General features: G+C 68.5%; 57 protein-coding genes and 11 pseudogenes (1 of these 68 cut by a window edge). 38 read left to right on the forward strand and 30 right to left on the reverse strand.

Features of this window, described 5'->3' with window-relative positions; genetic code table 11:
• The first annotated feature begins 764 nt into the window (after positions 1-764).
• The 6 genes from OHT76_RS00005 to OHT76_RS00030 all read left to right on the forward strand — a co-directional run bounded on the left by OHT76_RS00005 (position 765) and on the right by OHT76_RS00030 (position 4,078).
• Entirely contained in the window at positions 765-1,136 is a 372-nt protein-coding gene (locus OHT76_RS00005; RefSeq protein ID WP_328868624.1) for a hypothetical protein, read from the forward strand.
• Positions 1,137-1,204: 68 nt separating this feature from the next.
• Entirely contained in the window at positions 1,205-1,708 is a 504-nt protein-coding gene (locus tag OHT76_RS00010; RefSeq protein WP_328868625.1) for a hypothetical protein, read from the forward strand.
• Between the two features lie 114 nt (positions 1,709-1,822).
• Complete coding sequence (locus tag OHT76_RS00015; RefSeq protein WP_328868626.1) at positions 1,823-3,001, forward strand: DUF932 domain-containing protein; 1,179 nt, start codon at positions 1,823-1,825, stop codon at positions 2,999-3,001.
• A gap of 141 nt (positions 3,002-3,142) precedes the next feature.
• Positions 3,143-3,355 carry a hypothetical protein gene (locus OHT76_RS00020; RefSeq protein WP_328868627.1) on the forward strand — a complete coding sequence of 71 codons (213 nt, stop codon included), beginning with the start codon at positions 3,143-3,145 and terminating at the stop codon, positions 3,353-3,355.
• Positions 3,352-3,534, forward strand: a complete 183-nt coding sequence (locus OHT76_RS00025; RefSeq protein WP_328868628.1) for a hypothetical protein — start codon at positions 3,352-3,354, stop codon at positions 3,532-3,534. Before OHT76_RS00020 ends, OHT76_RS00025 begins: the two co-directional genes overlap by 4 nt.
• Before the next feature lie 58 nt (positions 3,535-3,592).
• A complete protein-coding gene (locus OHT76_RS00030) occupies positions 3,593-4,078 on the forward strand; it encodes a hypothetical protein (protein WP_328868629.1) in 486 nt (161 codons plus the stop codon).
• 712 nt (positions 4,079-4,790) lie between these two features.
• On the opposite strand, the gene OHT76_RS00035 is transcribed toward OHT76_RS00030, so the two are convergent.
• Positions 4,791-5,625, reverse strand: a protein-coding gene (locus OHT76_RS00035; RefSeq protein ID WP_443049679.1) for an IS5 family transposase whose coding sequence is annotated in 2 segments (ribosomal slippage) — positions 4,791-5,244 and positions 5,243-5,625 — 837 coding nt in all. Because the reading frame shifts where the segments join, the coding sequence is not laid out codon by codon here.
• Between the two features lie 584 nt (positions 5,626-6,209).
• Here OHT76_RS00035 and OHT76_RS00040 point away from each other — a divergent pair.
• The 4 genes from OHT76_RS00040 (at position 6,210) to OHT76_RS00055 (ending at position 10,458) form a co-directional block, all read left to right on the forward strand.
• A complete protein-coding gene (locus OHT76_RS00040; RefSeq protein ID WP_328868631.1) occupies positions 6,210-8,114 on the forward strand; it encodes a hypothetical protein in 1,905 nt (634 codons plus the stop codon).
• A gap of 639 nt (positions 8,115-8,753) precedes the next feature.
• A complete protein-coding gene (locus OHT76_RS00045) occupies positions 8,754-9,623 on the forward strand; it encodes a hypothetical protein (protein ID WP_328876416.1) in 870 nt (289 codons plus the stop codon).
• 188 nt (positions 9,624-9,811) lie between these two features.
• Positions 9,812-10,156, forward strand: coding sequence for a hypothetical protein (locus OHT76_RS00050; protein WP_328868632.1), 345 nt, complete (start codon positions 9,812-9,814; stop codon positions 10,154-10,156).
• A gap of 62 nt (positions 10,157-10,218) precedes the next feature.
• Positions 10,219-10,458 (forward strand): hypothetical protein, encoded by a 240-nt coding sequence (locus OHT76_RS00055; protein ID WP_328868633.1) that lies wholly within the window; start codon positions 10,219-10,221, stop codon positions 10,456-10,458.
• 375 nt (positions 10,459-10,833) lie between these two features.
• Here OHT76_RS00055 and OHT76_RS00060 read toward each other — a convergent pair whose 3' ends face one another.
• Both OHT76_RS00060 and OHT76_RS00065 read right to left on the reverse strand, forming a co-directional pair.
• Positions 10,834-11,445: a hypothetical protein gene (locus tag OHT76_RS00060; protein ID WP_328868634.1), complete on the reverse strand. Its 612-nt coding sequence runs from the start codon at positions 11,443-11,445 to the stop codon at positions 10,834-10,836.
• Positions 11,442-11,873, reverse strand: a complete 432-nt coding sequence (locus OHT76_RS00065) for a hypothetical protein (protein WP_328868635.1) — start codon at positions 11,871-11,873, stop codon at positions 11,442-11,444. Before OHT76_RS00065 ends, OHT76_RS00060 begins: the two co-directional genes overlap by 4 nt.
• 197 nt (positions 11,874-12,070) lie before the next feature.
• Between OHT76_RS00065 and OHT76_RS00070 the strand changes: the two genes are divergently transcribed.
• Positions 12,071-12,196 (forward strand): DUF6420 family protein, encoded by a 126-nt coding sequence (locus tag OHT76_RS00070; protein ID WP_328876417.1) that lies wholly within the window; start codon positions 12,071-12,073, stop codon positions 12,194-12,196.
• Positions 12,197-12,310: 114 nt separating this feature from the next.
• On the forward strand, positions 12,311-13,369 hold the full coding sequence (locus OHT76_RS00075; protein ID WP_328868636.1) for a phosphotransferase: 1,059 nt from the start codon (positions 12,311-12,313) through the stop codon (positions 13,367-13,369).
• Positions 13,370-13,376: 7 nt separating this feature from the next.
• Here OHT76_RS00075 and OHT76_RS00080 read toward each other — a convergent pair whose 3' ends face one another.
• From OHT76_RS00080 to OHT76_RS00100, 5 genes are all read right to left on the reverse strand, one after another.
• Entirely contained in the window at positions 13,377-14,708 is a 1,332-nt protein-coding gene (locus OHT76_RS00080; protein WP_328868637.1) for a TfuA-like protein, read from the reverse strand.
• Positions 14,705-15,880 (reverse strand): YcaO-like family protein, encoded by a 1,176-nt coding sequence (locus OHT76_RS00085; RefSeq protein WP_328868638.1) that lies wholly within the window; start codon positions 15,878-15,880, stop codon positions 14,705-14,707. Before OHT76_RS00085 ends, OHT76_RS00080 begins: the two co-directional genes overlap by 4 nt.
• Positions 15,881-15,983: 103 nt before the next feature.
• Positions 15,984-16,148, reverse strand: a complete 165-nt coding sequence (locus OHT76_RS00090; protein WP_328868639.1) for a hypothetical protein — start codon at positions 16,146-16,148, stop codon at positions 15,984-15,986.
• A gap of 25 nt (positions 16,149-16,173) precedes the next feature.
• Complete coding sequence (locus OHT76_RS00095) at positions 16,174-16,797, reverse strand: hypothetical protein (protein ID WP_328868640.1); 624 nt, start codon at positions 16,795-16,797, stop codon at positions 16,174-16,176.
• An 8-nt stretch (positions 16,798-16,805) separates the two neighbouring features.
• The gene (locus OHT76_RS00100; protein WP_328868641.1) at positions 16,806-17,447 is read right to left on the reverse strand and encodes a hypothetical protein; all 642 of its coding nucleotides are present in this window, start codon (positions 17,445-17,447) and stop codon (positions 16,806-16,808) included.
• A gap of 165 nt (positions 17,448-17,612) precedes the next feature.
• Here OHT76_RS00100 and OHT76_RS00105 point away from each other — a divergent pair, with 165 nt between their 5' ends.
• Complete coding sequence (locus OHT76_RS00105) at positions 17,613-18,977, forward strand: transcriptional regulator (RefSeq protein ID WP_328868642.1); 1,365 nt, start codon at positions 17,613-17,615, stop codon at positions 18,975-18,977.
• A 93-nt stretch (positions 18,978-19,070) separates the two neighbouring features.
• Positions 19,071-19,541, forward strand: a pseudogene (locus tag OHT76_RS00110) (IS5 family transposase); the annotation flags it as partial.
• On the opposite strand, the gene OHT76_RS00115 reads toward OHT76_RS00110, so the two are convergent.
• The 3 genes from OHT76_RS00115 to OHT76_RS00125 all read right to left on the reverse strand — a co-directional run bounded on the left by OHT76_RS00115 (position 19,507) and on the right by OHT76_RS00125 (position 22,091).
• Complete coding sequence (locus OHT76_RS00115; RefSeq protein WP_328868643.1) at positions 19,507-19,860, reverse strand: DUF2750 domain-containing protein; 354 nt, start codon at positions 19,858-19,860, stop codon at positions 19,507-19,509. The pseudogene OHT76_RS00110 and the gene OHT76_RS00115 overlap by 35 nt on opposite strands.
• Before the next feature lie 63 nt (positions 19,861-19,923).
• Positions 19,924-21,603: an ISAzo13 family transposase gene (locus OHT76_RS00120; protein ID WP_328868644.1), complete on the reverse strand. Its 1,680-nt coding sequence runs from the start codon at positions 21,601-21,603 to the stop codon at positions 19,924-19,926.
• Positions 21,604-21,833: 230 nt separating this feature from the next.
• Positions 21,834-22,091: a hypothetical protein gene (locus tag OHT76_RS00125; protein WP_328868645.1), complete on the reverse strand. Its 258-nt coding sequence runs from the start codon at positions 22,089-22,091 to the stop codon at positions 21,834-21,836.
• A 101-nt stretch (positions 22,092-22,192) separates the two neighbouring features.
• On the opposite strand from OHT76_RS00125, the gene OHT76_RS00130 reads away from it, so the two are divergent.
• From OHT76_RS00130 to OHT76_RS00150, 5 genes are all read left to right on the forward strand, one after another.
• Positions 22,193-22,762, forward strand: coding sequence for a peptide deformylase (locus OHT76_RS00130; protein WP_328868646.1), 570 nt, complete (start codon positions 22,193-22,195; stop codon positions 22,760-22,762).
• 5 nt (positions 22,763-22,767) lie between these two features.
• Positions 22,768-23,112 carry a hypothetical protein gene (locus OHT76_RS00135; RefSeq protein WP_328868647.1) on the forward strand — a complete coding sequence of 115 codons (345 nt, stop codon included), beginning with the start codon at positions 22,768-22,770 and terminating at the stop codon, positions 23,110-23,112.
• A gap of 127 nt (positions 23,113-23,239) precedes the next feature.
• Positions 23,240-23,956 carry a hypothetical protein gene (locus tag OHT76_RS00140; RefSeq protein ID WP_328868648.1) on the forward strand — a complete coding sequence of 239 codons (717 nt, stop codon included), beginning with the start codon at positions 23,240-23,242 and terminating at the stop codon, positions 23,954-23,956.
• 349 nt (positions 23,957-24,305) lie between these two features.
• A complete protein-coding gene (locus tag OHT76_RS00145) occupies positions 24,306-25,220 on the forward strand; it encodes a replication-relaxation family protein (protein ID WP_328868649.1) in 915 nt (304 codons plus the stop codon).
• Positions 25,221-25,322: 102 nt separating this feature from the next.
• Positions 25,323-25,820, forward strand: coding sequence for a hypothetical protein (locus OHT76_RS00150; RefSeq protein ID WP_328868650.1), 498 nt, complete (start codon positions 25,323-25,325; stop codon positions 25,818-25,820).
• Positions 25,821-26,033: 213 nt separating this feature from the next.
• Here OHT76_RS00150 and OHT76_RS00155 read toward each other — a convergent pair whose 3' ends face one another.
• Positions 26,034-27,467 carry a hypothetical protein gene (locus OHT76_RS00155; protein ID WP_328868651.1) on the reverse strand — a complete coding sequence of 478 codons (1,434 nt, stop codon included), beginning with the start codon at positions 27,465-27,467 and terminating at the stop codon, positions 26,034-26,036.
• A 707-nt stretch (positions 27,468-28,174) separates the two neighbouring features.
• Between OHT76_RS00155 and OHT76_RS00160 the strand changes: the two genes are divergently transcribed.
• On the forward strand, positions 28,175-28,321 hold the full coding sequence (locus OHT76_RS00160; RefSeq protein ID WP_328868652.1) for a hypothetical protein: 147 nt from the start codon (positions 28,175-28,177) through the stop codon (positions 28,319-28,321).
• Between the two features lie 10 nt (positions 28,322-28,331).
• On the forward strand, positions 28,332-28,520 hold the full coding sequence (locus tag OHT76_RS00165; protein WP_328868653.1) for a hypothetical protein: 189 nt from the start codon (positions 28,332-28,334) through the stop codon (positions 28,518-28,520).
• 310 nt (positions 28,521-28,830) lie between these two features.
• Here OHT76_RS00165 and OHT76_RS00170 read toward each other — a convergent pair whose 3' ends face one another.
• The gene (locus OHT76_RS00170) at positions 28,831-29,913 is read right to left on the reverse strand and encodes an IS110 family transposase (RefSeq protein WP_328868654.1); all 1,083 of its coding nucleotides are present in this window, start codon (positions 29,911-29,913) and stop codon (positions 28,831-28,833) included.
• Positions 29,914-30,185: 272 nt separating this feature from the next.
• On the opposite strand from OHT76_RS00170, the gene OHT76_RS00175 reads away from it, so the two are divergent.
• A complete protein-coding gene (locus OHT76_RS00175) occupies positions 30,186-30,569 on the forward strand; it encodes a YybH family protein (protein WP_328868655.1) in 384 nt (127 codons plus the stop codon).
• 242 nt (positions 30,570-30,811) lie between these two features.
• Here the strand turns inward: OHT76_RS00175 and OHT76_RS00180 are convergent, their stop codons facing one another.
• Positions 30,812-32,944 (reverse strand): hypothetical protein, encoded by a 2,133-nt coding sequence (locus OHT76_RS00180; protein ID WP_328868656.1) that lies wholly within the window; start codon positions 32,942-32,944, stop codon positions 30,812-30,814.
• A gap of 183 nt (positions 32,945-33,127) precedes the next feature.
• Here OHT76_RS00180 and OHT76_RS00185 point away from each other — a divergent pair, with 183 nt between their 5' ends.
• Both OHT76_RS00185 and OHT76_RS00190 read left to right on the forward strand, forming a co-directional pair.
• Entirely contained in the window at positions 33,128-33,301 is a 174-nt protein-coding gene (locus OHT76_RS00185; RefSeq protein WP_215211100.1) for a hypothetical protein, read from the forward strand.
• A gap of 417 nt (positions 33,302-33,718) precedes the next feature.
• Entirely contained in the window at positions 33,719-34,216 is a 498-nt protein-coding gene (locus OHT76_RS00190; protein ID WP_328868657.1) for a hypothetical protein, read from the forward strand.
• Between the two features lie 45 nt (positions 34,217-34,261).
• Here the strand turns inward: OHT76_RS00190 and OHT76_RS00195 are convergent.
• From OHT76_RS00195 to OHT76_RS00205, 3 pseudogenes are all read right to left on the reverse strand, one after another.
• Positions 34,262-34,507: pseudogene (locus OHT76_RS00195) on the reverse strand (ATP-binding protein); the annotation flags it as partial.
• Positions 34,508-34,511: 4 nt separating this feature from the next.
• Positions 34,512-34,619: pseudogene (locus tag OHT76_RS00200) on the reverse strand (transposase); the annotation flags it as partial.
• A 165-nt stretch (positions 34,620-34,784) separates the two neighbouring features.
• A pseudogene (locus OHT76_RS00205) lies at positions 34,785-35,144 on the reverse strand (transposase domain-containing protein); the annotation flags it as partial.
• Here OHT76_RS00205 and OHT76_RS00210 point away from each other — a divergent pair.
• The gene (locus tag OHT76_RS00210; RefSeq protein ID WP_328868658.1) at positions 35,042-35,332 is read left to right on the forward strand and encodes a hypothetical protein; all 291 of its coding nucleotides are present in this window, start codon (positions 35,042-35,044) and stop codon (positions 35,330-35,332) included. The pseudogene OHT76_RS00205 and the gene OHT76_RS00210 overlap by 103 nt on opposite strands.
• 31 nt (positions 35,333-35,363) lie before the next feature.
• On the opposite strand, the gene OHT76_RS00215 is transcribed toward OHT76_RS00210, so the two are convergent.
• Positions 35,364-35,993, reverse strand: coding sequence for a TetR/AcrR family transcriptional regulator (locus tag OHT76_RS00215; protein ID WP_328868659.1), 630 nt, complete (start codon positions 35,991-35,993; stop codon positions 35,364-35,366).
• Positions 35,994-36,099: 106 nt separating this feature from the next.
• Between OHT76_RS00215 and OHT76_RS00220 the strand changes: the two genes are divergently transcribed.
• On the forward strand, positions 36,100-37,149 hold the full coding sequence (locus OHT76_RS00220; RefSeq protein WP_328868660.1) for an aldo/keto reductase: 1,050 nt from the start codon (positions 36,100-36,102) through the stop codon (positions 37,147-37,149).
• Positions 37,150-37,416: 267 nt separating this feature from the next.
• On the opposite strand, the gene OHT76_RS00225 is transcribed toward OHT76_RS00220, so the two are convergent.
• Positions 37,417-37,908, reverse strand: a complete 492-nt coding sequence (locus OHT76_RS00225; RefSeq protein ID WP_328868661.1) for a GNAT family N-acetyltransferase — start codon at positions 37,906-37,908, stop codon at positions 37,417-37,419.
• Positions 37,909-37,970: 62 nt separating this feature from the next.
• Positions 37,971-38,201, reverse strand: coding sequence for a hypothetical protein (locus OHT76_RS00230; protein WP_328868662.1), 231 nt, complete (start codon positions 38,199-38,201; stop codon positions 37,971-37,973).
• A 92-nt stretch (positions 38,202-38,293) separates the two neighbouring features.
• On the opposite strand from OHT76_RS00230, the gene OHT76_RS00235 reads away from it, so the two are divergent.
• The 4 genes from OHT76_RS00235 (at position 38,294) to OHT76_RS00250 (ending at position 41,179) form a co-directional block, all read left to right on the forward strand.
• Positions 38,294-39,112, forward strand: coding sequence for a hypothetical protein (locus tag OHT76_RS00235; protein WP_328868663.1), 819 nt, complete (start codon positions 38,294-38,296; stop codon positions 39,110-39,112).
• On the forward strand, positions 39,088-39,984 hold the full coding sequence (locus OHT76_RS00240; RefSeq protein ID WP_328868664.1) for a hypothetical protein: 897 nt from the start codon (positions 39,088-39,090) through the stop codon (positions 39,982-39,984). The genes OHT76_RS00235 and OHT76_RS00240 overlap by 25 nt, the downstream gene beginning before the upstream one ends.
• Positions 39,985-40,047: 63 nt before the next feature.
• Positions 40,048-40,521: a hypothetical protein gene (locus OHT76_RS00245; RefSeq protein ID WP_328868665.1), complete on the forward strand. Its 474-nt coding sequence runs from the start codon at positions 40,048-40,050 to the stop codon at positions 40,519-40,521.
• 16 nt (positions 40,522-40,537) lie between these two features.
• Complete coding sequence (locus tag OHT76_RS00250; RefSeq protein ID WP_328868666.1) at positions 40,538-41,179, forward strand: immune inhibitor A domain-containing protein; 642 nt, start codon at positions 40,538-40,540, stop codon at positions 41,177-41,179.
• 438 nt (positions 41,180-41,617) lie between these two features.
• Here OHT76_RS00250 and OHT76_RS00255 read toward each other — a convergent pair.
• The 3 genes and pseudogenes from OHT76_RS00255 to OHT76_RS00265 all read right to left on the reverse strand — a co-directional run.
• Positions 41,618-42,091, reverse strand: a pseudogene (locus OHT76_RS00255) (NUDIX domain-containing protein); the annotation flags it as partial.
• Positions 42,092-42,479: 388 nt separating this feature from the next.
• Positions 42,480-42,594 (reverse strand): annotated as a pseudogene (locus OHT76_RS00260) (IS5/IS1182 family transposase); the annotation flags it as partial.
• Between the two features lie 1,374 nt (positions 42,595-43,968).
• Complete coding sequence (locus tag OHT76_RS00265) at positions 43,969-44,673, reverse strand: hypothetical protein (RefSeq protein ID WP_328868667.1); 705 nt, start codon at positions 44,671-44,673, stop codon at positions 43,969-43,971.
• A gap of 125 nt (positions 44,674-44,798) precedes the next feature.
• On the opposite strand from OHT76_RS00265, the gene OHT76_RS00270 reads away from it, so the two are divergent.
• Positions 44,799-45,059 carry a hypothetical protein gene (locus OHT76_RS00270; RefSeq protein WP_328868668.1) on the forward strand — a complete coding sequence of 87 codons (261 nt, stop codon included), beginning with the start codon at positions 44,799-44,801 and terminating at the stop codon, positions 45,057-45,059.
• A gap of 22 nt (positions 45,060-45,081) precedes the next feature.
• Here OHT76_RS00270 and OHT76_RS00275 read toward each other — a convergent pair whose 3' ends face one another.
• Complete coding sequence (locus tag OHT76_RS00275; RefSeq protein ID WP_328868669.1) at positions 45,082-46,704, reverse strand: IS1182 family transposase; 1,623 nt, start codon at positions 46,702-46,704, stop codon at positions 45,082-45,084.
• 428 nt (positions 46,705-47,132) lie between these two features.
• Positions 47,133-47,384, reverse strand: a complete 252-nt coding sequence (locus OHT76_RS00280) for a hypothetical protein (protein ID WP_328868670.1) — start codon at positions 47,382-47,384, stop codon at positions 47,133-47,135.
• Between the two features lie 702 nt (positions 47,385-48,086).
• Here OHT76_RS00280 and OHT76_RS44050 point away from each other — a divergent pair.
• From OHT76_RS44050 to OHT76_RS00300, 4 genes and pseudogenes are all read left to right on the forward strand, one after another.
• A pseudogene (locus OHT76_RS44050) lies at positions 48,087-48,311 on the forward strand (DUF6192 family protein); the annotation flags it as partial.
• Between the two features lie 98 nt (positions 48,312-48,409).
• A pseudogene (locus tag OHT76_RS00290) lies at positions 48,410-48,811 on the forward strand (DUF6192 family protein); the annotation flags it as partial.
• Positions 48,808-49,713: pseudogene (locus OHT76_RS00295) on the forward strand (hypothetical protein). The pseudogenes OHT76_RS00290 and OHT76_RS00295, both read left to right, overlap by 4 nt.
• Positions 49,710-50,246, forward strand: coding sequence for a GNAT family N-acetyltransferase (locus tag OHT76_RS00300; RefSeq protein WP_328868673.1), 537 nt, complete (start codon positions 49,710-49,712; stop codon positions 50,244-50,246). The pseudogene OHT76_RS00295 and the gene OHT76_RS00300 overlap by 4 nt, the downstream one beginning before the upstream one ends.
• Before the next feature lie 37 nt (positions 50,247-50,283).
• Here the strand turns inward: OHT76_RS00300 and OHT76_RS00305 are convergent.
• Both OHT76_RS00305 and OHT76_RS00310 read right to left on the reverse strand, forming a co-directional pair.
• Positions 50,284-50,517, reverse strand: a pseudogene (locus OHT76_RS00305) (WbqC family protein); the annotation flags it as partial.
• 19 nt (positions 50,518-50,536) lie between these two features.
• Positions 50,537-51,205, reverse strand: coding sequence for a YdcF family protein (locus OHT76_RS00310; protein ID WP_328876418.1), 669 nt, complete (start codon positions 51,203-51,205; stop codon positions 50,537-50,539).
• A 228-nt stretch (positions 51,206-51,433) separates the two neighbouring features.
• Between OHT76_RS00310 and OHT76_RS00315 the strand changes: the two are divergent.
• The 3 genes and pseudogenes from OHT76_RS00315 to OHT76_RS00325 all read left to right on the forward strand — a co-directional run.
• Positions 51,434-51,950 (forward strand): annotated as a pseudogene (locus OHT76_RS00315) (replication-relaxation family protein); the annotation flags it as partial.
• Positions 51,951-52,422: 472 nt separating this feature from the next.
• Positions 52,423-52,656, forward strand: a complete 234-nt coding sequence (locus OHT76_RS00320; protein ID WP_328868675.1) for a NucA/NucB deoxyribonuclease domain-containing protein — start codon at positions 52,423-52,425, stop codon at positions 52,654-52,656.
• Positions 52,657-52,682: 26 nt separating this feature from the next.
• On the forward strand, positions 52,683-53,186 hold the full coding sequence (locus tag OHT76_RS00325; RefSeq protein WP_328868676.1) for a hypothetical protein: 504 nt from the start codon (positions 52,683-52,685) through the stop codon (positions 53,184-53,186).
• A 550-nt stretch (positions 53,187-53,736) separates the two neighbouring features.
• Here the strand turns inward: OHT76_RS00325 and OHT76_RS00330 are convergent.
• The 3 genes from OHT76_RS00330 to OHT76_RS00340 all read right to left on the reverse strand — a co-directional run.
• The gene (locus tag OHT76_RS00330) at positions 53,737-53,937 is read right to left on the reverse strand and encodes a hypothetical protein (RefSeq protein WP_328868677.1); all 201 of its coding nucleotides are present in this window, start codon (positions 53,935-53,937) and stop codon (positions 53,737-53,739) included.
• Positions 53,930-54,502, reverse strand: coding sequence for a hypothetical protein (locus OHT76_RS00335; protein ID WP_328868678.1), 573 nt, complete (start codon positions 54,500-54,502; stop codon positions 53,930-53,932). Before OHT76_RS00335 ends, OHT76_RS00330 begins: the two co-directional genes overlap by 8 nt.
• Before the next feature lie 151 nt (positions 54,503-54,653).
• On the reverse strand, positions 54,654-55,345 hold the 3' portion of the coding sequence (locus OHT76_RS00340; RefSeq protein ID WP_443049681.1) for an IS5 family transposase. Its footprint extends 262 nt past the window's final position; 692 of the gene's 954 nt are visible here — the last part of the coding sequence; the start codon falls outside the window, past its right edge; it ends in the stop codon at positions 54,654-54,656.

The following is a 55,345-nucleotide window of genomic DNA, read 5'->3' on the forward strand; positions in this document are numbered from 1 at the left end:
GTCCAACTGCCTTGCTCCGCAAGGCAGTTGATTGACCGTCACTCCGTGACGGTTGTTCAGATCGCTCCGCGATCTGAACGCAGGAATTCGCGGAGCGAATTCCTGAAAGGCGCAGCTAGGAGGCGGGGGGCGTGCTCGACCGGCGGGAACGGAAAGCAAATTGACGCTTTTTCAGGACGCCCCAATAATGCCCAGCTTTCGGGACGGTATTCCCCGTATTCTCTATCCTGCATTCCGAATTGACCTTCCATCAATTCCCTGTTTCCATCCCCCTATTATAAATCCTGTGTCGAGAATGCTCCCGTTGCGTCCTTTCCCACAACAGCCTCTGGCCGGAGATCAGACAGAGCGCAGAGTCCACCCCCACTCCCCCACGAGGCCCAGGCCCGAGCCCACACCAGCACACGGCCAGCGCGGCGGCGGAGCCGACGCGCAACAGGCCTCGGTCGCGCCCCTGTTCCCCGAAGCGCCACGCCACCCCGCCCCCGCCCCATCCCTCACTCATCCTCATCCGGCGCGGGGAAAGTGGCAGCAGAGGGGATGTCAGCTCCCCGACCATGGGCGAAGGCTGTCTGACCTGTGGCGTGCCGAGGCCGGCCGCCGGGCCGTGCAACATCTAGCGCAACCTCTGCCGCAACACCATGGCGCAACATCTAGCGCAACCCATAGCGCAACAGGGGGTTCCGTTCGAGGCGAACAGACACTAATATTTTAAGTACGGGAGGTGACCCCGGAAACCGCATGGGACCAACGAAGGGGAAGACGTGGAGATCCAGATCTCTGACGGAATCGTCCGTAGGGTGCGCGGCGGCATAGACGCCCCCATGAACGGCCTTGCCATTCAGGCCCGCACGGTCGCAAACTTCCTGCCCCTGCTGTGTCAGCGGGCAGGAGCGAGCATCGTGCACAACGCTGACGCGAAGTACACCGGAATTCGCTTTGACACCAAGGTCGGCCCGGTTGTGCTGGAAATTCCCAACGGTGACGGCCCTTACCGGCTCGTGCATGAATTGATCGAGCCGGACGAGAACGGGCGCACTGAAGTTGAGATGCGGCGATTCCCGCAGATCTACAAGCCCCAAGGAGTCGCGCACATCACGGCCGAGTTCCTACGGTCGCGTGGGTTCCTGAAGTAGTTCGCGCGGGGGTGTCCCTGTCGGGGCGCCCCTTCCACCCCGGCATCACCGAGAAGAGGAGGGAAGTCATGGAAGGCACGAGGGAGCAGGCCGGTTATGCGCTGCGGGAGTTGGTGCGCAGCGAGAGCGATCCGGACGCGCTGAGGGTGTCGCATGAGCAGCTGGAGATGGTCCGGCCGTTCTTCGAGTTGGGTTGGGCCATGGGTGTACGCACCGGGCATACGGGCCCGGCCGTGGCTGATGTGCCGGTTGACCAGGCGACCGTCACGAGTGCGTTTGTGGCTCTGCTGTCGGAGTGTGTGGCGAGTCGGCTCGTGATGGCGGCGGCGCGGAGTTTGGACCCGCAGCATGCCGGGCCGGTTCTGTGGCAGAAGGTCAGGTATCACGGCAGCCTGACGCGCCGTCACGGTATCTATTGGGTGCATGCGATCAAGCCCGCCGGTGCGGTCGGCGCGGCTGACAGGCTGCGTTACGACCTGTGCGAGATAGACAGCGGCGTACCCGTGCCGATGGTCAATAACGTGCGGCGGCGGAGCCTGACGCCGCTTCCCGAGTACTGCGCGTTGGTCTGAGTGTGCAGGTCAGGGGTGGGTTCACCTACCCCTGAAAGACACTAATATTGAAATGCCGGGGGGGGCGGCCCCGCCCCCCGACCCGCAGAGGCTCACAGCGAAGGGGAGCACCGCATGACTCAGCAGTTTGCCGAGCGCGCCGCGAACGTAGCCCCGACCGGCGCTCGGAACGCCGAACTCTCCGACTTGGTCCGCATCTTGGAGGATCAGAGCCGCCGCAAGCTGGACGTGATCGCCCCCGCGTCCGCGCTGCGGTTCCGTGAGGGAAACGTGTGCGTCGAGGGTGTCGAGTCCCTGATCACCGAGGACGGTGTGACGGACGTCGATGGGATCTACCGGCCCACCGCCGTGGCCGACGAGGGGATTTCGGAAAAGCTCCGTATCCCGCTCGCCTACCTGCGCCGCATGCGCGCCGAGAACGTCCCGTTGCTGGACGAGAACGTGAACGCGTGGCTGGGCCAGGAGCCGGAGCGCCGTTTCATGCTCCGCGCGTTCCGGGGCGGGAACGGTCCCGGCATGCCGCCCGCCGAGGGCGTGGCCCGCGCGCTGCTGTCCGACAGTTACAAGCTGATGGACAACTTCGACATGCTGCTTGCCGCCCTGGACGGGGTGACGCAGTCCGGCCACCCCACCCGCGTCATCGGATGCGACCTGACGGACCGGCGCATGTACGTGCGGATCGAGTCCGATGCGGTCGCGGTCCAGGCCCCCGCGCTTCTGCGCGGCTACCGTTCGCCGTTCGACGGACGCAGCGGGGACGAACTGCCTGTGATCTCGGCCGGTTTCGTCATCACCAACAGCGAGGTCGGTTCTGGGGCGTACACCATCACCCCGCGCGCGGTCTTCCAGGTCTGCCGCAATGGCCTGACGGTGTCCAAGGACGTGATGCGCGCGGTCCACCTGGGGGGCAAGCAGGATGAGGGCGTTGTGTCGTGGTCCGGCCAGACGCAGCGCAAGACGCTGGAGCTGATCACGTCCAAGACGGCCGACGCCGTGCGCACCTTCCTGTCACGGGAGTACGTCGAGGCCAGGGTGCGTGAGATGGAGGCCGCCGCCGGGAAGACGCTGGACGAGCCGACGAAGGCGATCGAGCACGTCACCAAGTCGCTCAGCATCGGCACCGAGGCCAAGGACAAGATCCTTGCTCACTTCGTCCGGGGTGGTCAGATGACGGCCGGGGGTGTGATGCAGGCCGTGACGTCGACCGCGCAGACGCTCACCGACGCCGACCAGGCCGCAGCCCTGGAAGCGCTCGCCCTGCCCGCCCTCACGGCCGCCGCCGCGCACGGCTGACAGACCCCCGTGCGGGCCGGGAACTTCCCCGAGCCCGGCCCGCACGGGCCCGACCGGCGCAGAGCGCGGAGCGCGCCCCGTCTCTCAGGGAGCGCGGAGCGCGCGCCCGCCCTGTGCCCTGCCGCGTAGCGGCGGCGCCTCGTGTCTGCGGAGCAGACCGCGCGCGCCGAGAAGACGTCCAGCCCCGCGCGCAATCTGGTGCGGGCCAGCAGCCAGAGAGGAACCCACCGCCCCATGGCTCAGCCGTTCTACGACCTGTCCGAGCAGTTCCCCCACCACGTCTTTGAGATCACCGAAGCCGCCGTCGAGGCCCTGGGAGATCAGTGGGGCTGTTATCCCGGCCACTGGGGGTGACCGGACACATCTGGGACGCCGATCGAATCCGGTTCACCGTGGGAGTGTGCGAGGCAGGCCACCTCTACGTACGCAACGACTCCCGGGGCGACAGCACCCATCTGCTGGACACCGAACCGGATGCGGACCTCGTCACCCTCGGCCAGGCCATCGCGGATGTCATCGGCGATCTGTACTGACCCTCTGTCCGCCCGGCGGCATCACCACCGCCGGAGCACTCCGAAGGAGTCATGCGCCATGCCCGAACGCCCGAAGCTCAAGCGCCCCGATGACACCGCCATCGAGGCCGCCCGGGGCCGCGCCATGAACGCGTTCATCGCCCTTCTCCTGGAACTCGGCGAGGGCAGCCACGAACTCAACATCGTCGTCGAACGCACCAACGACACGATCGTCGCCGCCGACTTGCCTGTGTCCGTCGGAGCGTCTCCCCTGCGCGGGAGGTACACCGAACGCGACGAGTATCTGCGGTTCTTCGCGCTGCTGACCTTCGCCCTGGAAGGCAGCACCATACGTCAAGCGGTGCTGGTCGCCACCACCGCCGAAGCACCCATTGCGCGCGCGTGCGGCTGGGACATACGGGCCGGATGGCTGCACCCCATGGACACACACGAACTCCAGGACGCCCTCGTCCCCTGCCCCGGCGTCACCGCGCCGCTGCGCCTGGTCTACCCCGCGCCCTCCCTCAACCCCGACGAGCCCGCCGAGGAGAACGCCCAAGGGTGACAGGCCCGCTGCCACCCCGGACGGCTGCTACACCCACACCACGCCGGGCCCGCCACCCTCCACACCATCAACGCCACGAACACCGGGCCCACGATCTCCCCCCTGCAGGGCCGCTACTACGCCACGGCCCGGGCCGGCGGGGAGTCTCTGTGACCGACCGTGGCAACTCCGCCGCCACAAGCCGCCGCAGCAGTAGCCCATAGACGCCGTCCGGCCCTCCCCCACCCCGCCCCGGCAAGGACGGACGGCCCACCGGCCAGAGCGGCACTGGCCGAATGCCTGCCGCCCCGGCGCCGCGCCCCTCCCCTTCGGCGAGCGCGGGGCGATAGGCCCCGTTCACCGCGCCGCCCCAAGGGCGCACCAGCCCCATGACCATCCCGAGCCTGACCATCGACATGCCCGCCGGCCCGCCCTCGCAAGGCCGCCGCCGTCGCGTTCGAGCTGGGCAGGGCAATGCGCGGCACAGTGCACATCACCGGCCCCCACCGCCCCCACCCAGGGGACCAGTTCACCGCCGTACGCGCCAGTCTCGGCCCCGTCACTGCCTGTCAGGCCACCACCCCGACGACACCCTGCCGCGGCCCGTCCACAGCCGCACCGGCTACCGAGGCAACCTGCCCCCTGAACACGACCCGCCGACCGCCCCCAACCGCCCGCCCCTGTAATCCTCATGCCAGCCGCACTCCCCCAGACACCGCAGGAGTAAGAGGTCCTAACAAAGGCGTTGGACGTGGCGGTGGGTGATGAGGCAGGTGGCGAGGCCGAGGAAGGCTTCGTGGATGTCGTCGCGTCGTTCCCAGCGGATCCGCAGGCGGCGGAAACCGTGCAGCCAGGCGATCGTGCGCTCGACCACATAGCGGAACATGCCCAGGCCGCTGCCGTGTTCCTGTCCTCGTTCGGCGATGACCGGACGGATGCCGCGGGCCCAGAGCAATCGGCGGTACTTGTCGTGGTCGTAGCCGCGGTCGGCGAGGAGCGCATCGGGTCTGCGTCGGGGCCGGCCGACGACGCCGGCCACGGCCGGGACCTTGTCCAGCAGGGGCAGCAACTGCGTGACGTCGTTGCGGTTTCCGCCGGTCAGGGACACCGCGAGCGGGATGCCCTGGGCGTCGGTGAGGACGTGGTGCTTGCTGCCCGGCCGTGCGCGGTCGACCGGGCTGGGGCCGCTTTGGGCCGCGCCGAGCGGCCCGCACGTGGGAGGAGTCGATCACCGCCCGCGACCAGTCCAGCTTCTTCGCTACCCGCAGCTTCTTCAGCAGTATCAGGTGCAGTTCGTCCCACACGCCGGCCTCGTTCCAGGCGGCCAGCCGCCGCCAGCACGTCATGCCCGAGCCGAAGCCCAACTCCTGTGGGAGGTACTCCCATTGGATGCCGGTGTGCAGCACGAACAGGATCCCGCACAAGGCCTGCCGGTCCGGTACCCGCGGCCGGCCCTCCACCAGCTTCGGCCCCGGCTCGGGCAGCAACGGCTCGATGAGCGACCACAGTTCATCCGACACGATCCAAGGCCGCGACTGTCGCTTTCCCACGACCAGACCAACGACCATCCAAGCCGAAGGTCACATGATCAACAGCTTCTGTTAGGACCTCTAAGTACGCAGGCTGCGGGCGAGGCCACCCCCTCATACTCCACCATTATGAGCAGTCGCTTACGGGCCGTCGCCCACCGACAGACCGCCGGGTGACGGCCCCCTTTGCCTCCTGCACCCCGCTTCCGTATCCAGGAGTTGCCAGGCTGCAAACGCTGCGCCGCACCCTGCGACCAACCCGCCTGCGCATGTCCGCGCGCCCCTTCACCACCGGAATCGCGGCACTGCCACCCACCGCCACAACAGCGCTCGGCACCGAGGCCAGCGCCGCGAAACCCATCGCCTGCAACCGGACCAACGGCAGCCACGCGGCCGCGGAACGCACCGCCCGTGCACTGCGCGAACTTGGCCACTACGCCCTCGCCTCCGTTTCGCCGCCGCCCGCTGGCAGACCACCACCCCCGCCCAGCCCGGCAGTTACCCGTCTCATTGCCCGCCCTTTGAGCAGCCCCGTCCTCTCGTCATAAGGAATGGCAGTCACGGCTGTCGGGTAGCGAAGAGCTGCTCGGACCGCTGAGGTCGGGGCAGGGGGAGGTGCCGTCGTGACGCAGGACGACCCGCCGCATGGATGGAGCCCGCAGGAGCGGCAGATGTGGGAGGCGTACCGGGGTGGCGAATGGTGCGACGGCGTGGCCGAGGTACGCGGCAGTGCGCTCCGCTACCTTCTGATCGCCGCACCGCCGCCCCACCCCGGTTGTCAGACCCGCCTGCATTTGCGTGGCGCACGCGTCACCGGCGAGTTGAACCTCGCCGAGATCACGGTCACCGGCTCGATCCGCCTGGCCCGGTGCCGCTTCGATGACGCTATCCGCCTCGACAACGCGCACCTTGGCGCCGCCTTCGAACTCAACGCCTGCACAATGCCGGGGCTGATCCTGGCCGGCGCGCACATCACCCTGGAGTGCGAGATCGTCGCCTGTACGGTCACGGGCACGGTGGACCTGCGCTCCCTCGCTGTCGGAAACCGGCTGTCCTTGAACGACACCGTCATACACCCCGCCCCTGGCGAGGCCGCGCTTGACGCACAGTCCATCGAGGTGGGTGAGGACTTCTGGGCATCAGGCCTGGACTGCGCGGGCACGGTCTTCCTGAACAGCGCGCGGATACAAGACGTCCTGGCTTTGCGAGGTGCCCGCATTCGGGGCGACTCGGGCCTGCAGGCGCCCGAGCTGACTGTGGGCGGCGGTCTGTTCCTCGACTCCGGCTTCTCGGGCACTGGGCAGGTCAACCTCTACGGGGCCTCTATCGGCGGATCCGTCAGGATGAACGACTGCCGGTTGGAGGGCCCCGGCGCAGGTCGAGGTGCGTACGCCTTGAACCTGTCCTGTGCGGAGATAGGCGGTGACATCTGGGCGGGGCGCGGTCTGGTCGTGCAGGGCCCCGCCATTGTCCGGGACACCTCGGTGCGCGGCAGCGTGGTCCTCAAAGGGGCCCGCTTCGACATCTCCTCCAGCGTGCCGACCGCGGATGCCGCTCTCGACGCTTCACGACTGCGCGTCGGCGGCGACATCGACTGCCGGGACGGATTCGTCGCACACGGCATGATCGACCTGCGTGACTGCCGGATCGGCGGCTCCATCCACTTCGAAGGCGCCGAACTGACCGCCCTCGACGATCGACACCCCGCCCTGCGCGGCAACGGAGTCGAGACAGGCGGTGTGTTCAACCTGTGTGACGGCTTTACCGCGCACGGCAGGATCTCCCTCTTCAGCGTCACGGTCCGGAGCCGTCTCTGTTTTGATGGCGCCGCCCTCGACACACCCGCCGACGCCTGGGCCGTGAGCTTTATCGGATCGTCCGCAACCATCCTCTCGCTTCGCCTGCGCGAGGCACCGGCGGGCGTGATCGCTCTCCACCACAGCAAAGTCGGGTTGCTGCGGGATACCCCTGCCTCCTGGCCTACTGGACTGGGCCTCGACGGCGCCGTCTACGACAGCCTGCACCCGGCGCTCCCGGCTCCGGCGCGCCTGCCCTGGCTGGGCCGTGACCCTGCCGGGTTCGTGCCCCAGCCGTACGAGCAGCTCGCCGCTACCTACCAGCGCCAAGGCCACGACGCCGATGCCCGCACCGTCCTGGTTGCCAAGCATCGCAGCATGCGGCGTATGTTGCCGCCCCCGGCCAGGTTGTGGAGCCTGCTCCAGGACGCGACGGTGGGCTACGGTTACCGCCCTCTGCGTGCCGTGTGGCTGCTGCTGTGTCTCCTGAGTACCGGAGCGGCTCTCTTCACCGCCTGGCCGCCCACGGCCGTGGGGGACGGCAAAGCACCACCCTTTCAGCCCGCGATCTACACGCTCGACCTGCTGTTGCCCCTCGTGGATCTGGGCCAGGAACGCTCTTACGCTCCGACCGGCCTCGCGCAGTGGGCCGCAGTTGCGCTGATCGGCACGGGCTGGCTTCTGGCCACGACGGTCGCGGCAGGAGCGAGCAGGATTCTGCGCCGGACATAGGGCCGGGGAGACCGCCCTCAGGTGTCGCTGGACGGGTGGAAGTAGAAACCCAACGGCCTCACTTCGGCCGGCAAAGATCAAAGGTGCCCCGCCCGCCTGGGCAGCAAGGACCCGTCCAGGCCGACACCGTGTGTACGGTCGTCGGCGCCTCCGAGGATGAGGTCCCGGTCGAAGCGTCCGGCCGATCTGGGTGCGTGATCTCCATGCTGGCCGCGTCCGCCCAGGCCCGGCGGGAGCGAAGGAAGCACGCCATAGTGTCTGCGCAGTTCAGAGATGGGTTCCCACCCACAGAAGAGACACTATTATTGAATCTGTGAGGCGGAGGGCCCATCTCGGCCCCGCAGGCGGCGGCCCCTCCGCCCGACCACCCCTGCGCCCCAGGGGGCGTGGCTGGACGGTCGAGATCCGGTCCGGCTATCGGCTGTGGACCACCGGCCTCATGACGTTCCCCGCTGACCGGCCAGGACGAGCCGACCACTCCCGCCGCTCGACCGGGCACGACCGGTTTCCCCCTGACTCCCCCACGAGAAAGGCGCGCACGTGACCCAGACACCCCAGCCCCCCGAGCGCCACCAGGGCGAGCCCCACACTGATCGATCGCGCGTGGGAGGACACACGGCGGGCACCAAGCGCCAGACCATGCGCTGCGCCCTCGGCCGCGAAATCGCCGGCACCATCGGCCTGCTCACCGACGAGCACGACTTCCGCGCCATGCGGCGCTACCGCAGCTTCGCCTTCGACAACTACGCGACCTACCTGAAGGCCGTCGAAGACTTCCTCACGAGCCGCGCCGCTCAAGGCACCCACACCACGGTCGCCCTCTTCGACCCTCAGGAGTACGCCGACTACTGCACCGACACCGGCCTCGACCCCGACCTCCCGTCCAGCCGCACCCGCTTCACCGCCGAACTCGCCACGACAGGCCCCACCCTCCCGTACGACGGCCAGCCCCTGGACGACCTCGTCCCGGACCTCATCGACGAGGCCGCCCGCCAGGCCGCCTGGGAGTATGCCTCCACACTCCTTGCCCGCCTCGGCGCCTGCACTTCCTGCGGCGAGGACGTAGGGCGCGCCGCCTTCGCCCAGGCCTCGTTACTGCTCGTCCGCATCCTCGACACCGCCCGGCCGGGCCGCCGACACCTCGTCTGCAGCGTCTCGGCGACACCCGAAACCCTGACCTCCGTCCTCCACGCGGACACGGACGCCGACGGCGCCACACACCTCGACGAGACCGAGGCCCTCGAATTCACCACGGTCCTGGCCCTCGGTCTGGCGACCCAGAGCCCCGGCGGACTCGTCATGAGGACCACCGCCCCGGGCGCCACGGACCAGATCTACGGCTGGCGACTGCACAACGGCGGCGTCGAACCCCTCACCGCAGGCGAGGTATTCGACGCCTACTGCACCGACATCGAGTCCGGCGGCCTCATCTCCCCGGAACCGGACGTCGACTACTGCGTACCGCCGGACCTCGGACCGGACGGCACAACGACGGGCCACCAGCACTGAAAGGCCCCCGGCACACCGTCCCGGCGCCCCGCCGTCACGAACGCCAATGGCCGTAAACCAGCAGGTCACGGGCGGGTTCACGCCATCACATAACACACTATTATCAGAAGTGGGCCGAGGGATCGCCACCTCCCCACCCCGCTCACCAGGTGAGGGCCCCTCTCCCCCTTCCAGTCCCAGGAGTTGCCATGTTTCGAACGCTGCGCCGCGCGCTACGACCGGCACCTCTGCGCATCCCCTCCCGTCGCCTCACCGCCGGAATCGCAGCGCTGCCGCCCACCGCACGCGAAGCGCTCGGCACCGACGCCACCGCCGGGGAAGCCACCGCCTACAACCGCAGCCGCGTGGCCACCGCGACCGCCGTCGCCCTCTACCGCAGCGGGCACGTGCTGCCGATGCCCGACGACGACCTGGACGACGCCGTGCGCACCCTGGACTTCCCCTGCTCGGTGCCGAGCCCGCAGACCCGCGCGGCCATCCGCGCCGCCCTGGCTGTCCTGGAGGCCGACTGCACCGTCACCATCACCCGCTGACCGCCCGTCAGCCCTGGCCGTGGGCCACCCCGGCCGGGGTGGCCCACGCTGAAAGAGGCCCGGTGTTCCTCGTCGTACCCGACCCCGCTCACGGACTCGTGGCCGCCCCTGAGTCCTCCCTGGACCGCACACCCGCAACCGAAGAATCCCTTGCCGCCCAGGGGTTCACCTGGAACTGCGAGATCGAGGCATACACCCGCCAGACCGACGACAGCCCCGCAGCCGTGGACGAGACCGCCGGCATGCTGCGAGACCTCGGCCACTACACCTTCTCCTCCTACACGCCGCTGTCCCCCAGGTGACCGCCCCTCCTGCGCACGCCGGGCCGCCGCAGCCTCCCGCCCCCTTGCGCAGACGGAGTTCCCTCATGCCCCGACGCCACCCCCAGCCGCATCGGCCCGGCCGGTACACCGCCGCCGAACACAAAGGAAGCCACCAAGCCGTGGACCAGCTCCACGGATACGCACTCAGCAGGACACCCCTGCGGCCACCGAAGCCGCAGCACGCAACCCGACCTCCAGCCCGACCGCCGCCAACGCGCCCGGCCGCGAGGCTCGACGCCGCCCAGACCGGTCCCGCCGCAACCCAGCGCCGGTAGGGATATGCCGGGAGCCTGCGCCAGGACGAAATGCTCTCCGGCGATCGTGCTCGCCGGCATCGCATGGGAGCACCTACGGTCATTCGTTGACCGCCCCGCCATGGACGGGTGCCAGGTTGCGGACAGATCCCCATCCTGCGACATCCCAGCAAGGAGACCACCACTCCTCCCGGTCCCTGTGTGCTTTCCGTTGTGCATCTGACAGGGCGTCCTCATCGCCTCGGTCATAGGCCCGCTGAGCCGCCTCAACATCCTGGATCGTGTATCGAATCGACCTGGCAATCTCGGGATCGCCCACGGTCCGAGCCGCCTTCTCCAGTTGTTCGACGTACCTCGTTACCGACACGTCATTGGGGAGCAGAAGTGATACGGGAGTTCCGCCTTGATAGAAGGCGTGCAGTGCTTGGTCGCAGCCTGCATGTTTCGCGTTGGTCTTCTGGTTCCTTTTCTGGACGTGGTCGTAGGTCCACCACGCTCCGCCGCCGAGGAGTCCCACCACGATCAGAGTGACGAGCCCATGCTTCACCGACGTGACAACAGCACCCCACGGGAAGGCCACGGTGCGCTTGCTTGGAGCGTGGAAGTGGTTGTTCTGGACGCTATGGTTCCCGTCCTGCACGGCAGCCGGACCGTGGAATTCACTGCGCTTGGGACCACTGCGGCCATGGTCATCGCGCTGCGGTGCGGTCATCCGCTGTGGCCGAAGTGATTGTCCTGATGATTGTTGTCGCCCGTCTGAATGGCAGTCTGGCCGTGAAAGGTACTGCCCGCGAAGGGGGCTGAGGCGTCACTCGGAGCGGTAGGCCCACTGTCGATCAGCGCACGAAGTTCCGCGACCGCGGCGTGTAGCTCAGCGCCTTCCAGCCGAGTCAGCAGAACCACGAACCCAGCCTGCCAGGCAGCGGCCTGGCTGCCCGCCGCTCCCCCGTCGGGGCTGTCCGTCAGTGCTGCCGCGGTCCGGTCCAGACGCCGCCTCTCCGATTCCTCACTCTCCTGGCTCCCCCGAGCCATCAGGCGCGCGGCGCGATCCCGGATCGCATTCCACCCATCCGTGCCGGCCGCCTGCACCATTGATGCGCCCCCAGCCGAGGCCAACGCCAACAGCGACTCCGAGATCATCCACCTACTCCTTCCGGCGACGGCCCTTCACAATGGGCCCGCCTTTCCCTAACTATCAATCAAATCAGGTGAGTTGATCTGGCGCGACGTGGCGCGAACTAGACCACACCAGCCCTGGCACCGGAGCCCGGTTCCGGACACGGAGCGACGCCGGAACAGGCTCTTTGCGCACCGGGAGCATCGCGCTCGCCGCTTTCGTGCGCGCCGCGCTCGCGGTCGAGCCGGGGGACTTCACTTCCACAGACCGGCTCTTGCAGGAGACCGAAGCGCTGACCGGGCCCGTCCGCCGGAATGGTGAGGGGGACCAGGCCAGCGGCGGCTAGGTGCCACGCGTCGGCTCGTACGGGTGGCGCTGTCCGAATGCTGCCGTTGGCAACGGTGGCGGGAGCTAGGCTGACGAGCCTTCTGTGACGCCGTTTCGCTCCCGGGAGTTGTCTGTGCCTGAGTCGTCCTCGTCGCCCTCGCCGGGTGAGGTCTCCGCCGAGCAGATCACCGCTGTGCTGGCTGACCGGTACGGGCTGGCCGACGCGCGAGTGGAGATCCTCCCGTTGGGCACCGAGACGGACAACGCGGTCGCCGACACTGCGCGGGGGCGGGTGTTCGTCAAGGCGTACCCGGCCCGCGCCGACCTGGACGTCATGGCGGGGCGGATCGCCCTGATGGAGCTGGGCCGGGCGGCGGGCAGCCCGTTCCCGGCCGTGCACCCGGACCGCGAGGGCGCGCTGATCACCCGGCACGGCGGGGTGGCGCTGTCGGTGTGGGACTGGGTGGACGCGGCCTCGCTGGACACGCCGTACGCCGCGCAGCACGCCCGCCAGATCGGCACCGGGCTCGGGCGCCTGCACACGGCCCTGGCCACCTGCCCCGCCAGCGCCTACAGGCCGAACAAGAACCGGTGGTGGGAAGCGTCCGCCGAGGCGCTGACCGAGCGGGGCGAACGGCTGCTGGAGCTGATCGACGTAGTGCCGGAGCCGGACGAGGACGATCTACGGCGCCGCGAGCAGGTCGCCGAGCGCATCGCCCAGCTGCGGGGCCTGCCCGGGGTGCAGGCCAGACTCCCGGCGGCCCCACGCGAGCAGGTGGTGCACTTCGACGCGACCGGCGCGAACCTGCTGTGGGACGCCAAGGAGGACCTGAAGGCCATCATCGACCTCCAGGCCCGGGTCGCGTTCCCCACGTGGGAGCTGGGCCGGGTGCTGTACGAGCCGTTCACCGTGGCGGAGTCGCCCAACTGGCGGGCGGTCGCGGTCGACGGCGTGCTGGCGTACACGCAGGAGGTGCCCGCCGAAGCCCGCGCCGAGCTGGTGTACTGCGCGCGGATGGCGCTGCTGCACAACCTGACCTCGTGGTTCGGGGTGGACTCCCTGTACGGGGACAGTCAGCTGCCCGGCCGGTCGATCTACGCCCGGTTCTGGGACCTGCGGGCCCAGGCCGCCGGCCGGATGCTCGCCGAACTCGACGACATCGAGGACGAATTGCGGACCGTCCTGGCCTGACCCGGGGTCACTGGGCAGCGTTTCGTTCGCGTTCCCGCTGCAGCAGGTAGTACGAGCGGGCCGCGCCCACCGCGCCCGACCAGTCGCGAAAGCCCCGGTCCCGGGCGGCGGCATCGCACTCCCGGGCGCCTGCCTCGCCGGTGAGGTTCCAGCGGGCGGCGACGTGCCGGGCGAGCCGGTCCGGGGCGAGACGGTCGACGCCGTACCGCGGGTGTTCGACGGCGACGGCGGCGTTCAGCTCCAGCGCCGCCGCGACCGTGGAGGCCGTGGCCTCGGGGTCGGCCAGCAACCCGGCGGCGTCCTCGCGGGTGGCGGGCCACACGTCCCATGCGCTGTCGAAGGTGGCGGAGCGCACCATGACCCGCCGCAGCATCTCGGCGGGGTCCAAAGCCGTCAGCTCCGCCTCGGTCAGCCAGAACGCGACCTGGTCGGCGGTCAGGGCGTCGGCGTGCGCGCCGTGGTCGACGGCGGCCTCCGCCTCCGCCGGGTCGGAACAGCGGGCGATGGCGGCCAGCACTCGGTTGCGCCACCGCTGGGGGAAGCCCGGGTCGTAGAGCTGCTCGTACTGCATCAGCGCCCCGAGGGGGAGCTGTGGGGCCGGAGCCTGCCCGGCGGGCGCGTACAGGACCTGCCACAGGGTGGTGAAGCTGGTCCGCCATGGCTGCCCGCTCAAGGCGTCGGTGAAGGGCTGGTAGCTGGTGAAGTCGGGGCTGTCGGCCCAGCGCAGCGCGTGTTCGGCGTCTTGGCGCTTGAGGTCGTAGGGGTGCGCCTGGCGCCACAGGTCGACGCTCTGCACCGCGGCACCGAGGCCTTGGGCGGCCGCCGCGCGGTGCAGCGCGGTCCAGGTGCGCCGCGTGTAGGGCAGGCGACGGGCCATCTCCTCCAGCGCGGCCGCCTCGTCGGCGGTGACTTGCCGGGCGGCGGCCGCGCCGCGGATGGTGCAGCGCAGGTTCACCAGTGCCTCGGTCAGCTGCTGCCCGTCGGAGGTGTGCAGGACGGCGACCTCGTCGTCCGCCTCCAATTGCCCGGTGCGGAAGGCCTCGAAGACTCTTCCGACGCCGAGCATCCCGAACGCGGCGAGTTCGGCGGCGCGCAGGGCGCCCATGCTGGCGGCGCCCACCACGGCGACACCGGCGTCGAGGAGCAGCAGGATCTCCTTGTGCCGTACCGGAGCTCTCTGGTGCCATACGCCGTCGATGATGACCACCGCGTCCCCCGCGGTGGCGCCGAGCCTGAGTAAGTCGCCGTGGCCGACCGGGGGATGGCACACCGCGTCGGGGGCGAGCCTGCGGACGCGGTCGGCGGTCAGCGTCGGCCCGGAAAAGACGTGAAGAGTCATGCTGCCGCCTCGGTGGATGCGGGCCGGGGGATGGTGTGGCGCGAGACGTACCGAAGGTGCGGAGCGAGCACTTTGACCACCGACAGGCCACGCCGGTGGAACTGGCCCCAGGACAGATCGACGGCCAGCGGCGGGACGCCGGTGCGGGCGGCGACCACGGCCGCCAGATACGCCGCCTCCTCCTCGTCGGTGGCGTGGCCGGTGCCGTACGCGCCCGCGACCTGCGGCCAGGGCGCGGTGGGCCTGCCGTCGTGGGCGGGGGCCGAGTGTGTGCCAGGCTGGAAGGCGAGGGGATGGATGTCCTCCCGGCTGCCGGTGATCTGGGTCAGCCGGGTCTGGGCGGCCTCAGTGACGGCCCGCGACAGTGCGATGCGCGGGTCCAAGTGGGAGCCGGAGCCGGACACCACCAAGGTGGGCTGATCCTCGCGCCACAGGTAGCAGACCATCACCGGCACCCCGAACCGGTTCGGCAGGCTCCACAGCTCGAACCAGATCCGGGCGCGGGTGAGCCGGTCGAGCAGGGCGGCGCACCCGGCGTCCTCGACGCTGGCGGGGTCGATGCGCTGCGCGGCCACGGGCCGGTGCCCGTCGGCGAGGTCGCTGATCACATCGCGCTCAATCACCTCGTACAGGGCATGGCACAGGCCTTCGGCCCGGGTATTGCCCGAGGCGAGGCCGTTGGTGGAAGAGCTGGGCAGGTGCAGCCGCCACGCGTCGTGCATCTGGCGGCCGAGCCGCACGCAAGCAGCGGGGACGGGCACCAGGGCACCGTCGGTGAGGGACTGGGAGGTGACCCACTCCAGCACCGTGCGGGACGTGACCAGGCTGCCGGGGTGCGCCTCCAGCACAGTGACCGGGTACGGCAGGCCCAGATGGTCGGCCGGGGCCCGGAACTCCGGCTTGGGCACGGCCCGTTCGCCGTGCCACGCCTCGATCGCCTCCATCGCGCCGGAAACACGCGCGGCCACCAGGGTGGTGCCCTTGCCCTGGGCGACCGACAGCGTGCGGGCCAGCGGGCGCACGGCCATGGTGACGGGGATACCCAGGTCGTCCAGGCCGGTGACATCCGCGACGCGGGTGATCCCGTACGAGGGGAGCAGGGGACGGATCGTCTCCCAGGTCTCCTCGGGCGGGCGGGTGCGGTGCGTACCGTCGAAGTACACCTTGCGCACGACGGTGCTCCTTTCAAGGGGTGGGAAAACGGCGCCGGCCGCCGCGCGTCCGCCGGGGCGGGCGGGGTGCGGCGACCGGCTTCGGGTCACAGCGGCCGGTGGATCAGGCGGTGGTGGGCTGCTCGTAGACGTGGTGCTGCGGGAAGGCGGAGTCCGGCACGGACGGGTCGCCGCCCGCGTTCTGGGGGAGCTGGCCTTCCTCGTGCAGCGCGGTCACAAAGTCCGCCGGGTCGACGGTCGCCGGGGTGGTCGCCTGGACAGTGGTCATCGGGCCCTCCTTGGGGTCGATGGATCTAGGACGGCTTCACCGAGAGGTCGGAGAAGCAGATGGTGATCAGCACCTCGCGCGACTGGGTGTCGAGCGGGGTACGCCAGTGGGGGATCCGACGGCCGTCGAATCCGGACAGCACGCGGTGCAGGATCGGGAACTGTTCGCCCTGCGGGTAGGGCGTGTCCTGGAGCGTGTCGGCGACCTGCTGCGTGGACAGGTAGCGCAGGCCAGGGAGCCAGCCCATCGGGGCGAGGTTCGGTGTCAGCCCGCACGAGAACGTGATGTCGCACTTGCCGTCATCGCGGTGAACGTGCATGTAGTCGCCCGGCGCGTAGAACTTGTAGCCGTACCGGATCGGCGTCATCCGCGCCTGTCCGGTGGCCTCCCCGGCGATGTCGGCGAGGACCTTGGAGCGGGCCAGCGCGTTCAGGGCACTCCCGCCGGGGTGCACCCGGCAGCGCTGGGGCGAGGTGATCGAGCCGTCCCGCATCACCAGCAGGCCCGGCCGCCCGTTGTGCCGCTCGACGGCGACCCTCTCGCAGCGCGCGGCCTCCTCAGCGATCTCCTCCCACAGGCCCGGCTCGATCGCGTCCGCCGGGGCGGCGGCCCAGCCCTCGGCCAGCCACGTCTGTCGCAGCGTCGTCATGGCCCGCCTCACAGGTCCATGTAGGAGAAGGTGGCCAGCAGGCCGGGCTCCTCGCCGGGGTAGGGGGTGCGCCAGTGCGGGATGCTGTACCCGGCGAACGCGCGCACGCTGCCGTCGGGGCCCGGGTGCTCAAGCCGTTCGAACTCGGCGCACTCGGGGAGAATCCCCTTGTCGGCGACGACCTTGGCCAGGTCCTCCGGCATTGCGTCGCGCAGTGCTGGCGCCCACCACATCGGTGGCAGGTCCTCGGTCAGGGCGACGGCCACGGTGACGGTCGCCTTGACCGTGTCGGTGTGCAGGCCCTGGAAGTCGCCCTGGCGGTAGACGACCACCGAGCCGCCCCGCGGCACCAGCCGGGGCATCCCCGTCGCCTTCCGCAGCTCCGTCAGCAGCTGCTTGTCGAAGGCGAGTTGCTCCAGCAGCGGCCCGGCCGGCAGGAAGCCGCAGTGCACCGGGGAGGCGAACGAGCCGTCCCGGCGGGAGCTGACCTCATCCCGTTCGTACGGGGCGGCCGTGCCGATCAGCTCGTGCGCTTGGGTGCCCACCGCCTGCACCCGCTCGGCTTCCAGGACGCCCGTCAGCAGGACACTGCCGTGCCGCTGCCAATCAGCGTGGGCGGGGTGGCGGTCGACTTGCGGGATGGTCTCCATTGACCCCCTCCTTCCTCGTGCCGGTACCTTCGCGGCGTTCCTGCAGGTCCGGAAGGCGGTGGGGCGTGCCCAGGTGTGCCCAGGGCGTTACCAGGCGTTCCCATGCCGCAGGTCGGTTCGGGTCTGTTCGTGTCGGCCCGCCGTCCCAGGGGGCACCATGAAGGGGTGGAGATTGACGGGCACCCGCTGACCTACCTGCTCCACCTCAACGGCTGGTCAGCCACCGACTACTTGACGCGATTAGACGTCGTGCACCGCAGGCTCGGGTACGGCCGGATCGCGACGAAGGACCGCAAGCGGGTCACACGCTGGACCCGGTACGGCATCACCCCGGAGATGCCCGCCCAGCTGGCCATGGCGGCCCTGCACAGCATCCCGGCCGAGGAGATCACGGCCCGGCCCTGGCCGGAGTGGCTGAAGCTGGCATGTATCCGAGAGCGGCAACTACTTGACGCCGCGTGGAACCCACAGACCACGATCGAGCTACTGGACCGCGTCGCCGCCACAGGAGGGCCTATGGAACGCAGGGGATTCCTCGTCGTTACGGGCATAGCCCCGCTGCTCGCCGGGGCCGCCAACGCCGAGCCAGCCGCCGCCAGTTCCCGCGGCCGCCGCATCGGCCAGCAGACGCCTGCCCTGTTCGACAAGGCCCTCGCCATCCTGCGGCGTCAGGACGACCAACTCGGCTCCGGCCAGGTCCACGCCTCCGCCCGGGCTCAGCTCCGACTGATCACGACGACCCTCAAGACCAGGGCGACCACCGAGGAGACCGCCCGTCAGCTGTACGGCACGGCGGCCGAAGCGGCCCGGATCTGCGCGTGGACCGCGTACGACTCCGGCTATCACGCCCTGGCGGAGGAGTATTACCTGGGCGCACTGCGGGCGGCCACCTCGTCCAACGACCCGGTGGTCACCGCCAACACGCTCGCCTTCTGGGCGATCATGCGCTACTCGACCGGCGACCCGCACGGCGCGGCCGACCTCGTCGACGGCGCCCTCGCCCAGGCCCTCCGGATCGGCTCGCCGAGGATGGCGGCGATGCTGCACGCCCGGCTGGCCCGCGCCCACGCGCACGCGGGCGACTCCCGGGCCTCCGCCCGCTCCCAGAACGCGGCCCTGGATGCCTACGACCGGGCCCGCGACCGTTCCCCGCAGGAGGATCCGGACTGCGTGTACTGGGTCAACCTCGGCGAGCTGAGGATGCTGGCCGGGTCCTGCGCGCTCAACCTCGGCCGTCCGGCTGAGGCGCTGGCACAGTTCACCGCCGCCGAGGACGGGCGGCGCAGCGCCGACATCTACCGCGAGGACGACTTCCCCCGCGGCGCCGCCATCTACCTGGCGCGCGAAGCGGAGGCCCGGATCGCGCTCGACGACCTCGACGGCGCCGTGGACACCGCGCACCGGGCCATCGAGCACATGGGCGGCGTCACCTCCGCACGCGGCACCTCCACCCTGGACAACCTGCGCTCGAAGCTCGCCGTACGCAAGGACGTGCCGCTGGTACGCGACTTCCTGGAGAGCACAGCCTGACCCGTCCGCCGGACCGAGGGCGGCGCTGACGGGGCAACAGCGCCGCACGATGGCCAGCGCAGCGACCGACCGCGTTAAAAGGGGGCTCCACACGGAGCCGTGCAGGTCGACCGAGGGCGGGCCGGGTCGAAACACCACGTGATCACCGACGGCCACGGCACCCCGCTCGCCGTCCTGCTGACCGGCGGCAACCACAACGACGTCACTCAGCTCCTGCCGCTGCTCGACGCCGTCCCGCCGGTGCGCGGCAGGGTCGGACATCCCCGCCGCAGGCCCGACTCCCTGTTCGCCGACCGCGGCTACGACCACGACGTCTACCGCGACCAGGTCCGCGCCCGCGGCATCGTTCCCGCCATCGCCCGACGCGGAACCCTGCACGGGACCGGCCTGGGCACCTTCCGGTGGGTGGTCGAGCGAACCGTCGCCTGGCTACATGGCTTCCGCCGGCTCCGCATCCGCTGGGAAAGACGAGCCGACATCCACGAAGCCTTCCTCAAGCTCGCCTGCTGCCTGATCACCCACCGACAACTCAGGCCATTTTGTGAGCCGCCGATAGCCGGTTAAGAACTTCGTTGGGGGTGAGGCTCCAGCCGACCAGGCGCGGCCCGCTCCAGTTGATGCCGATCACAAGTCCATCCCGGGCGGCATCGGGCAGTACGCGATCGCACCAGGTGTCCAAGGGCACGGACTCAACGCGGAGCCCATGCCCCCAGATCTTTGCTGCCCTCTGGGCGCGCGGCGAGGTCGACCAGAAGGGAAAACTCCGCGTGCCGTCCGCAGAGAGGTGAGTCGGGCTTCCATCGTCATCCCGGACAAGCCAGACCACGCTGCTTTGGCGGACGTCTCGGAAGAATGCCGCCGCTTGCGAACCGCTCTGACTCATGGCCACCGAGCCTACCGTTCTCCAACACTCATTTCGTTAGGAGTTCTAAGGGCTTGCCGGTAATCAACACGCTGATTTGATCTTGGAGTTGTCCGGGGCGAGGAATCTCGTGATGTCGGCTGGCGTGCGGAACCGGGCTGTGGAGGCGGGGATGTGGACGCTGTGGGCTTCCAGGAGCGGGCGAACGTCTTTGACGGCACGGCTGATGGTCATGGCGGTGGTGTTGAAGAGTTGCCCGAGGAGCTCCTGAAGACTGTGCTTTCGCAGGTAGAGGATGGTGACCAGGATCTGGTCGGCGGGCGTGAGGCTGGGTTTGCGGCCTGTGCCGCGGGCGACGCGGCGTGGTCCGCCGCGGGCTGCGTGGCGGGCTTGCTCGCGGGAGTCTTCCAGCTCAGGGATCAAGGTGTTGATCAGGTCGCTGAGCTGCTGGCGTGTCATGCCGGTCAGCTCAGGGTGCTGCAGTTTGTCGGGCATGAGGGAGTGAGTGCCGCCGGCTGGCGGTCGGTTGTGCCGGGGCCGGTCCGGAGGCGGTCGTTGGTCTGCGGGGTGGAGGGTGTAGTTCCAGTCTCCGTGGAAGCGATGCCGGATGATCGGTAAAGCGGCGATGGCCTCGTCGTTGATCTGGATGCCGGTGGGGTACTGACCGCTGTCGAGTTCGGCGTGCACCGTCAGGCCGGTGCGGCTGGTTGTCGCGGCGATGGTGCGGAGCATGACTTCATGGCTGGTCAGGGGCCTGCCGCGCCAGTTCATGGTGATGTGAGAGAACAGCCGGTGCTCGATCTTGTTCCACTTCGATGTGCCGGGCGGCAGGTGACACACGGTGATATCCAGGCCGGTCTCGTCGGCGAGGTCGGCCAGATGGGCCTTCCAGCCGCGGGTGCGGTAGCCGTTTGATCCCCCGGCATCAGCGGTGATCAGTAGCCTGCAGGCGCGGGGGTAGTCGTGCCGGCCGCGGGCCTGCCACCAGCGGCGGATCGAGGCGACGGCGAACGCCGCGGTGTCGTGATCGGTGCCGATGCAGACCCAACCGGTGTTCGTTGTCGTGTCGTAGATTCCGTATGGGATTGCCTTCTCGGCCTGGCTGGGGAAGTCGTGTGTCTTGACCTCCACGGGCTGCTCGGCGGGCCGCCACTCCTGACCGGCGTTCTTGTAGTTGCCGATCAGTTCCTTCTTCTTGGTGTCCACGCTGATCACCGCATCTCCGGCGTCCCGGTGATCTCGTGCCTGCTCGTTGAGGTAGCGGAACTGGGCGTCCCGGTCCGGGTGTTGGGCGCCTTCGACGGTCTTGGCGTTGGCCTGCAGGCTGAAGCCTTCCTCCCGCAGCAGACCGGCGACCGTGTCGGCGGAGACGGGATGGCCCTGGCGGGTCAGCTCTGCTGCCAGGTTCCGGGTCGACTTCGTCGTCCAGCGCAGCGGCGACATCGGATCGCCCCGCTCGTCGGGCTCGACCAACGCAAGCAGCGCGGGCCGCAGTCCCGCATCCAGCTCACTCGCCTTCTTCCGGCCTCCGCCTGTACGGCGGACTCGACCCAACGGGCCCTGGCCGGACTCCAGTTCAGCCGCCCCGCGCGAGACCGTGCCCGCCCGCACTCCGGCCGCACGGGCTACGAGCCTGATTCCACCGTGTCCCAGCGACCGCGCCTCCGCCCCTATGGCCAGCCGGCGCTGACGCTCGTCCAGATGCGGCAACAACGTCTCGAACTTCGCCGCCAGGACGGCCTCGATCCCCTCCGGTCTCCCCATACCACTACAACGATCCCCGGAGCTGGAAGCCACGACTTATTTCCCGGCAAGCCCCAAGAGGTGAGTTTCCGGAGCGACTCCGCTGACGTCCCGTCGGCCCGGCAGCGAGCCCGCAGATCAGCCAGGAAGTGGGCGCCGACGGCCTGGACGTCGCACGTGGTGATGCCGCTCCGGTCGGTGTCCCCCAGTGTGTCACGCACCGTCGTCCGAATGGCCTGACAGCCCGCGCGTCACGGAATGCTTCGCAGGCCTCGGCCTGGTCGTACGTTGCCCACCCGGCGGCGCACCTCCGTACGCTGCCGCTCCGCCGTCCGGCCCGTCGCCCACAACGGCACGGTCCCCTCCGGCAGCTCCACCGCGCGGCGGACGAAGCCGACCACCATCTCCGGGTACTCCTCCGGCTTCGGGAAGCGGCCCATCCGCTGATAGGACTTCAACGCCAGCAGCGCGAGCTGCCCGTCCGCAGCGACGAGGGTGAGCAACGGCAATTCACGTGGATCACCTCCACACCCGCTCTGCACGCTCGGTACCGTCTTGAGTGGCGGTTCCGGGCGCGGCCCGAACAGAACAGGCATCAAGGGGAGTTCAGGTGATTGACGTGCCGCCCAGCCAGCAGATGCGAGACCTCGGAGTCGTCCAGCACGGGGCCGGCATCCTCGCCGAACCGGCCCGCGCCTTCGACCTGCCCGCCGAGCGCGACGAGGCCGAGCGCATCACCGACGAGCTGTTCGCCGCGATGGAACGGATCGGACAGGTCCACCCCTTCGCCAAGGGCATGGGCATCGCTGCCCCGCAGATCGGCATCGGTCGTGCTACGGCCGTCGTCCAGCCGCCCCGTGATGCCCCGGCGATCATCCTGCTCAACCCGCGGATCATCGACCGCTCCGCCGAGATGGACGAGCAGTACGAGGGCTGCCTGAGCTTCTTCGATGTCCGCGGCCTGGTCCCCCGCCCCCTGAAGATCACCGTCCAGACCACGGGCCTGACCGGCGAGACCGTGACCACCGTGTACGAGCGCGGCCTCGCCCGCCTCATCCACCACGAGATCGACCACCTCGACGGCCTGCTGTACACCGCCCGGATGCGTACCGGGGTCGAACCGATCCCCGTGGAGGAGTACCGGCAGACCGGCCGGGCCTGGATTTACGAAGGCGCCTGAACTCAGTGACGGTGACGACGACCCAGCGCATCCTCGACCTCGCTGCGGCGGCACCGGCCAGCCTCGACGAAGACCTGGTGCTGCTCCTGCGCGAAGCGAACGAGCTGTACCAGCAGGGTCTGCAGGAGCTGCACCGGAGCCTGGCAGAGCGCCTCGGGGGGCTGGGCACCGAGGAGCTGATGGTCGCCGCGAACGCGGCCGGTATGCCCTGTGATGCCTCACAGGACCGCGACGAGGTGATCTGGCTGCTGGCCCTGGCCGAGTGGGAGATGACGCCGGCCGCCCTGGCGTACGCGGAGATGGCGAAGGACGCGGCGCACCGCGGAGTCTGCTTGATCCCGGAGGAGTGAGCCGTGCGCGCGGCCGTCCGGGAAAACCCTTGAGCCGCGGGCTGGACCCCGAACCGAAACTCCTGCCATTATTTTCTTTGCGAGCCGGGCGGGCCGGCCCGCTTCTGACAGGACGGACGGTTTGGCCATGACCTCGCGCCGCGAGCCTCGCCTGGCCGACGCTGCCGAGATCGCGGCTGAACAGGGCCTGACCCCCGCGCGGATCACCGGCCTCTACAACGAGCGCGCCGAGAACGCGGCCGGCGTGCCGTTTCCCGAGACCGCCGGCCAGCGCGGCCGCGCCCGCCTGTGGGACCACGGCCAAGTCACCGAGTGGTTCGCGCACCGCACGCCGGCAAGGCTGAAGGAGCACACCCCGCCCTCCCTAGGCCCGCAGGAGCTGCTGAACGCGGCGCAGGCCTCACGGTTCCTCGGCTACAAGAACTCCAACCAGGTCACCACCTTCGTACGCGACCACCCCGGATACTTCCCCGACCCGGACGTCGTCGAAGAGCTGGGCACGGCCGAGAACCCCTACCGCCGGCAGCTGTGGCGCGTGCAGACCCTCAAGGACTGGATGGCCACCCGGCCCGGCCGCGGCAGACGCGCCGGCATCGACCGCCCGGTCTCCCTGCCCGCCGTCCCCGCCGACGGCGACCCGGACGAACTCCTGGGAGCAACCCAGGCAGCCGCCCTGCTGGGATACAAAAGCGTCGGTTCGTTCTCCAGCAGCCTCGCCCAGGGCAACCTGCCACTGCTGAAAACCGTGGACGCAACAGCCGAGAACGCCGGACGCCAGAACGGGCGCCGGCGGTGGACACGCCGACGCATCCTCGAACAAGCCGCCCAGCGATCCAAGAAATAGAACCCGGCGGTCAACACCCAACCGCCCACCGCCCACCGCCCCATGAACGCGGCAGCCGGCAACGGGCGTTGGCCCCCCTTGCGGGCCGGATGCCGCACGACGGCCGGCACGGCACGGCCCGCCACCACACCCCGCACCAGCCCCGGCTACTGCGGACCGGCCATCGCCAACCTCCAACAACCGCCTGCCGTAGGGCTGTTCCTGAGCCGCCACGAGCCTTCACGCAGCCGTGGTCGGGGCCACCGGCGCCGACCACGGCCCCGACCACGAGAAACGTTCCCGAGTCGTGACCGTGGTCGGGGGCTCATGGTCGGCCGTTGGGTTGGGGGCTGCCTGTTGCCTCAGCCCCATGACCCGCTCCACACCAGATACTCCGGCCACCGAGTCGGCCCCCAGCCCCGCTGAACCGCTGCGCTTGCAGGTCCTGACCGCGCTCGCCCTCCACCGCATGGCCACCACCGGCCAACTGCGCCAGATGCTGCGGCCGGACGGCTCCCGCCAACTGCTCTCCCGCACACTGAACAAACTGCGCACCACAGGCTTCACCGACCTCACACCGCTTCCGGGCGCGGACCGGCCGCGCACCCACGCCTGGTACCTCACACCGCAAGGAGCACGCCTGACCCGCGACCTCCCCCTCCTGCGCGGCCGCCCGCCCTACCCCATCACCTCAACAACCGCAGCATCACTGAAGACACCACACACGCTCACCGTTGTGCGCGCCCATCTGCCCTTTGCGGCAGACGCCCGCCGGCTCGGACACGAACACGGGCCGTGGGACTGGACCCCCGAGGTCTCCCACCCCATCGGCGACGGCGAACGGGTAACCGCCGACGCCCTCCTCCACTACACCATCACCCAAGGCGAACACCGGCGCAAACTACGCGCCTTCATCGAAGTCGACCGCACCACCATGAGCAGCGAACGCCTCGCCATAAAACTCATCGACTACGCCCGCCTCTTCACCCACGAACCACCACCCGCCGGCCGCCGCCGACCCGCTGCTCCCGGACCGGCCTGGCTCCGCCACTACCCCCTCTTCCCCCGCATCCTCTTCATCCTCACCGGAGCCTCCCCCACCAGGCTGGCCCACCGGATCAACGACCTCAAAGCAATGACCATCCAGCACCCCCTCGTCGCCGCCCTCGCCCGCGAAGTCCCCCTCGCAGCCGCCATCCTCGAAGACATCGAACAACTCGGCCCCACCCACCCCGTATGGACCCCACTCACCACCGGCGAACCACAATCCTGGACGGCGCTGTAAGAAACCCAGAACACACCCCGACCCAGGAGGATGCGGCGCAGCTTGGGGTGGGAGGGCCGCACCCTCCTGCCCTTGTCGCACCCCTCAATCCAGGAGAGGACATTGAGCGACGGCATCACGTGGCTGACCGAGGCCTGGCGGAACGACGCCCCCATCCTGTTCGTCACCTTCGCACGCGGCATCAGCCCAGGCGACCTCGTTGTCCGGCTCGGCGCCCGGCCCACAGAAGTGCTCGACCCGATCACCTTCGCCGAGGCCGAGCGGCTGACGTTCAACGACCGCGCATCAGCCCGCGTAGCCCGCTTCGGTGAATGCGCAGGCTGGTCACACGCGGTGGAGCAGGGCCGGCCCTCCAAGGCCTGGTGGGCTCACCCCGACCTCTCCGCAGGCGCCGTCGAAGTCCTGCACCTGACCCCGAAGCCGGACGACCCGCCCAGTGAGTGCTGGTACTACCGCGACAGCCAAACGGTCGGCCGCTTCGACATCGGCGACACCCCGGATGGCTTCGTTCACTTCTCAGAGCAGCGATTACCCATGTGCTCGGGAGGCAGTGGGAGACGAGTCGGCATGCGGATGTTCAAGAGAAATGAAGGCACCTGACAGTCCCATGCGACGGACGGCCGTCACTCCTGAAGCGGGTGCACTCCCCGTGGTGGGATGTCGATGCTCGCCAGTACGGGCAGCAACCGGGCCAGCGGCTTCCCTGGCTGGCGGCCGGTCCGTCGGTGGCTTGTGGGATTGGATCGCCGGCCTGTCAGCGGGTACGGGGCGGACCCGCACCGAGCGTGGTGCGGGCCCTGCAGAGGGGCTGGCTCAGCCGACGCAGGCGGGGACGCTGTTCGGTGGGGCGCAGTTGTTCGGGTGGTTGCGTTTGACCTCGGTGTCATTCAGCGTGACGGTGCCGGACTCCTCGAAGATGCCGCCTCCGTCGTCGGCATGGTTGTCGGTGACGGAGCTGTGGTTCAGGGTCGTCGATCCGACGGCGTTGAAGATGCCCCCGCCCCGGGCGGTGCCGCCATCCGGAGCCTTGGCGGTGTTGGCGCTGATCTGCGATCGCTCGGTCGTCACGGTGCCGCCGAGATCGTTGCTGATGCCGCCGCCCCGGGCTGTGCCGCCCGGAGCGCTGGCGGTGTTGCCGCGCACTGTGCTGTTGTTCAGAGTGAGATCGCCCTCGGGGCCGAGACTGATCGCGCCGCCCGTGACGGTGCCGCCATTGGGAGCGGTGGCGTGGTTGCCGATGACGCGGGTGCGTGTCAAGGTCAGCGTGCCTCCGTTCCCGGCTGCGCCGCCGTTGGCGGTGCCTCCCGGGGCGCTGGCGGTGTTGTTGCGGATGACGGTGCCTGTCACGGTCACCGTGGCGGAATTGTTCAGAGCGCCGCGCGCGGTGCCTCCCGGGGCGGTGGAGTGGTTGCCGCTGATGAGGCTGTCCCTGATCGTCGCCGGGGCGAAGAAGGCGATGGCGCCGAGAGCGAGACTGTCGGTGTTCTTGGTGACGCGGACGGCGTTGTTGGTGAAGCGGGTCCTTTCCACCGTTAGGGGCCCGTTGTTGAGGACTCCGCCGCCTGCGGCAGAGCTCTGGACGTCACCGTTGTAGACGGCGGTGTTTTTGCTGATCTCTGTGTCTGCCAAGGTCGCTGCGCCGACCCCGGCGGCGTTTCCGCTTTCGATGCCGCCGCCCTCGGCGAATACGCTGGACTCGGCGGTGTTGTTGACCACTCGGCTATGCCTCACCATCAGCGTGCCGAGGCTGGAAATGCCACCACCACAGGCCCCGCCGCCCGGGAAGTTCGGGCAGTCCGGTGCCGCGCCACCGCTGATGGTGGTCTTGTTGAGCTTCAGGATGCCGGTGTCGTCCACGAAGAGGATGCGAAAATCGGGGGCGGACCGGGCGCGCGCGATCGTCGCGCCATTGCCTTCGATGGTGATGCCGCTGGTGATGGCCGGCAGGCCGTTGGACGAGTTGGCGGGGTTGGGGGTAGCCAGCCAGTAGGTGCACTTGCGGGTCAGGCGGAGGGTGTCGGGGCCCGGTGAGCTATTGGCCGTGTTCACCGCCGCGACGAGGTCCGGGACCGAGCACTTCACGTCTACCGTGTCGGCGTGGGCGAGCGGGGCCGGGAGCACCATTGCAACCGTGGCTGCCAGCCCGGCCGCAGCCAGAAACCATCCCGGATGCGATCGCCGGACGCCAGCGGGCGGATCCGTCGCTCGGACGTTCTGCAAGGACATCAGGGCCTTCTCCTTCTGCACCAGGAGGCACCCCACCGGGCACGTCCCACTACCGGCCCGGTCCGCCCTGGCGCAGGTCCTGGACGTGGGCCGCTGGAGACCAACCGACCACGGTCTCCTGCCGTCTGCTTCCCGGCAGGCCCGTTTGAGCGAGGCGTGACACCCGGAAGTGGGGGTACGCGCGCACAGCAGTGGGCGGGTGCTCACTGGGAGGCCACTTAAGAAGTGGAACACCCGATCCTGAAGAGCTCGGGTCGGGATGCGGCGTTAGGGCGTTGCCGGAGCGGCGCATCTCCCGGGCGCCCCGCTCCGACCCCTTCCAGCACGCCGCTCCCTAGCGAAACGGCGGCGGCGCGTTTGCCTCACATCCCGAGGCGCGGGCCGCTGGGTGTGTCCCAGGCCGATGTCCGGGGCTGTGCCGGATTTCGTGACTGAGGCCCAGCGGGTGACTACGCGCCCGGCCGGGCTTGCGTGCGTGGCTGCCCCTGGCAGCGTCATGCACCCTGGCACAGAATCTCAGAGGCCCCAAGTCCATGCGGGGGCCTCACCGCTTTCTACGCCTCCCAACGCGTGCCTCCCGTACTCGTGAACACCGCCTATCCGCGCGAGCGTGCGACTCCCAATGACATGTCAAAACGACGCCGCTACTCGCGTACAAAACCACCCCGGACAAGGGCATAGCGTTCCTGCTCCCGGCGTTCGAAGAAGCCGGACTCCTCGATGACGACGTGAGCGAGGAGTTCGACTCGCTGCGTGCGACCCTGACCGCCCTGCAGCAGCACTCCGGGCTGTCACTGCCACGCCAGGACATCCTGAACGGCCGGCTGCCCGCAGCGGTAACAGCGACCACGCCGCCAGAAAACCTGGGGGACTAACGAGCAGGCCATGACCAAACGCCACACCATCCACAGCCGAGCCCGCACCGCCATGGTGGGCATCGTCACCCTCACGATCGTCGCCGGCCTCGTCCCCGAGACGGGGGCGGTAGATGTCGCAATCCCCACCGAACCCAGAAGGCCCTCACCCATGCAAGACCACCCTGCTGTCACCAACGTGCCCGAACAGCACAGCTGATATGGAGGGCCTGGGTGTCAAGGGACGTGCGGTGTCCGGCTCGACATTCAGGTGCCGGGCCTGGTCTTCGTGTTGTTGGGCCGGTGGGAGAGGGCGTGTAGTGAGGCGTGTCGGCTCGACGCGCGGTCAGACTGATATGCGCGGGTTGGGTACCGCATGACCGGTTGTGCGTCGGGAGTGTTCCGCGGGTCTAGGGTCGAGCGTGGCCGCACCGATCTCCGGCGGGGCTGCTCATAGCTGTGCCGCGGGTCCTCCTCGCGCTGCCCGTCCAGCGCCGGTCTCCCACCGGCGGCTTGCAGGCCGGATGGGGTCAGGACGGCTCGTCCATCACGGCCAGGCTCCAGCACCATCCGGCCAGTTCGCGGGCGACGGCCACGGCGGCGATGGTGGGCCGCTTGTCGCGGGCGTCGAATCGCTTCCACCGCTGGTTAAGGCGCCGGTTGCCGCGCTCGGCCCGGTCCCGGACGGCGGGCGGCTGACCGGCCTGGCGGCGCATCAGCTCGCGGCCCAGACGGTACCGCTTGCGGTGGTGCCAGGACGCCTCCACCAGCAGCCGGCGGGCGTGGCTGTTGCCGGTCTTGGTGATCGGGCCCTGCGCCCGGCGCTGGCCGCTGGAGGCTTCCGAGGGCACCAGTCCCAGATAGGAGCCGATGGTGGCGCCGGTGAACCGGTGCCAGTCGCCGACCTCGACGGCCAGACCGAAGGCGGTCAGTGTGCTGACGCCGCGCAGGCACCCCAGCCGCCCCACCACCGGCGCAAACGGCGAGACGGCGGCCATCTGCTCGATGGCCCCGTCCAGCCGCCCGCGGCGGGCATGCGTGTTCAGCACGGCGTCGAAGGCTTCGTCGAAAGCCAGCTGCACGCCGAGCCGGTCGAAGGAGAGCGAGCGCAGCCAGCACTCGTGCTCCTGCGTCCAGGCCGAGCCCTGCCACACCAGGCCGTGGCGCAGCAGTAACTTGGAGAGCCGGTGGCGGGCCCGCATCAGATCTCCGCGCACGTCCTCGCGGGCCCGCACAAGATCCCGCGCGGCTTCCTCCGCCTCGGTGGGCACCCGCACGGCCGGGAGTTCCCCGATCCGCAGCAGCCTCGCCAGCCGCTCGGCATCCCTCCGGTCGGTCTTGACCCGGTCACCCGGCGGCCGTTCGACCTTCGACGGTGCGACCACCACGCACCGCACGCCCGCCGCCAGCAACGCCCTGGCCAGGCCGAACCCGGTCGGCCCGGCCTCATACGCTGCCGCCACCGGACCCGGCAGCGACGCCGCCCAGGCCACCACCGCGTCCGTTTCCGGCGCCAGCCGCAGCGACCGGATCTCCCCGGATACTCCATCGATCGCGGCCCCGACGACGGAACGGGCGTGAACATCCAGCCCGGCATACGTACGCTCGAACATGACCGGCACCTCCCGCAATTGCGGCTCTACCGCCACTCAGAGTGGCGGCAACCCGCGCCAACTTGCGAGCGAGGCGCCGGTTCTCCATACGGTCTAGGGCGGCGTTCAGCGGCCCCATCGGGGCGACTCCAACTGGACCCAGTTCGTGGGCGAATGGCGAAGATCAGGCGGCGTGTGGCGGGCACCGGAGGGCGGATTGCCTTGGGACCACCGGGGCGGCACGGTGTGGACCGTGATGATGGTCATGCGCGGGTTTCGGCATGATGGCCGTCGTGACGGATCGAACATCCTTGGAGTCTGAACTCGCGTTGTTCATGGGCGAGTACGAGTTGGCCAACAACAGCCATGACATCGAGCGCGTCGTGCCGTTCATTGCCGAGGACGCCACGTACTGGTTCTCGGACGGCTCGTATCGGGGCATCGGGGAGATCCGGTCCGCGATCGAGAAGACGTTCGCGAAGATCCTCGACGAGGTGTATGAAGTCCGGGATCTGGAGTGGCCTGTACTCACAACCGATGTCGCGGTGTGCCGTTATCGGTTTGCCTGGACCGGCGTCGTCGATGGTGCCTTGCGGTCTGGCCAGGGGCGGGGCACCAACCTCATCGTGCGGCAGGATGGCGGGTGGAAGATGCTGCATGAGCATCTGAGCTCCTGATCCCTCAGGCGGTCGGCTATGTCGTCCCGTTGGTCTTGATCGCTTTGGTGCGGGCCAGGCGGGGCAGCCCAAGCTGACGGGCCGCCAGCAGGCCCATCTGGTCGAGCAGCACGCCACCGGCGAGCACTCCATCGCCGACCCCGCCGAGTTGTCTGTGTGTCGAGGGCGACGGTGTACCGCGTTCTGGAGCGGGCCCGATCTTCCAGCGACGTGCATAGCTGACGCGTTACCGTAGCGACCGTTCAATCACCTGGCAGCGGGGCCTCCCACGGCTCGGCGATCCATCCATTCGGCTCCCACCCGTACCGTCTCAGCCTTCTCGCCTCGTCCACGCGCCCGGCCGCGTGCAGCAGATCGGTGGCCAGGGTCAGGGAGCCAGTGTTACCAGCTTCAGCATGGGTTCTCAGTCGCTCCAGGGCCTCGGCTATCCGTGTGGGCCTCTGCAGCAGCCAGGCGTAGTCGTCCCTCAGCATTAGGGGAGCCCACTGCGTGGTGACCCTCGCGCCGTCGACGACGTTGCGTTGGACCCAGGCATCGGCGTCCTCAATCTGCTGCATCTTCTCCAGCAGAGCGTTCATCCCCAAGGGGGCGGAATCGCTCGCCTCGGAAGCAAGCTGATGGCATGTCAAGGCCTCGTCTGTCATACCGCGTCTGGTCAGCAGCAGGACTGCCCATCCCAGAGAGAGAAGGTCACCGGCTTCGGCGCCGCGCTGGTACCACGCGACCGCTTCTTCCTCCCGGTCGGCCATTCGCAGGATGTCGGCCGTCGGTCTCAGAGCACGGGTGTCGCCGGCCTCGACGGCGCCCCGGTGCAGGCGCATGGCGATGCGGAGAAGACCACGGGCGTGGGCCGCGCGGGCGAGTGATGCATGGCCCGCCGGAGTGCCGTGGTCAATCAGGGCGTCCCACGTGTGAGCCGGAACTGGAACGACGAGAGCGTCGCGGGCTCCGGGAGCCGGAGGAACGGTGCCGCTATGCCGGCCGTGTTGTTCGAGGTAGTCGGCGAGACGGTAGTGGGGTTGCGCGAAGGTGGGTTGGCCGCGTCGTGGCCGGATACGGGTCAGCGGGCCGCGGGTGCCACGCACCGGGCAGACAACATAGGCGAGGGCCCGTTCGAGCCAGTCGTCCTCCAGCAGGTCCCACTGCGTGTCGGTGAGATAGCCCTCGGCGGCGGCCTCCAGCAGAGCCAGGGGCAGGGCGAGGCCGTGACCAAGGCTGCGCACGTCCATCGCGGCCTCGATCAACGCCTTGGCACCTGGGGATGCGTTGTTGTAGCGCTCGATCAGGGCGGGGACGCCGGCCAGATACTGGGTGACCTGCCCCTGCTCCGCGTGCTGAAGAGCTTCGGCCAGACGAGGGTCAGTGGCGGCGGCCTGTGCAGTCGTGAGTTCCTCAACGCTGAAGGCCTCTGGGACGGCCATGCTCTTGTTCGTGACCAGCTGGCGGGCCTGCACGTACGGGTCCGGTGGTACGGGCCCAGTCCTGGGGACATCGGTGAGCGTGTCCCAGTGCTCGGGCCAGGTAGTGCCCAGGATCAGCACCGGGCCGCGTGCGGGGTCGTTCAGCAGCTCGCGGAGGCCGGAGGCGACCTGCGCACTGTGGTCACGGTCAAGAAGGTAGTGCTGGGCATCGTTGAGCCACACCACGGTCCGCGGCGCCACCAGGTCCAGGTTCCTGATCACGGCTGTCGGCTGATCGGGCTCGATCGGATGCCACAACCGCCATCCGTCCGGCAGGTTCTTGACCGCTTCCCAGCAGGCCCGGGTCTTACCCGTGGAAGACCCGCCGACCAGTACTGCGATGCCGCTCTGCCCATTCGCGGCGGCGGCCACAAGCGAGCCCAGCCGAGTGTCGAACTCACGTCTGACGTAGGCCGGTAACGCGCTGATCCTGCCGACTGCAGCGCCGCCGTCGAGGGCTGGGTGCACCTCCAGGTCGTTCAGAACGAGCCGATCGTCGAACTCGGCAATCGGTCGGCCGACGTAGCGGCCTTCCGCCCGGAAACCAGGTGGCAAGGCGGCGACGGACTGAGGCGCCCTGGCCTGTTCCCACCGCCTCTTCCACAGTTCCTTCGTGCTCACCCACTGCCCTGTCGCTTTGGCGCGGTCCGGCCCGGTGAGGGTGTCGGGTCGAGGTACCCCGGACCATTCCAGCAGGACCTCGACCAGGGTCCACAGGGTCTTGAAGTCCTTGGCCGGGGTGCCCCTTTCGAACCAGCCGCCGACGGTAGTGGGTGAGAGGGCCTGCTGGAGCCGACGGCCGGCTTCGGCGATGGCGTCCGTGCGGTCCCGGCCCTGAAGCGCGCTGGCCTCCAGCTTGCGCAGCTCCGAACGCAAGATCTCTCGTTCGGTACTCAGATCCGTGCTCTCGATCACCGCACACCCTCCCCGGTCCCGCGGATCTGTCGGATCCGTCCGGCGGTCGGCTCAACACCCCTGTGAACTGGGCCTTTGATGCTGGTATCCGCCCGGTCCGGTAAGGCTTCAGCGCTGCGGGGCGGTCGGCTGTGATGTTCCTCGTGCGGCCCATCCGGTGGCTGCACGAAGGGAGGGAATGCCATGAACATCGCCGCCTGGGCCACCCTGGTGCCCGTCGCCGTCGCGCTAGTCGCCGCTGCCGCGGCTGTGCTGATCGTCATCGTCGTGGTGAAGGGCACCGCCTCGCGTGACCGCGCCACAGTGCTGAAGGCTGTCGCCGAAGTGATCCGGGCCGTACGCGGCAGCCGTAGGTGACTGCCCATCAGCCCCGTCACCGGGCGCCCCCTCCAGGTGGGGCGGTGGTGGCGAGCCTCGTCGCACCCCGCTTGACCGCCACGAGCTCCACCTCGTCATCGAGCACCGTCCAGTGCTCAACTAGCTCACGCATCCCCACCGACAGTCGCCCCACGAACACGCATACTGCCGGACAGCCCAGGTCAACGCCGCCGAAAGCGACAAATGATCAACGGCATTTGTGCGGCTCGTGACACGTTCGTTAACGACGCCCGTAGGCCCGCTGCCGGGTCTGTCGGCGTACTCGTTGAAGTGATCAGGTAGGTACGGATGAACGTGCTCAGCTTGGTGGCTGCCAAGACGTCGGTCTCGTGGTGAGAAACCTTGAGTCAGGGGGGCTCCTTGCCGTTTGGGCCGGAGCAAATAGATGATCGGCTCATGGCCATGGTCAGAGGTGCCTGCGATGACATCCCGTTGACCACGCTCTTCCCCCGCCTTTCACCTGCTGACGCGGAATCCCTGAAGCATGCGGCCCGTGGCGTTGATGCGGCTCGCGCCGGCGAAGACAAGGCGGAGTGGGAGTGGGCACTGGATCATGTGGCCTTCCCCGGCCCTCAGCCGTGGACGCCCATCATCCTCGGCCTGGATGTCATTGAGCATGCGGACAGGGGCGATCAGCTGGAGTTCCTGCTTCAGGTGGTGTGGACAGACCTGGGCCAGCTCGCGGTCGACGCAGCGGTGAACGTGGCCTGCTGGTGCGACACCGATCACGCCGGCCATGACGTCGACGCCCTCACGCTTGTTGTCGGTGGGGAGACCTCACTGCCCCGCGCCTTCCAAACAGGCGCTGAGCGTCTGATCGGATGGTTGGCCGACCCTCGCGACGCGGATTATTGGCGTTCCCGAGCGGTTCTGCCTCCCCGCCAGCCCTGCTAGGAAGCCGGCGGGATGACGACGGGTGACGGGGGAAATTGCGTGTGATCAGGCCACGTTGGTGTCGTGTTCGATGGCTGCGAGCCGGTTCTTCAGCCGGCAGCTGGGGCCGTTGATGGAGACGACGTCGCAGTGGTGCAGGAGCCGGTCGAGGATGGCCGTGGCCAGGACTTCATCTCCGAACACCTGCCCCCGTTCGCTGAAGGTCTTGTTCGACGTCAGGATGATCGAGCCCTTTTCATAGCCCTTGGAGATCACCTGGAACACCAGGTTCGCTTCGGCCCGTTCCAGCGGCGGCCCGAAGCAGGCCGCGGTGGTACCGGCGCGGGCGGCGCATGTTGCCGCTGACGCGGCCGGAGTCCCGCGGCACTGGTGAGAGGCCGGCGAAGGACGCCAGGCGGTCGGGCTGTTGGCCCACCGACCCGGCTCGACCTTGCTGCGGCCGCTCCGAGTTCTCAGGATCGGCCACCGCATCGGCTTCTTGATCGCTCGGGGCCAGTCCCGGCCCCGACCGGGGTGGCAACAGTCGAGAGCGTGCTTCTTGGGCGGCATCCTTCCAATCCTCGTACGACTCCCGGGCGAACAGGCACAGCGCGAGCACGAAGTACACGACCATGCGGGCCGGGAGCAGGCGGCGCCGTGGCTCGCCCCGCCCGTGCTTGGCGACAGCCGCGTCCACCAGCTTCGGCGTGAACACCGGCACCCCGGCCCCCACCCCTCCATGAGCTGGCCAACGGCCCAGCCAGCTCAAAAGCAACTGAATTGGCCTTCGCCGGCCCTCGGACCCCCGCTCCCCGCGGTACCGCCCGGCGCGGTCAGGAGGTGTGGGTGGGGCAGCGACCCAACACCCAGACCGCGACCAACCCCGATGCCCGATGGCTCTTCCCCGGCCGCCGGGCCGGACAGCCCATGACTCCGGAAGCCATGGCACCTCGGCTCCGCCAACTGAGCTTCCCGACCCGGCCGGGACGCACAGCGGCGATCCGCCAACTCGTCCTCCAGGCCCCGGCCCCAGTGATCGCCCGGATACTCGGCTACAACGACGACCACACCACCCGGCCCGCCGAAGAGGCCGGAGGAACCTGGAAACGTGATGCCCCCGGGGATCACGCACGGTGACCCGCGCTCAGCGACGGATACGGGAAGCCGGTCACGCACGGCCTTCGTCGCCCCGCAGGTACGCTCCCGCACGCGCTGCAGCCACGGCGGCCTCGGCGGCCTGGTCTGCGGCGGCTTCGTCGAGGCGGTCGCTGCTGGTCAGCAGGCGGTAGTAGAGGGGGGCGGAGACAGCACGGATCACCTCGTGGACATCGGTGCCCTCGGGCACCTCGCCCCGGTCGATGGCCTGCTGGACGCAGGGTGCCCACTCCTTGACGCGGATGTCGTAGAAGCGGTGCAGGGCCTCGGCCGTCTTCGCCTCGCAGGTGGCAGCGGCGATCACTGCCTTGAACAGGGCTCCTTGCCGCGGGTCGGCCAGGGTGCGCTGCACGAGCCGGGCGTTGGCCTTGAGATCACCGAGCAGTGAGCCGGTCTCGGTACGCGGCAGTGACTGCTCGGCCATGTCCACCAGCACATCGGCCACCAGGCCGGTCACCGTTCCCCAGCGGCGGTAGACGGTGGTCTTGCCCACCTCGGCCCGGCGCGCGATGTCGGCGAGGTCCAGATGGGCAAAGCCATGCTCCGCCAGGGCGTCCCCAGCCGCCTTAAGCACCGACGCCCGCACCCGCGCCGTGCGCCCACCAGGACGGACGGTCCCTGGATCCGCACCCTCAAACCCCATAACGGGACTCCAGTTTCGTTAATCACACGCACCTGCTACGTTGACAAACACACTAACGGAACCCCAAGCCCATTAGTCAGGTGCGGGCGACGAAAGAGGAACAGCCATGGAATACAGGCGGCTGGGCGCATCCGGCCTCAAGGTCCCCGCACTGAGCTTCGGCACCGGCACCTTCGGCGGCCAAGGACCGCTCTTCGGCGCCTGGGGCAACACCGATGCACACCAAGCACGCCGCCTCGTGGACATCTGCCTCGACGCCGGGATCACCATGTTCGACACCGCCGACGTCTACTCCAGCGGAGCCTCCGAGGAGGTACTGGGCCAAGCGATCAAAGGCCGCAGGGACCAGGTGATCGTATCCACCAAGACCAGCCTGCCCATGGGCGACGGCCCAGGCGATGCCGGCTCCTCCCGTTCACGCCTGATCACCGCATGCGACGACGCCCTGCGCCGCCTCGGCACCGACTACATCGACCTGTTCCAGCTGCACGCCTTCGACGCCGGCACCCCGATCGAGGAAGTCCTGTCCACACTCGACGATCTCGTACGAGCAGGAAAGGTCCGCTACCTCGGCATCTCCAACTTCTCCGGCTGGCAGGCAATGAAGTCCCTCGCCAGCGCCGACAGATACGGCCACCCCCGCTATGTCGCACACCAGGTCTACTACTCCCTCATCGGCCGCGACTACGAATGGGAGCTGATGCCCCTCGGGCTCGACCAGGGCCTCGGAGCCCTCGTCTGGAGCCCCCTCGGCTGGGGCCGGCTCACCGGCAAAATCCGCCGCGGCCAGCCACTACCAGCCAACAGCCGACTCCACCACACCGCAGACTACGGCCCGCCCGTCGAGAACGAACACCTCTACACCGTCATCGACACCCTCGACGAAATCGCACAGGAAACCGGCAAAAGCATCCCCCAGACCGCCATCAACTGGCTGCTCCAGCGACCCACCGTCTCCTCCGTCATCATCGGCGCCCGCGACGAAAACCAACTCCGCCACAACCTCGGCGCCACCGGCTGGACACTCACACCCGACCAGATCGCAAAACTCGATACGGCAAGCGGCAAGACAGCGCCCTACCCGTACTTCCCCTACCAGCGCCAGGAAGGCTTCGCCCGCCTCAACCCACCAGTCATCGCACCGCCTGCTGCATGACACCGGCGCCACGCAACTGAACCGCACAGCCGCGCGCCCCGGGCCCGGACCGGGGGCTGCCTCGCCCAACACCTCCCCGGGGCCCGGACAGCCGCGGTCACAGCCTCTCCCCCTGCCCGCCCACTTGCCGGCACGACCACAGAAGGCCACCAGGGACTCATACCGAGAGGAACACGCGACAGCCGCATACGCGAGGCCGCCAGCGGGGCACCCCTGGAAGAACGTCTGCAGCCGGACTCTGTGACACCCCCGGCCGGCCGGTCAGCGCTAGCGGAGGTCAACAAGCATCGCGTGCATGAGCGGGACGTGCCCGATCCTCGGGCGCAGGTCACCGATCGCCCGCCATCCCCAACTCCCGTACAGCGCATCGACCTTGAGGTGCGACCGGCGGACAAGAACCGTGGCGCGTCCCTCGGAGCGCTCGGCCAGCACCGCGTCATGCAGCCGGCGAAAGACGCCCCTCTTGCGCCACAGGACGCGCACCAACAGCCCGGACACAGCACAGGTACGAGTACCGGACTCCCTGACCAGGCCCCCGCCGACCCCGGTGAGCAGCCCACCCCACCAGCCAGCGCCCGGCGGAACAACGCCGCCACAGGCGCAGCCGACGGCCAAGCCGCCGCCGTAGCCGACGACGCAACCCCAACCCGGCCGGACACACCAGCAGTCGAGACCGCCCGCCAACCGGTCGACGCCGGCGAAGGGGTCGTCCTTGATGACGTCGGCGTACACCCCGGCACACACCACCAGCACAGTCACGCGGACTCAGGGACCTGACCGGCAGTGAAGAGCCGGACCATGACGGGCACGAAAGGAGCCTCCTAGACGGCGACGGCTCGGTAGACGGTGGCAAGTCGGTCAGCGATCCGCCGACTGCTGAAGGCGCTGGTGCCGATCCGGACGACGGTCCCTCCGGCGCAGTGCAGGTCTCCCTGGGCCACCCGCAGCACGGCCAGCCGGACCGCGTAGCACGCGCGGCTGCGGCACATCGACTTCGGAAGCATCCACAGGGCCCGCGCCATGGCCAGCCCGGCGTCGGCAAGGCGGCCCATGGCCTGATGAGCGATGACGGCGAGCCCGGAGATCCCGGCGGCATCGAGGAAACGCAGCCACGCGGGGCTGAAGAAGCGGCATCGAACCGGTCGTGGGCACGTTCGGCGGCCAGGATCGAGCAAGCCGCCGCGCCATGGTCGCCGGCACGGGCACGGCCGATCGCGAGCCGGGAGTGGAGCAAGGCCGCGATACGCGGGTCATGGCGGGCCTGGCGGGCGTCCAGGGCGGCCCGGTTGACGCGCACGGCCTCGCGGTTACGGCCGTCGGTCCGGGCCCGCATAGCGAGGTTGGACTGACTTCCAGAGTTCCGACGGCCCGTCAGGATGGTGTCGCAGTAAATGCCGGATTTACTGCTGCGGAGTCCCTACTGACGACATGGGTATGGATATTCGCCGGCGAGGCGGCGCCGACCGGACCGGACCGCCGGGGCGCGAAGTCGCCCGTTTTCCCCGTCGCTGCGATCGACAACCCGGTGCTGCCGGAAGTGCTGGCCGAGCTGGCGGCGGCTCGGGCGGACGAGATGGACGCCGACACCGTCAACCGGGAACTGCCCATCGCGCGCAAGGCGATCGGCTGGTGGCAGCGCCAGGGCTGGATCGCATGCGATCCGACGATCGGCATCGAGCGGCGGCCGGCACCGCCGGACCGCACCAAGGCACTGGCGGAGAACCAGATCGACATGCATCCGACCAGCGACCATGTCAATGTGGAAGAGCAACACCAGATGATCCCGAACGTCTCTGGTGGTTGGCTGGTGGGCTGTCATCGCGTGATGGCACCGCGCGGCTCTCATCGTTCCTCGACTGTACGCACCTTGGCTATTGGGCCACCACCACTGCTAGGCGTGGCGTCCCGGATCGGTTCGATCTCGCAAGGAGCTCACAGATGTCCACTTTTCGGAATGAAGTGAACGATCCTGCTGTGCCGGATGAAAGCGCCATCCATGGCATAGCCCACGGGAGCAGCGCAATCGCTGTCTTCGGCCAGGGCGCGGCGGTTGGCCTTCGGGGAGATGGCGCTACCTGGCACGGCGTCGCGGGAATCAGCACGAGTACGACAGGCGGGGCCGGGGTCAACGGTACGGGCAACGTCGGGGTTCAAGGCGTGGGCCAGACATGGATCGGTGTCTATGGGGAGACCCAGGCGCCGCCGGACGCCGGGTCGTCCGGCGTGCTCGGAGAGGGCAAGGATGGCGGGGATGGAGTGAAAGGCCACGCCAACGGCCCCGGAAAGGCAGCAGTCGCTGGCTTCCATCTCTCAGGCACGGGCCCCGGAATCTTTGGGCGAGGCAACCCGGCCGGCCGCTTTGAAGGGGACGTGGTGGTCACTGGCGATTTGATTCTGCCCGGCGCGGACGTGGCGGAGCAGTTCGATGTCGCCGAACGTGTGGACGATGCGGTTGGGATCGAGCCCGGCACGGTCGTAGTGCTCGACGACGAAGGTGCGCTGGCGCCGTGCGAGCGCACGTACGACACCACGGTGGCGGGTGTGGTGTCCGGGGCGGGTGACCGGGTGCCCGCGCTGGTCCTCGACCGCAGAGAGGCTCAGGGCAACGGGGCGGCGCAGCGGCGGACCGTGGCCGTCGTTGGCAAGGTGTGGTGTCGGGCAGAAGCATCGCCTCGGCCGATCCGCGTGGGAGATCTGCTCACGACGTCGTCTGTGCAAGGACACGCGATGGCGGCAACGGACCGTGAGTCCGCTTTTGGGGCGGTACTGGGCAAGGCGCTCACGCCACTGGCCACGGGAACCGGGCTGGTGCTCACCCTTGTTGGCCTCGGCTGACGCGGCTGCCGCACGCAGCCCGGCCCGACAGGGCACGCCAAATTACCACGCAATCTCCAGGGGTTGGGACTCATGGCTGAGCCAACGGAGGAAGAGGTCGTTCGCGAGTTCGTGGAGCGTACGTCCCGAGGTGAGACCGATGGGATAGAGATCGAGCACCGGGTGGCCGGTGGTATGCCCGGTGAGCATCGTGTCAGCGAGGAAGTGACCGTCTCCGCCACGGGCCTCGCCCGTGCCAGGTCGAACGATGCTCGGGCGTCCGAGGCGAGCACCGCGTCCCTCGACAGCGCGCAGACGCGCGATCTCTTCCGGAGACTGGGAGAAGGAGCCAGCAACCTCGTCCCCCGCTCGCAGGCCAGGTTCCTTCCCGATTCTCTGGTGGGAGCGGTCACCATCAAGGTGGACGAGCATGAGGCCACCCTCTTTTACCTGGCCGATCAGAACGAACGCGAGACACAGCAACAGCTACTCCCGCCGGAGACAGCTGAGGCCGTGAACGACTTCTCACGTCTGACGCAGCGACTGTTGCACGAGTGATTGGGAAGTGGGAGCCATGGCCCTCAGCACCAGAGGAATAGCACGGCACTATCTGGGAGTCACCGGACACATCAACACGCGGTCGACGATCCTCGGTGGCGCCGCAGCAGGAACAGTCTCCTTGCGAAACAGGCTAGTGACCCTAGCCCGGCGTGAGTTCACTTTCGCGCTGTCCGAGTGCATCTACAGCTCGACCGCGGCGTTCGAGCAGACTTGGTCCTCCATCCGCGTCCGCATCCAGCTGAACCCGGACGCTGGCATCACGGCCGCCACGATGAACGGACTGCGCACGACGTGGGAGAACGGGATCGAGACCACGTGGGGCAACCGCTGGGCGCTCGGCCGGACAGGAGAGGGAGCATGCCCACTGGAGTTCGAGGTGCAATGGGTAACCGCGAGCCCCCATCACACGGTTCGCGTGCAGACAGGCCCGGCACGCAGCAATGTGACGACATGGGACACGGCGGACACCGGTGGCGTCGCGGCTCATGAGTTCGGCCACATGCTGGGACATCCGGATGAATACACCGACAGCAATTGTCCGACCAGGAATCCGGTTAACACGGGTACGGTCATGGACAACAACTCGGCCAACGTCCCGCAGCGACTCATGACGCGCTTCGCCGACAACGTCGGCTCAAGTGTTGTGGCGATTTAGTGCGTGATTTTGAGGGCCGCCCTCAGTTGGAATGGCGGACGCCGGTCCTCGTAACGGGATCAGCGCGGAGGTGCTGGCTGAGGGGACCGGGGCTGGACCAGTCCCAGATCGAGCGCGCGGTGCCCTGGAACAAGGTGCGCTTCCTGCGGCGGCCGTGGGGCAGGCCGCGGTGACGGGTCCGGCAGCCGCTCAATGATCACGGGCGGGCCGGTACCGGGACGGTCAGCCCGAGGCGACCGTCAACATGGCACCCGTCCAGGTCACTCCAAACGGTGACGCGGACCCGAGATCGCGGGGCAGAGCGCGAAACGGGGACGCTCGAAGCGCACACCGCCCACTGCTTCGACCCATGAACAACGCAACGGGCCCCCCGGGGCCCAACTTCCGTTCGGCTACGGCGTTTCCGCAACACCGTTCCTGCGAAGGCGCCAGGCCAGCACGCCAAGCGAGATACCGATCGAAAATCTCCTGGCTATCAGGAGTAAAAGCCCACTCCAGCAGAGCCCGCCGCAGCTCAGACTCGGCCAGCCACCCGTGCCAGGCCACCTCACCCGGATCGGGGGCGACAACCTCCCGAAGCACGGCATCGCACACCCCCAGCCAGTGAGGGCTGAGCCCGCCCCGGTTGAGGAACTTGAACCGAAGGCACACCGCCGCCCGCACTCCCAGCTCCTCACCGAGCTCGCGGGCAGCCGCCTGCTCATAAGACTCGCCGACTCCCGCAGCGCCCCCGACCCCGAGTTCGTAATGACCTGGGAAACGGGACAACTGCTCGGCACGCCGATGGACGAGAAAGCGCCCTTGCCCATCACGGCACACCACCACGCCAACCCGGTGCAACCAGCCCTCCCGAACGGCCTCCCACCGACCGACAACCCCCAGCACACGGTCCTGAGCATCGACACGTTCCACGAGTTCATCCACGACGCACACGATCGCAGAACCCACCGACACCCACCCGAAATGCCCGGACGGTCACCCAGTCAACGGCCCCTCGAACCACCCTCATCCCACCGAACGAAAGGCCACGACCCTGTCTCGATTCTCAATAACTTGCCGCTTCCCGATCTCGATGGGCGCCATGGCCGCGCACCTGGACCGGATGCGCGCACCCGGTCATCGCCGGACGGGCCCTGCGCCTGGAGTACACGGCGATGAGCCTCAACCCGAACGCCGAGCTCTACGGCCGCAAGACCCTCCTGGAGTTCTCGACGTCCCCCGGCCCAGGGACCGTGCGTGCCTGGAGGCCCTCGAACGCGGACTCGACAGGCCCTGGGCGCTCCACCACGTACGCCGCTCGAAGCCGGCGCCACCGCGTACCGAGCTCCAGGCGCCGGGCGCCGGGCGGCCAGTGAACGGGACAGGAACCGCAGGGCCGAGCTGGACAGATCGATCCCCGATGGGTACACAAGCACACGAAGCTCCAAGCGGACAGGTCAATCTTGGTCGGCAATCCATCTACCAGGGGCTTCACCTCTTCGTGCACCCAGCCCACCACCAACTCATGCCGCCACCAATCAGGTTAGAGACGGCTCTACGAGCCTCGATTTAGGATTGAGCGATCCGCGGCCGAGGGGTTGCGTCCATGGAGATGGTGTACGGGTTCGACCTGATCCGGGGGTTTGCTCCGGCGTTGGGATGATGCCCGCATAGTTGAACGGCCACCGGCTGATCTTCGAGGTGTCGAAGCCCGAAGGAGATCAGCACGATGACCGCACCTGACAGTCTGCCCCTGTCAGCGTGGCGGGAGGTGGGGAAGTTGGGCGAGCAGGTCTGTCCACCCCCTTAGCGAGGGGTGGGGAAATTCAAGGATCCCTATCACGGGCCCGCCCACGTCACTGGTGGGCCGAGCAGGGCTGTGGCTTGAGTGCCGGGCTTCCGGGCGTACTGGTTGCTTCGGTGCCCAGTGGCTGCGGCGTTCTGTCGGCCGTTGTCCGTGGAAGCCCTGGGTCAGCGTTTGACGCGGTTCGACGGCCAGGACGGCGAGGCCTAGAAGGAGGGGCTCGGTCACGCGGGAGGCCATCTCGATGTATGTGCCGGTGGTTGTAGTCCTGGCGTAGGAGCGGAACACCACCGAGTTGAGCGTGACGTTCAGTGCCTTTTCGAAGCGCTCGTTGGTGAACCTGTTCCCGGTGGGGTTTTTGGGGGTCAGCCTTGTCGATCTCGAAGGTGACCTTGCCACCGCCGGGCGGCACAGTGCCGGTCGCTTCCTGCTTCGGGGAGTCCTTCGGGAGGCCGATTCCCATCAGCAGCATAATGGTGATGAGCATGGCGGCGGTGAGCCAGCCCAGGGCTCGGGAGGCGCCCAGGAACGGGAGTACGCCAGCTGCCGGAACTGGCAGTTCGCCCACTACCTCCACGCGCTGCGGGGAGTGCCGAGCATCCCAGCTCCCCGGCCCAGGGGCCTTGGCACTGGGCCCGTCGCAGGACAACTCCCGCTCGCCTGACCAGGTGACCATAACGAAAAGGGGCCGCGCCTACCGGCACGGCCCCTCGTGCGTACAGCGAACCATTACTGGGAGCGGTCATCCCGCTCGGTCAGAATGCGCATGAGCCAATCCCGCGCCCATACGCGAAGTTCGTGCAGGAGCCTCCGTGACCCATCACGAAGGTGCCGCGCCGCAACGATCCACCCGACCGTCAGTGGAACACTGACGGCGATCAGGAGGAGGAGAAGGAGCCAGAACGGCACCTCTCCTGACACAGCGATCGAATCTGCCTGGACCTTGAACCCAACCACCTGAAGAACCTCGCTTTTCGGGGGCGCGCATCGCGTCCGCCGAGAGAGGTCAGGCCGCGAGCACGTACGGACTGGGTGAAGCCGTCGAAACGGCAGGCCCTTGAGGCGCCCGAGGAACCCGAGGGGAAGCGAGCTTGATCACTCCGCATGGGGACGAGTCAAGCCATGGAGCAGGCGAGCCCGGCTCGATGCTGGGCGGATTGAGGATCTTGTCGAGGAGGGCGACGGCTACATGCCACAACTGCTGGACTGTCTCAGCGGCTTGGGCCAGTGCCGCCAGTGTCGGCAGTGGGCCGTACCCCCAAAGGCCTGTTGAGCCACTGAGCGGCGTCGTGATCGCCGGCAGTCCAGTTTCCTCTTCCGATGAAGAGAGCAACTGCCGTGCGAGGCCAGCGGCAGACCACAGCTCGGGGGCTTCGGCGAGAGTGGTCTTCGCTTCGTCAAGGCGCAGGGTCCAGCTGAGTAGTTCCGCCGGGGTCACCTGTCCCTTCGCCTGGACAGAAAGTACGGCCTCATCCTGCGCGGAGTATCGATCTTCCAATACACCGTGGCAGGCCAAGTAGATAATGTCTGGGGGGTCAGGCTCCGTGAACGCCTTCGCCAGCACCGCACGGGCCTCCCATGGCGCGACGGCGGGGTAGGGATTCGGGGTGTCACGCATCACCTCATAAAACGCCCGCACATCTGCGCGCGTCTTGGACAGATCACGGGAGTCCTCTCCCTCGCCCCAGTAGGGCATCGCCGGACCTGTCATAGCGAGGGACTCTATCGCCTGAATCGTGATCAAAGAGCCAGATCGATCGAATCGCGAGGAGCGGAGCGCATCTCGGACTGAGAGATCATGAACAGGGCGCGGGGGCGTACCGGAGGTCCCCGTCCGTGGCCCGCCCTACCAAGGCGCAGCGTGCCGCTATCGCCAAGCGCCGCGCCGACGCGATCGACCTGAAGCTCGCCGGCGTCGACTGGCTCACCATCGGCCGCAAGCTCGCCGCCGACCCCGCCATCAACAGCGACCGCGTCGCCTACCCCCAGGGCTACGGCTCTGACCGTTACGCCAAGGGCCAAGAGCCGCCCACCGACGACGCGTTGATCCATGCTGCGTGCAAGGACGTACGAGAAGCCCTAGCCCCAATGCCGTGACTCTGTTGGTGATCTTTAGTGGTCAGATGATCGTGAATCCTGCTGCGGTGCAGAGAGTCTGAAGGCGAGATGCGCGGCGGGTCGATGAGGTGGTGTCGTGCCAGTTGGCGAGGCGGCTGAGGTTACAGGCCATGGCGGTCAAGACGTGCTGCACGTGAGTGCGAGTCAGACCTCGATAGCGGCTTCTGCGCAGGCCGTGAGCTCGTACGTTCTCAGAGAGGGTGGACTCGATTCCGGCGCGGATCGCGTACCGGCGTTGCCACAGTTCGGTCTGTTGGTCGAGCCGATTGCGTATCTGGATCTCGTGCAGTGCCTGCGGCAGGACTGCGATGGAGCGGGAGCCTGTGGCCGAGGAGGTGCACCGGGCACGGTCTGGGCAGGGCGTGCAGTCCCTCTCGGCGAACCGGGCCTGAAGATAGGTGTGGCCGGAGATATGCAGCTCGGTCCAGGACACACTCGTCGCACCTCGCGGGCAGATCGCCTGCTCGTTGCCCCAGTCGATGGCGAAGGCCGTCTTGTCGAAGCCCGAATCCGCTTTGGCCTGGCGGCTGTTGTCCGCAAGAACCGGGCCGAGCAGCGTGATGCCGTGCACGCGCTGAGCCCGCTCGATCTGCGCGGGTGAGAGGTAAGCGGTGTCCACGACGTGCTCGGCCGGAGCCAGGCGACGGGTGGCAAGGTCGTCGTGGATCTTCTCGGTCAACTGCCCGTCCTGGACGGGAGCAATGGTGGTGGCCACATGCGTCACCAGGTGCGGCAGATCCTGATCACATGACTCGGTGACATGAACCCGGTATCCGCTCCACTGGACATCGCGTTTGACGCAGTAGTGCGCGTCCGTGTCATACGGGGAGTCGAACCGCAGCGAGGCCGGTGGCAGAGCCGTGCCCTCCCGCCAGCGCAATTGCCCCTCACGATCCCAGTAGTACTGATGGGCCCAGACCCGCCGCAGGATCTCCACCTGGCGCAGCATCCGCAGACGGTCTGGGGCGTCGGCCGCCCAGACCGCGGTGAGGAGTTTCTGCCCGTCCCGGCCGAACTCCTCGGCACGCTCGCGCACCGCTACCTTGCCGCCCGAAACTTTCCCGATCTCGACCTTCCGGCCGTACCGCTTGGCCCACTCCGGTTCGATCAGCGGCACCAGCCAGTCCGGATCGGCCTCGGCAATCTCCTCCAGGGCAGCCCGCACGCTCTCACCCGCCAGCTCCAGCCGGCTCAACCGCCGCACCGCCGCCAGGACATGAGTGGCATCAGTACGCTGCCGGCCCCGCCCCTTGAGCAGCCCGGCCGCCACCAAGCGGTCCAGCATCAACTCCAGCAGCTGATCCGCCCGGCTGCCCTCGGCCAGCCGGGCCCGGAACTCACTGAGTACCGAGTGGTCGAAGCCCGGATCGTCCAGTTCAAGGCCAAGTCCGTACTTCCAGTCGATCCTCGTGCGCACCGCATCCGCCGCCGCCCGGTCCGAGAGATTCTCCGCGAACTGCAGCACCGACACCAGCGCCAACTGCCCCGGCGAGAAGCCCGGTCGGCCGTCGGACGGATACAGATGAGTGAAGTCCTCGTCGGCGAACACCACATCCAGCCGGTCCCTCATCAGCATCACCGGCGTCCCCTTCGGACACGCCGCCCACGCCGTGCGGACCGTCATCGGAGGAATCCGCTGGAAACTTGCCGGACGTATCGACACCGTCCACCGCCCCAAAACCGAGGCCGCCCCGCCTCCGACCAGCCAACCACCACCAGCGTCCGCCGTCACCACCCCGTCAAGATCACCAACAGAGTCACGGCATTGGGTCTAAGCGACGTTTAGGTAAGCCCGCCACCCCTGAGTTGGAAGGCGACTACGTCATTGCCGGTGTTATTCACACGCACCCAATACGTCCACACAGCGCGGGGCCCCGGCGCCTCGCCGAAATGGATGGCGTGCCCGTCCGTCGACACGACGCCGCCCGGCTGGTTGGGATGACCCGTAATCCACTGGGGACCCACGTCCTCACCGCCCCTAACCGTCAGGTGGACTGCGATCGACTTTCCACGCTGGATTGCATAGACCGCTCCATCCCGCCAGGCCACGATTCAGCCGCCCTTCTTGACAAGTGTGGTGCGATCGGCCGTCAAACGGTATCCGAGCACGTCTAGCAGAACCTGGCTCTCCTCACCCGATGAACGGCTCAGCATGGCCGGCACCTCAACCTCGTGCATAGTCTGGCCTTCTAGTGGGGCAAGCGTGGTGGAGACTTCACCGTTCTCGACGGGAGCAGCGGAGGTTGCGGCAATGACTGAGCCATCGGCGTCCGCGATGACGATTAGGCGTTGAGGTTCGGGCATATATGGGCCTCCTGGCTTGTTCGAGGAAGGTTCCCACCTATAGTGACTCATTCTCTTGTCAATGCCTGCGATTGCTGGTCGCCACCTGCGCGTGTCTCTGTGACGACCGGTTCATTTCGCCGCCGGGAGCTATTGGGATTCACCGCGTGTCCGCGTAGCTGAAAGGCCTGCCAACGCCGGCCCGCGGGCCGTGCCCGGCCCGTATATCCGCGGCACCCGCCGATGCGCCAGGTCATCCGCCCGCCAGGACAGCCGGGATGCGGCGTGCCCCGAAAACACAGCGGCGAGCGCCCCCGTGAAGAAGATCGCGCCGCTCCCGCGCGCCGCCCAGTAGTCCACCGCCCCGGACGAGAGGGGCCGATCGCCCCTGCCCCGCACCGCAGCCCGTTTCACCGACAGTGAGTTCAACGGCCGGAGCCTCTTCGAGAACGTCGCCGAGGAGATGTTCCGCCTCGTCCTGGGCCGGCCGGTGACCACGGGACTGAACGTCACCTCGGCCACCGTACCCCTCCTCTGCGGCTTCCCCTATCTCAGCCAGCCGGCGCAGCCCAATGCAGGTCACCCCTCTCACATGCACGCCCTCGGGTTGGCCAGACGGTCCTCGCGGGGCAGGCGCCAACGGTCCTCAACTACCGGTTCACGTCCCACCGTTGGCCGTCCGGCCAGCGCCGTGAGGGCGTCTCGCACAAGGTCCACTCGATCCTGGCGTCGGTCCAGGACGATGCAGAGCGGTTCGAGGCGATCGACCAGCCGCCGGTCAACGACGTGACCGGGCTGCGGCGCTGGACGTCGAACCTGGCCAAGAAGCATGTCGGCCGGTGCCCGGACCGGCCAGGGACGGTGCAGGAGAAGGTGGAGCGCATCCAGGACCTGGCCGTCGACGAGGACGTGGCCGTCGCGGTGACGCGCGATGTCCTGCGCCGTCCGGCGGTCACCGCCCGGCTGATGGACGACACCGCCACCCGGCAGGCGGTCACCGAGGCCCAGAAGCCCGAGCACCGCGCTGAGACAGTAAGGACAATGTCACCGCGGCGCAGGTGGCCTCCGACGTGCTGCGGCGTCCCGAGGTCGCCTCGCGGGTCGCTGCCGATGACACGGCCCGGCGCAGCGTCAACCGTGCGCAGGTCGACCGGTCCCGCCAGCAGGCTGAGGCCTTCCGTCGCGAGTCGCCGGCCGGACCGGCGGTCCGGAGGATCGAGCGGACCGAGGAGTTCGTCGATCTGCTCGGGGCGTTTCACCGGTTCGTACGCGAAGCGTCCAAGGCGGTGCCGAAGATGCGTGACCGCAGTTGGTCGGGTGACGAGCGCGAGGTGCTGATGTCCAACATCGCACGGGCCCGCGCGACGCTGGACCGAATGGAGACCGCGGCCTCCACGGGCGAGGTCGACATGGACGAGGAACTCGCCCGCATCCTGCGGGGTGAGTGAAGGTGCGCAAACGCTCCCCGGCCGCGGAGCGTCACGCGGAACTCATCCGCATCGCGCTGATGGAGGCAGCCCCTTCAGGGCTGCCTCTCAAACGCCTGATGGGCGCCTGCGAGCTGAGCCAGAACGCCGGCAGCGCCACCCAGCGCGACGCAGCAGCCTGTACGCCTCCGCAGCCGCCTTCCGCTCCTCAGCGATGTGGGCCGCCATCGACGGCCGCCGCTACGACGACGCCAAAGCACACATGCGCGAGGCCCAGACCCTCGCCGAGATGTCCGGCGATCAGGCGATCAAGTTCCGCATCTGGAGTCACGCGGGCACCATGTACCGGCACATGGGCCGCCCCGCCGACGCGTTCGCCGCCAACGACGTCGCCCGCACCCTGCACCTCACCCGCCGTGACCCCTTGTTCGCCTCCCTGGGCCTGGCCCGCCACGGCGCCATCCACGGCGCGGCGCAGGACCGCACCGGAACTCGCCGTGCGTTCGAGCAGGCGCAGGAGGCCATGCTGCGCGCCGACCCGGCCGATTACCGGCCGGTGTGGATGCTCGCTTTCTACGACCAGGCCGAGCTGGACTCTCTGGCCCTGTCAGCACACCTGGCCCTCGGCGACTACCCGACCGCCGAGTACCACGCCCACCGCTGCCTGTCCGCTCTGCGCCCCCACATGGTCAGATCCCGGGCCATCACCACGACCCCGGCTCGCCCACGCCCAACTCGCCCAGGGCGCCCCGGAAGCCGCCACGGCCACCGCGATGAAGGTCCCCGCCGACGCCGCCACCCAACACGCCAGAGTCACCCGCATGCTGCAGGAATTCGGGGCCGCGCTGCGCGCCACCGCACCCGGCACCACCACCCTCCAGACCTGGACCGAGCACACCGCCACCTGGAGGATGGCCGCATGACCACGGCGCCCGCCATCGAACTGCGCACCCACACCACCCTCAACACCGTCCGCGGCGACCTCCTCGACGTGTACGCCGACGTCCGCGCCCCCCTCCTCCACCTGCCCAACTACGCCATCACCGCATTCGGCGAACGCCTCGACCGGCACGCTGCCGAGCCGGGCTTCACAGCCGTCCTCGCGTACGCGGACGGACAACCCGTCGGCTACGCCTACGCCAACACCATCGAACACGGCGACCGCTACTGGCAGCGCACCACCCCCACACCAGCCGAGAAGTACACCGAGCGATCGGCCGTGGCTTTGAAAGAGATCGGCGTGCGGCCGGCCTGGCGAAAGACCGGCACCGCCCGCCGCATCCACGACACCCTCCTCGCCACACGCAACGAACCCCACGTCACGCTCATGGTCAACCCCGCCGCCGGCAACGGAAAAGTCCACGCCCTCTACACATCGTGGGGGTACGAGGACATCGGCCGCAGCCAGCCATCCCCCGCCTCCCCCACCCTCACCGTCATGATCCGCCCCACCTGAGGAACCCCTCCCCCGAACCGGCATAGACCAAAGCACCCGGCTCGACGATCGCCGCGTCCCGGATGAGGGTCGGGCGGCCCTGGGGCAGGTGGGTGGGGATGGTGAGCCACCGTTGCCGGGCCGGGTCGTCGAGGTCGGCGAGGCGGGCTCGGTGCTGGTAGTCGCGGCGGGCGAACTGCACGTCGTCCAAGACGATCCAGCAGTCCGCCGCGAACAGCTTGGCCGGCGTGGTCAGCCGGGGCAGGAAGTTCGGCTGGTGGACCGCGCACAGCCCGCCCGGCCCGGGCAGGTCACCAGGCGATGAGCCGGCTGGTGAAGCCGTCGCGGATAAGGGATTCGTACGCTGCATGCACGTCCTTTGGGACCTCCTGCTCGATGGCGAATCCGCGCTTCGGATACTCGATGACCCGCTGGAGATCGCCGACGACCATGTCCAGGACGAGCCTCTCGTCGCCGATGGACTTCACGTAGTCGTCGAACTCCAGTGGCTCCGACGCGCAGAGAATCTCGACGTCGGGCCACAGCTTGCGCGCGGTCGCGAACGACCGCCTTTCCATATAGGGCTTGGAGACCAGCAGCACCGTGGTCGCGGTGATGCCGGCGGCGGCGAGGACCTCGCGGGACAGGGTGATGTTCTGCCCGGTGTTTGCGGCGTTGGACTCCAGCAGGATCGCGCCGGCGGGAACGCCGAGAGCGATGGCATGCTCCCGGAAGTGCACGGCCTCACCGCGCGGAAAGACCTTGGCAGTGGTGGGGCTGTTGCCGCCGGTGAAGACCAGGACCGGGAAAAGCCCGGCGCGATACAGCCCGGCGCAGTAGGCGGCCACGCCGAGGTCGTGACTGCCCAGGCCGATCGCCACATCGACAGGCCGCAACTCATGGTGCATCTGGTGGTAATCCCAGACCAGCTTGGCCCGGCCCCGCTGATCGTCGGTGATGGCCTGCTGATTGTCACTCACGCGGTTCTCTCCCTGATCACCGTTGCCGCGGGCCGGCCGGCCCCCGCTCACGGCCTTGACGCCCTCAATACCGCGCAGTTGGCGCACCAGTCCGTACTGCGCGGCCACCCTGGCGGCCTGGCCAGGGACGAGGAGTCCATCATCCCGGGTTGCCGCGTCGGAGAGCAGGATGCGGCCACGAGCGGCGTCCAGCCGCACGCGCTGCAGGGCCTGGGTGAGGTCGTCGGCGCCCGCAGACTCGGGCACGAACACGGCCCCTTCGACTGGACCCCCGAAGTCTCCCACCCCATCGGCGACGGCCAGCGCGTGGTCGCAGACGCCCCTCCTCCACTACACCGTCACCGACGGCGAACACCGGCGGAAGCTGCGCGCTTTCATCGAAGTCGACCGCACCACCATGAGCAGTGAACGCCTCGCCGTGAAACTCATCGACTACGCCCGCCTGTTCACCTACGAACCACCGCCCGCCGGCCGACGCCGGCCCGTTTCTCCCGGGCCGGCCTGGCTGCGCCACTACCCGGTCTTCCCCCGCGTCCTCTTCGTCCTCACCGGAGCCTCCCCCACCAGGCTGGCCCACCGCATCAGCGACCTGAAAGCCATGGTCATCCAGCACCCCTCGTCGCCGCCCTCGCCCGCGAAGCCCCCTCGCAGCAGCGGTCCTGGAAGACATCGAAGAGATGGGACCCACCCACCCCGTATGGACACTCTCACCACCGGCCCACCACAATCCTGGACGGCGCTGTAACACCCACCTGCACACCGGCCCACAGGCTTGTCCGAGATCACTGCCGAGGGCTTCCCTCTCGGCACGGGGCGGCGCTGGCGTGGTGCGGCGGCGCCACCCGGTACGCCCACCGCTCCCCCACTTCCGTACACCACCCCTCTCCTTGCCAACGCCTCGCCCCCATCCTGCTCTTGATCACGCGGCGTGAGGGCGAGCTTCATCGGGCCTGCTCCCCGGCAGCGGTGTTGCCGGGACCCGAGATGGGGGCGGCCCTCGTTCGTTGGCCCAAGGCCGTTGGCTGCTGCGGGCTTTGGATACGGCTGCTGCAGTCGTGGGCAGAGCGCTGTGCGGGTGACAGCCGGGGTTCAGGCGGCGCGCTCGTAGGCGGTGCTGGTCCCGAAGACCTCGTCGAAGGGCACTGCCAGCCGGCTGCTGACCAGGTGATAGGCGCCGCTGGCGGGCGGCGCACTCCCGTCTCACCGACAAGACGAAGATGAGGGAGAACCGGACAACGGCGTGCCTGGGGAGTCTGGTGCGGCCGCCGGGCACATCGTGCGACGAGTACCCCATGGCGTCGACCTGGCAGGGCGCCAAGCACGGCGGCGGCGACTTCAGCCGCCGCATGATCAACGAGACGCAGAACGAAGAAGGAGGCAAGGCCCTGGGACGCTTCTACCTGTACAACCGCATTATCGAGAAGGACAAGTTCCTCGTGTGGATCAAGTAGCCCAGCACTTGACCAAGGACGGTGAGATGAACGACGAGCCCGAACGGGAAGCGGGGCCCGTCCCGGTGCAGTACCACCAGTTCGACATCAGCGACGAGGACGGGCCGACCGGCCCGGACCTGGACCGCAGCCACAACGGGCTGGTGCGGGTCGCAGACGGCATCATCACCGTCATGACCGGCATCCACACCGGCGACGTCGACGTCACCGTCGCCCTCCACCACAGCGAGCCCGCCCCGGACACCGGTGACTGGCAGGAAATCGTGGAGATCTCCGCGCACTCCGTTTCCGGGGAGCTCATGGTCCGCAGCATCATGGCCGACCTGGACGAGGAACTGCCTGTCCTGTCGTTCAACGGCCCCGGAGACTACCGGCTGCGCTTGCACGCCCGAGGCCGGGACACCGCCGTCGACCTGGCCCCCGACGAGGTCACCGAGTGGTACCTCATCCAGGCCTGGCCGGCACCCACGCACGACGCGACCGTGCTCCGCCACAGCGACGCCTACGGAACATCCGTACGAGCCCGCTGAGAACCACACTCCACGCTGTTCGCCCGCCGCCCACCGGCAGGCGAACAGCGCCCGGTGCGCCCTCGCATCCACCGATACCCCACCGACGGCCGCCCTCAGGCGTCCGCGAACGGTTGGACGTAGACACCCCACGGCCTCACCCCTGGCGGGGAAAGATCAAAGGCGTCCCGCCCGCCCGGCAGCAAGGACCCGTCCAGGCCGACACCGTGTGTACGGCCGCCGGCGCGTCCTCCTCCTCGGCCCGCTCCCTGACCCCCCTTGCGACGGACACAACCCGCCACGCCACCGTAGGCAAAACCACCTCCCGGCAGCGGCGCGAGCCACACAGGGCTGCCGGTGCCGGCCTCCCGAACAGCAGCCATGATCCAGTCCACCGGGAAGGGCCCCTCACCGACCACGCCCGCCCGTTCATTAGCTGTGTCACATCTTCGCTGTGAGTAATTCGGGCTGGTCAACGTGGCTGGTCCGGTGTGGGTGCGGTTCTCGGCTGCGGTGATGCTGAAGGCATGAGCATCAGGAGCGAGCACCCGGTGAGCGCAAACCAGAGGCGTCAGACACGTTCGGCGCCCACCGTCACTTCCAGGACGGTGATATCGAGGGCGTCCGGCGGGCCCTCGGCCGGGCTGAGGCATCCGTGATCGAGGTCCTGGACCGCATGCACGACCTCCGCGATGACATCGGTGACGCGGAGTAAGAGGAGAAGTGAGATGTCTGCGGCGGCGAGCAGTGCAGCCGCGGCAGCTCTACTCACTCCGAGCGTTGGGGAGATGGGGCCAGTGTCCAGTGGTCGCGAGCTCGTGCTCTATCTGCCGCCTTACGTCAGCAACCGCGGCTGTTGGTCCGAGCACGCGGTCAGCCAGGTTGCATAACCCCTGGACTGAGTCGTAATCGTCGAAGGCCAGACCAAAGTTCTCCACGATCCGCAGCCGTAGCTCTGGCCAAACCGTGACCCAATGGGCCACGTGCCAGCGGATCGAGTCGTCGAGGTATGTCAGAGCAGGCTTCGTACCATTTGCTCGTCGGCGTCGGAGAAGGCTTTCTCGTCCTACGAAGACCTGCTCGAATGCCCAGAGGAGGATGTAGTAGTGCTCGACAACCGCTCGCGTCGCCTCCTGCGTGGGGTGGGGTCCAAGGCGGTAAGTCTCAAGATGCTTTCGTGCCATGGTGACGTCTGCCGACGTCAGCCTCTCGTAGAGGGCACGGGCCAGTTCGAATCCGGTCTGCATGTTGCCAGCTCGCACGGTCATCCAAGCCACAGCCACTGAGGCGATTGCGACGACTGCCGTGAAGGCTGCGAAAGCCACTTCAGCGCTCACTGACCCCCCGTTCTGGTGAACTCCCGTACTCAACATGCCCCTTGGGCCTGCCATTCGCACGTCGTTCGGGGCTGGAGTAATGAGCGAGCTGCGGCGTCGTTAGGCCCGGCATTCCTCGGTAACCAGAAATGCCGGGCTTTCATGGCCGGGATCAGCGCAAGGTGGTGGGGGCCAGTCGGATCGTCTGTGGCTGCTGCATCCGGAGGCGTATGGGCTTGGGCTTGCCGGCCGCTTTCACCGGTTCGACGGGGTGTGGCGTGGTGCGCGGTGGTCGGGGAGGTCGGGTGAGGCGGCGGACCATGAGGGTGATGAAGGTCCAGGTGATGTGGGCCTCACTGTGGGAGACAAGTCGCTCATAGTCGCGGACGTTTCTCCTGGCTCTCATGATCCACGAGATGGCGCGCTCGACTCGCCACCGCTTGGCGAGGACGGCGAATCCGTCCTGGTCTTTGCGGCGGGGCACCGTCTTGAGGGTGATGCCGAGGAAGGAGTGGGACCGGTCGACGAGGGTTCCGCCGTAGGCGGAGTCCGCCCAGGCGACGGCGACTTCGGGATGGGTCAGACGCAGACGGAACAGCTGGTCGCGGGCGGGGATACTGTCGTGCGGCGAGGCAGGGGTGACCATCACGGCCAGAGCCATGCCGCGCATGTCAACGGCCAGGTGCCGCTTCCGGCCGTTGATCAACTTCCCGCCGTCGAACCCTCTACTGTCCTGGCCCACCGTCTCGGCGCCCTTGACGGACTGGGAGTCCAGGATCACCGCGACGGTGCGGGGATTGAGCCCGTCGTGAACACGGACCATCTGGTGCAGCTCGGCGTGGATGCGGGCCAGGTCCCCGCTCG

The organism is Streptomyces sp. NBC_00287, assembly GCF_036173105.1.
In the GTDB taxonomy this organism is placed as follows: domain Bacteria; phylum Actinomycetota; class Actinomycetes; order Streptomycetales; family Streptomycetaceae; genus Streptomyces.

Bases quoted from the DNA above. Each gene is read 5' to 3' on its own strand.
- OHT76_RS00010 (WP_328868625.1), top strand. From the start codon at position 1,205: ATGGAAGGCACGAGGGAGCAGGCCGGTTATGCGCTGCGGGAGTTGGTG.
- OHT76_RS00015 (WP_328868626.1), top strand. From the start codon at position 1,823: ATGACTCAGCAGTTTGCCGAGCGCGCCGCGAACGTAGCCCCGACCGGC.
- OHT76_RS00030 (WP_328868629.1), top strand. From the start codon at position 3,593: ATGCCCGAACGCCCGAAGCTCAAGCGCCCCGATGACACCGCCATCGAG.
- OHT76_RS00045 (WP_328876416.1), top strand. From the start codon at position 8,754: ATGCGCTGCGCCCTCGGCCGCGAAATCGCCGGCACCATCGGCCTGCTC.
- OHT76_RS00050 (WP_328868632.1), top strand. From the start codon at position 9,812: ATGTTTCGAACGCTGCGCCGCGCGCTACGACCGGCACCTCTGCGCATC.
- OHT76_RS00060 (WP_328868634.1), bottom strand. From the start codon at position 11,445: ATGACCGCACCGCAGCGCGATGACCATGGCCGCAGTGGTCCCAAGCGC.
- OHT76_RS00065 (WP_328868635.1), bottom strand. From the start codon at position 11,873: ATGATCTCGGAGTCGCTGTTGGCGTTGGCCTCGGCTGGGGGCGCATCA.
- OHT76_RS00080 (WP_328868637.1), bottom strand. From the start codon at position 14,708: ATGACTCTTCACGTCTTTTCCGGGCCGACGCTGACCGCCGACCGCGTC.
- OHT76_RS00090 (WP_328868639.1), bottom strand. From the start codon at position 16,148: ATGACCACTGTCCAGGCGACCACCCCGGCGACCGTCGACCCGGCGGAC.
- OHT76_RS00095 (WP_328868640.1), bottom strand. From the start codon at position 16,797: ATGACGACGCTGCGACAGACGTGGCTGGCCGAGGGCTGGGCCGCCGCC.
- OHT76_RS00100 (WP_328868641.1), bottom strand. From the start codon at position 17,447: ATGGAGACCATCCCGCAAGTCGACCGCCACCCCGCCCACGCTGATTGG.
- OHT76_RS00115 (WP_328868643.1), bottom strand. From the start codon at position 19,860: ATGAGTCAGAGCGGTTCGCAAGCGGCGGCATTCTTCCGAGACGTCCGC.
- OHT76_RS00120 (WP_328868644.1), bottom strand. From the start codon at position 21,603: ATGGGGAGACCGGAGGGGATCGAGGCCGTCCTGGCGGCGAAGTTCGAG.
- OHT76_RS00140 (WP_328868648.1), top strand. From the start codon at position 23,240: ATGACCTCGCGCCGCGAGCCTCGCCTGGCCGACGCTGCCGAGATCGCG.
- OHT76_RS00145 (WP_328868649.1), top strand. From the start codon at position 24,306: ATGACCCGCTCCACACCAGATACTCCGGCCACCGAGTCGGCCCCCAGC.
- OHT76_RS00165 (WP_328868653.1), top strand. From the start codon at position 28,332: ATGACCAAACGCCACACCATCCACAGCCGAGCCCGCACCGCCATGGTG.
- OHT76_RS00170 (WP_328868654.1), bottom strand. From the start codon at position 29,913: ATGTTCGAGCGTACGTATGCCGGGCTGGATGTTCACGCCCGTTCCGTC.
- OHT76_RS00185 (WP_215211100.1), top strand. From the start codon at position 33,128: ATGAACATCGCCGCCTGGGCCACCCTGGTGCCCGTCGCCGTCGCGCTA.
- OHT76_RS00190 (WP_328868657.1), top strand. From the start codon at position 33,719: ATGGCCATGGTCAGAGGTGCCTGCGATGACATCCCGTTGACCACGCTC.
- OHT76_RS00215 (WP_328868659.1), bottom strand. From the start codon at position 35,993: ATGGGGTTTGAGGGTGCGGATCCAGGGACCGTCCGTCCTGGTGGGCGC.
- OHT76_RS00220 (WP_328868660.1), top strand. From the start codon at position 36,100: ATGGAATACAGGCGGCTGGGCGCATCCGGCCTCAAGGTCCCCGCACTG.
- OHT76_RS00230 (WP_328868662.1), bottom strand. From the start codon at position 38,201: ATGGGCCGCCTTGCCGACGCCGGGCTGGCCATGGCGCGGGCCCTGTGG.
- OHT76_RS00240 (WP_328868664.1), top strand. From the start codon at position 39,088: ATGTCCACTTTTCGGAATGAAGTGAACGATCCTGCTGTGCCGGATGAA.
- OHT76_RS00250 (WP_328868666.1), top strand. From the start codon at position 40,538: ATGGCCCTCAGCACCAGAGGAATAGCACGGCACTATCTGGGAGTCACC.
- OHT76_RS00265 (WP_328868667.1), bottom strand. From the start codon at position 44,673: ATGACAGGTCCGGCGATGCCCTACTGGGGCGAGGGAGAGGACTCCCGT.
- OHT76_RS00275 (WP_328868669.1), bottom strand. From the start codon at position 46,704: ATGACGGTCCGCACGGCGTGGGCGGCGTGTCCGAAGGGGACGCCGGTG.
- OHT76_RS00280 (WP_328868670.1), bottom strand. From the start codon at position 47,384: ATGCCCGAACCTCAACGCCTAATCGTCATCGCGGACGCCGATGGCTCA.
- OHT76_RS00300 (WP_328868673.1), top strand. From the start codon at position 49,710: ATGACCACGGCGCCCGCCATCGAACTGCGCACCCACACCACCCTCAAC.
- OHT76_RS00320 (WP_328868675.1), top strand. From the start codon at position 52,423: ATGAGGGAGAACCGGACAACGGCGTGCCTGGGGAGTCTGGTGCGGCCG.
- OHT76_RS00325 (WP_328868676.1), top strand. From the start codon at position 52,683: ATGAACGACGAGCCCGAACGGGAAGCGGGGCCCGTCCCGGTGCAGTAC.